46 protein-coding genes, 1 tRNA gene and 1 pseudogene are annotated in these 47,892 nt (G+C 61.6%); 7 read left to right on the forward strand and 41 right to left on the reverse strand.

Annotation, left to right across the window (positions count from 1 at the left end; translation table 11 throughout):
- Together BGO62_RS05015 and BGO62_RS05020 are read left to right on the forward strand one after the other, a co-directional pair.
- A partial coding sequence (locus BGO62_RS05015; RefSeq protein ID WP_296639888.1) for a DHHA1 domain-containing protein occupies positions 1–655 on the forward strand: 655 nt, incomplete at its 5' end.
- Between the two features lie 97 nt (positions 656–752).
- The gene (locus BGO62_RS05020) at positions 753–1,355 is read left to right on the forward strand and encodes a rhomboid family intramembrane serine protease (RefSeq protein WP_296639889.1); all 603 of its coding nucleotides are present in this window, start codon (positions 753–755) and stop codon (positions 1,353–1,355) included.
- Between the two features lie 134 nt (positions 1,356–1,489).
- Here BGO62_RS05020 and galE read toward each other — a convergent pair whose 3' ends face one another.
- The 32 genes from galE to BGO62_RS05180 form a co-directional block, all read right to left on the reverse strand.
- On the reverse strand, positions 1,490–2,500 hold the full coding sequence (gene galE / locus BGO62_RS05025) for a UDP-glucose 4-epimerase GalE (protein WP_296639891.1): 1,011 nt from the start codon (positions 2,498–2,500) through the stop codon (positions 1,490–1,492).
- Between the two features lie 63 nt (positions 2,501–2,563).
- Positions 2,564–2,764, reverse strand: a complete 201-nt coding sequence (locus tag BGO62_RS16360; RefSeq protein WP_363923844.1) for a HepT-like ribonuclease domain-containing protein — start codon at positions 2,762–2,764, stop codon at positions 2,564–2,566.
- Positions 2,765–2,927: 163 nt separating this feature from the next.
- Positions 2,928–3,218: a nucleotidyltransferase family protein gene (locus tag BGO62_RS05035; protein WP_296639893.1), complete on the reverse strand. Its 291-nt coding sequence runs from the start codon at positions 3,216–3,218 to the stop codon at positions 2,928–2,930.
- Between the two features lie 61 nt (positions 3,219–3,279).
- Positions 3,280–3,696, reverse strand: a complete 417-nt coding sequence (locus tag BGO62_RS05040) for a type II toxin-antitoxin system VapC family toxin (protein ID WP_296639895.1) — start codon at positions 3,694–3,696, stop codon at positions 3,280–3,282.
- 5 nt (positions 3,697–3,701) lie between these two features.
- Positions 3,702–3,923, reverse strand: coding sequence for an AbrB/MazE/SpoVT family DNA-binding domain-containing protein (locus BGO62_RS05045; RefSeq protein ID WP_296639896.1), 222 nt, complete (start codon positions 3,921–3,923; stop codon positions 3,702–3,704).
- A gap of 149 nt (positions 3,924–4,072) precedes the next feature.
- Positions 4,073–4,819, reverse strand: a complete 747-nt coding sequence (locus tag BGO62_RS05050) for a WecB/TagA/CpsF family glycosyltransferase (RefSeq protein WP_296639898.1) — start codon at positions 4,817–4,819, stop codon at positions 4,073–4,075.
- A gap of 81 nt (positions 4,820–4,900) precedes the next feature.
- Positions 4,901–6,049: a glycosyltransferase family 4 protein gene (locus tag BGO62_RS05055; protein WP_296639900.1), complete on the reverse strand. Its 1,149-nt coding sequence runs from the start codon at positions 6,047–6,049 to the stop codon at positions 4,901–4,903.
- A gap of 42 nt (positions 6,050–6,091) precedes the next feature.
- Positions 6,092–6,925 (reverse strand): class I SAM-dependent methyltransferase, encoded by an 834-nt coding sequence (locus BGO62_RS05060; RefSeq protein ID WP_296639902.1) that lies wholly within the window; start codon positions 6,923–6,925, stop codon positions 6,092–6,094.
- A 30-nt stretch (positions 6,926–6,955) separates the two neighbouring features.
- Positions 6,956–8,164, reverse strand: coding sequence for a glycosyltransferase family 4 protein (locus BGO62_RS05065; RefSeq protein WP_296639903.1), 1,209 nt, complete (start codon positions 8,162–8,164; stop codon positions 6,956–6,958).
- A complete protein-coding gene (locus BGO62_RS05070) occupies positions 8,161–10,071 on the reverse strand; it encodes a right-handed parallel beta-helix repeat-containing protein (protein WP_296639906.1) in 1,911 nt (636 codons plus the stop codon). Before BGO62_RS05070 ends, BGO62_RS05065 begins: the two co-directional genes overlap by 4 nt.
- Positions 10,049–11,149: a glycosyltransferase gene (locus tag BGO62_RS05075; protein WP_296639908.1), complete on the reverse strand. Its 1,101-nt coding sequence runs from the start codon at positions 11,147–11,149 to the stop codon at positions 10,049–10,051. Before BGO62_RS05075 ends, BGO62_RS05070 begins: the two co-directional genes overlap by 23 nt.
- Positions 11,146–11,910 carry a glycosyltransferase family 2 protein gene (locus tag BGO62_RS05080; RefSeq protein ID WP_296639910.1) on the reverse strand — a complete coding sequence of 255 codons (765 nt, stop codon included), beginning with the start codon at positions 11,908–11,910 and terminating at the stop codon, positions 11,146–11,148. The genes BGO62_RS05075 and BGO62_RS05080 overlap by 4 nt, the downstream gene beginning before the upstream one ends.
- Entirely contained in the window at positions 11,907–13,100 is a 1,194-nt protein-coding gene (locus BGO62_RS05085) for a glycosyltransferase family 4 protein (RefSeq protein ID WP_296639912.1), read from the reverse strand. Before BGO62_RS05085 ends, BGO62_RS05080 begins: the two co-directional genes overlap by 4 nt.
- A 6-nt stretch (positions 13,101–13,106) precedes the next feature.
- Positions 13,107–14,615, reverse strand: a complete 1,509-nt coding sequence (locus BGO62_RS05090; protein ID WP_296639913.1) for an oligosaccharide flippase family protein — start codon at positions 14,613–14,615, stop codon at positions 13,107–13,109.
- Complete coding sequence (locus tag BGO62_RS05095) at positions 14,612–16,099, reverse strand: O-antigen ligase family protein (protein ID WP_296639914.1); 1,488 nt, start codon at positions 16,097–16,099, stop codon at positions 14,612–14,614. The genes BGO62_RS05090 and BGO62_RS05095 overlap by 4 nt, the downstream gene beginning before the upstream one ends.
- 119 nt (positions 16,100–16,218) lie before the next feature.
- Complete coding sequence (locus tag BGO62_RS05100; RefSeq protein ID WP_296639915.1) at positions 16,219–17,289, reverse strand: GDP-L-fucose synthase; 1,071 nt, start codon at positions 17,287–17,289, stop codon at positions 16,219–16,221.
- 282 nt (positions 17,290–17,571) lie between these two features.
- Entirely contained in the window at positions 17,572–17,925 is a 354-nt protein-coding gene (locus tag BGO62_RS05105) for a four helix bundle protein (RefSeq protein WP_296639916.1), read from the reverse strand.
- Positions 17,926–17,969: 44 nt separating this feature from the next.
- Positions 17,970–19,055 (reverse strand): GDP-mannose 4,6-dehydratase, encoded by a 1,086-nt coding sequence (gmd, locus tag BGO62_RS05110; RefSeq protein ID WP_296639918.1) that lies wholly within the window; start codon positions 19,053–19,055, stop codon positions 17,970–17,972.
- Between the two features lie 49 nt (positions 19,056–19,104).
- Complete coding sequence (epsI, locus tag BGO62_RS05115; protein ID WP_296639920.1) at positions 19,105–19,797, reverse strand: exosortase-associated protein EpsI, B-type; 693 nt, start codon at positions 19,795–19,797, stop codon at positions 19,105–19,107.
- 15 nt (positions 19,798–19,812) lie between these two features.
- The gene (gene xrtB, locus BGO62_RS05120) at positions 19,813–20,712 is read right to left on the reverse strand and encodes an exosortase B (RefSeq protein WP_296639922.1); all 900 of its coding nucleotides are present in this window, start codon (positions 20,710–20,712) and stop codon (positions 19,813–19,815) included.
- 4 nt (positions 20,713–20,716) lie between these two features.
- Positions 20,717–21,604 (reverse strand): chain length determinant protein tyrosine kinase EpsG, encoded by an 888-nt coding sequence (gene epsG / locus BGO62_RS05125; RefSeq protein ID WP_296639923.1) that lies wholly within the window; start codon positions 21,602–21,604, stop codon positions 20,717–20,719.
- A gap of 34 nt (positions 21,605–21,638) precedes the next feature.
- Positions 21,639–23,027, reverse strand: coding sequence for a chain length determinant protein EpsF (epsF, locus tag BGO62_RS05130; protein WP_296639924.1), 1,389 nt, complete (start codon positions 23,025–23,027; stop codon positions 21,639–21,641).
- Positions 23,028–23,038: 11 nt separating this feature from the next.
- A complete protein-coding gene (gene epsE, locus BGO62_RS05135) occupies positions 23,039–23,803 on the reverse strand; it encodes a polysaccharide export protein EpsE (RefSeq protein ID WP_296639925.1) in 765 nt (254 codons plus the stop codon).
- Between the two features lie 380 nt (positions 23,804–24,183).
- Entirely contained in the window at positions 24,184–25,365 is a 1,182-nt protein-coding gene (epsL, locus tag BGO62_RS05140) for an XrtB/PEP-CTERM-associated polysaccharide biosynthesis outer membrane protein EpsL (protein ID WP_296639927.1), read from the reverse strand.
- Positions 25,362–26,027, reverse strand: coding sequence for a CAAX prenyl protease-related protein (locus tag BGO62_RS05145; RefSeq protein ID WP_296639928.1), 666 nt, complete (start codon positions 26,025–26,027; stop codon positions 25,362–25,364). The genes epsL and BGO62_RS05145 overlap by 4 nt, the downstream gene beginning before the upstream one ends.
- Positions 26,028–26,150: 123 nt before the next feature.
- Positions 26,151–27,113, reverse strand: coding sequence for an EpsD family peptidyl-prolyl cis-trans isomerase (locus BGO62_RS05150; RefSeq protein WP_296639929.1), 963 nt, complete (start codon positions 27,111–27,113; stop codon positions 26,151–26,153).
- A gap of 265 nt (positions 27,114–27,378) precedes the next feature.
- Complete coding sequence (locus BGO62_RS05155) at positions 27,379–29,250, reverse strand: outer membrane beta-barrel protein (protein ID WP_296639930.1); 1,872 nt, start codon at positions 29,248–29,250, stop codon at positions 27,379–27,381.
- Between the two features lie 246 nt (positions 29,251–29,496).
- Positions 29,497–30,606, reverse strand: coding sequence for a PEP-CTERM sorting domain-containing protein (locus BGO62_RS05160; protein WP_296639931.1), 1,110 nt, complete (start codon positions 30,604–30,606; stop codon positions 29,497–29,499).
- A 128-nt stretch (positions 30,607–30,734) separates the two neighbouring features.
- Entirely contained in the window at positions 30,735–31,349 is a 615-nt protein-coding gene (locus tag BGO62_RS05165; RefSeq protein ID WP_296639932.1) for a PEP-CTERM sorting domain-containing protein, read from the reverse strand.
- Between the two features lie 1,092 nt (positions 31,350–32,441).
- The gene (locus tag BGO62_RS05170) at positions 32,442–33,824 is read right to left on the reverse strand and encodes an undecaprenyl-phosphate glucose phosphotransferase (protein WP_296639934.1); all 1,383 of its coding nucleotides are present in this window, start codon (positions 33,822–33,824) and stop codon (positions 32,442–32,444) included.
- Positions 33,825–34,093: 269 nt separating this feature from the next.
- Entirely contained in the window at positions 34,094–34,810 is a 717-nt protein-coding gene (locus BGO62_RS05175; protein WP_296639936.1) for a PEP-CTERM sorting domain-containing protein, read from the reverse strand.
- A gap of 68 nt (positions 34,811–34,878) precedes the next feature.
- The gene (locus tag BGO62_RS05180) at positions 34,879–35,604 is read right to left on the reverse strand and encodes a PEP-CTERM sorting domain-containing protein (protein ID WP_296639937.1); all 726 of its coding nucleotides are present in this window, start codon (positions 35,602–35,604) and stop codon (positions 34,879–34,881) included.
- On the opposite strand from BGO62_RS05180, the gene BGO62_RS05185 reads away from it, so the two are divergent.
- From BGO62_RS05185 to BGO62_RS05195, 3 genes are read left to right on the forward strand one after another with little or no spacing between them, the layout of a single operon-like run.
- Complete coding sequence (locus BGO62_RS05185; RefSeq protein WP_296639938.1) at positions 35,588–36,169, forward strand: PP0621 family protein; 582 nt, start codon at positions 35,588–35,590, stop codon at positions 36,167–36,169. The two genes, BGO62_RS05180 and BGO62_RS05185, sit on opposite strands and share 17 nt — an antisense overlap.
- A gap of 17 nt (positions 36,170–36,186) precedes the next feature.
- A complete protein-coding gene (locus BGO62_RS05190; RefSeq protein ID WP_296639939.1) occupies positions 36,187–37,749 on the forward strand; it encodes an ATP-binding protein in 1,563 nt (520 codons plus the stop codon).
- A gap of 2 nt (positions 37,750–37,751) precedes the next feature.
- On the forward strand, positions 37,752–39,068 hold the full coding sequence (locus tag BGO62_RS05195) for a sigma-54 dependent transcriptional regulator (protein WP_296639940.1): 1,317 nt from the start codon (positions 37,752–37,754) through the stop codon (positions 39,066–39,068).
- Positions 39,069–39,151: 83 nt separating this feature from the next.
- Here the strand turns inward: BGO62_RS05195 and BGO62_RS05200 are convergent.
- The 6 genes from BGO62_RS05200 to petA all read right to left on the reverse strand — a co-directional run bounded on the left by BGO62_RS05200 (position 39,152) and on the right by petA (position 43,087).
- A tRNA-Thr gene (locus BGO62_RS05200) sits at positions 39,152–39,227 on the reverse strand.
- Between the two features lie 41 nt (positions 39,228–39,268).
- On the reverse strand, positions 39,269–39,676 hold the full coding sequence (locus tag BGO62_RS05205; RefSeq protein WP_296639941.1) for a ClpXP protease specificity-enhancing factor: 408 nt from the start codon (positions 39,674–39,676) through the stop codon (positions 39,269–39,271).
- A gap of 13 nt (positions 39,677–39,689) precedes the next feature.
- Positions 39,690–40,289 carry a glutathione S-transferase N-terminal domain-containing protein gene (locus tag BGO62_RS05210; RefSeq protein ID WP_296639942.1) on the reverse strand — a complete coding sequence of 200 codons (600 nt, stop codon included), beginning with the start codon at positions 40,287–40,289 and terminating at the stop codon, positions 39,690–39,692.
- 227 nt (positions 40,290–40,516) lie between these two features.
- Positions 40,517–41,242 (reverse strand): cytochrome c1, encoded by a 726-nt coding sequence (locus tag BGO62_RS05215; protein WP_296639944.1) that lies wholly within the window; start codon positions 41,240–41,242, stop codon positions 40,517–40,519.
- Positions 41,243–42,475 carry a cytochrome bc complex cytochrome b subunit gene (locus BGO62_RS05220; protein ID WP_296639946.1) on the reverse strand — a complete coding sequence of 411 codons (1,233 nt, stop codon included), beginning with the start codon at positions 42,473–42,475 and terminating at the stop codon, positions 41,243–41,245.
- A gap of 3 nt (positions 42,476–42,478) precedes the next feature.
- Positions 42,479–43,087, reverse strand: a complete 609-nt coding sequence (petA, locus tag BGO62_RS05225; protein WP_296639948.1) for a ubiquinol-cytochrome c reductase iron-sulfur subunit — start codon at positions 43,085–43,087, stop codon at positions 42,479–42,481.
- Positions 43,088–43,240: 153 nt separating this feature from the next.
- Between petA and BGO62_RS05230 the strand changes: the two genes are divergently transcribed.
- A complete protein-coding gene (locus BGO62_RS05230) occupies positions 43,241–44,419 on the forward strand; it encodes a Do family serine endopeptidase (RefSeq protein ID WP_296639950.1) in 1,179 nt (392 codons plus the stop codon).
- Positions 44,420–44,431: 12 nt separating this feature from the next.
- Here the strand turns inward: BGO62_RS05230 and BGO62_RS05235 are convergent, their stop codons facing one another.
- From BGO62_RS05235 to BGO62_RS05245, 3 genes are read right to left on the reverse strand one after another with little or no spacing between them, the layout of a single operon-like run.
- Positions 44,432–46,240 (reverse strand): DUF255 domain-containing protein, encoded by a 1,809-nt coding sequence (locus BGO62_RS05235; protein WP_296639952.1) that lies wholly within the window; start codon positions 46,238–46,240, stop codon positions 44,432–44,434.
- A complete protein-coding gene (locus tag BGO62_RS05240) occupies positions 46,227–46,961 on the reverse strand; it encodes a hypothetical protein (RefSeq protein ID WP_296639954.1) in 735 nt (244 codons plus the stop codon). Before BGO62_RS05240 ends, BGO62_RS05235 begins: the two co-directional genes overlap by 14 nt.
- On the reverse strand, positions 46,958–47,506 hold the full coding sequence (locus BGO62_RS05245) for an RNA polymerase sigma factor (RefSeq protein ID WP_296639571.1): 549 nt from the start codon (positions 47,504–47,506) through the stop codon (positions 46,958–46,960). The genes BGO62_RS05240 and BGO62_RS05245 overlap by 4 nt, the downstream gene beginning before the upstream one ends.
- 145 nt (positions 47,507–47,651) lie before the next feature.
- Here BGO62_RS05245 and BGO62_RS05250 point away from each other — a divergent pair.
- Positions 47,652–47,892, forward strand: a pseudogene (locus BGO62_RS05250) (hypothetical protein); the annotation flags it as partial.

Below are 47,892 nucleotides of genomic sequence, written 5' to 3' on the forward strand. Positions count from 1 at the left end.
CGACGACAGCCACAGCCTCACCGCGTATCAGCCCGACTGGCACGTCGGCGTGATCGGCATCCTGGCATCGCGCCTGAAGGACAAGTTCCACCGCCCCACTGTCGTATTCGCATCCAGCGACAGCGGCGAACTCAAGGGCTCCGGGCGCTCCATCCCCGGCCTGCACCTGCGCGACGCGCTCGACCTGATCGACAAGCGCCATCCCGGCCTGATAGTCAAGTTCGGCGGCCACGCCATGGCAGCCGGCCTCAGCCTCCCCGCCGGTCGCCACGCGGAATTCAGCGCAGCCTTCGAGGCCGTGGTGCGCGAACTGCTCGATCCGGGTGATCTGGAAGGCAGGATCGAGACCGACGGCGAACTGGAGCCCGCCGAGCACCGCTACGAACTCGCCGTCGAGCTCGACCACGCAGTCTGGGGACAGGGCTTCCCCGCCCCGCTGTTCACCGCCACTTTCGACGTCACGGCGCAGCGCGTCGTCGGCGAGAAGCACCTGAAGCTCAGGCTGGCGCGCGCAGGCGAACAGTTCGAGGCGATGCACTTCTTCCACCCCGATCCACTGCCGGAACGCATCCGCGCCGTCTACGCGCTGATGCCCAACGCATTCAATGGCCAGTGCTCGCTGCAGCTGAAGCTGCAGCACTGGGAGCCAGCTTGAGCGGCCTCAAGATCCAGGAGACAGGATTCAAGACCCGCGTTTGCCCGCGCGCCCCGGAATCTTGTACCTTGCATCTTGAACCCTGAAACTGCCTTGCATGCCGCCGATCACCCTCGCCCTCATCCTGCTGAACGTCTCGGTCTACGCGCTGGCGGTCGCCACCGGGCCGGACATCGTCCGCGTCTTCGGACTCTGGCCGCCGGGGTCGGGCGGCGCGTTCCACGTCTGGCAGCTGGTCACCTACAGCTTCCTGCACGGCTCGCTGCTGCACCTGGGACTCAACATGGTCGCCATCTGGATGTTCGGCGCCGCGCTGGAACGACGCTGGAGCGACCTGCGCTACCTGCTGACCTATCTGGTCAGCGTGGTCGTCGCCGCGATGACGCAGATCGCCGTCAGCGGCTATTTCCTGCACGCCAGCGGACCCGTCATCGGCGCCTCCGGCGGCGTGTTCGGCCTGCTGCTGGCTTATGCGATGTATTTCCCCAACCGCGTCATCGTCATCATTTTCCTGCCCTTCATCCGCATCCCCGCGCGCACCTTCGTGCTCGGCTACGGCGCCGTCGAACTGTTCCTGGGGATCACCAACACCACCGCCGGCGTCGCCCACTTCGCCCACCTGGGCGGACTGTTCGGCGGCTGGCTCAGCGTGCAGTACTTCCGCGGGCGCGGGGTGTTCGGCAGGCGGCCTTCGCCTTAAAGATTCAAGTTGCAAGTTACAAGGTTCAAGGAGAGCGAGCGGCTTTATGCCCGGCCACGACCCCCTTGTAACTTGTAACTTGTAACTTGTAACTTGTAACTTGTAACTTGTAACTTGAATCTTGAATCTGCCTTTCAGGCGTAGCCGTCCGGGTTGCCCGACTGCCAGCGCCAGGCGTCCGCGCACATCCGCGGCAGGTCGTACACCGCGCGCCAGCCCAGGTCGTGCGCGGCGCGCGACGGGTCGGCCCAGCATTGCGCGACGTCGCCGGGGCGGCGGTCGACGATTGCATACGGCACCTTTTTCCCGCTGGCCGCCTCGAACGCGCGCACCATGTCGAGCACGGAAACGCCGCGCCCGGTGCCGAGGTTCCAGGTCCGCACCCCGCCCAGCGCCTGCAGCCTGTTCAGCGCCGCCACATGCCCGCGCGCCAGGTCGACCACGTGGATGTAGTCGCGCACCCCGGTGCCGTCGGGGGTCGGGTAGTCGCCGCCGAACACGTTGAGGTGCGGGCGCCGGCCCACCGCCACCTGCGCCACGTAGGGCATCAGGTTGTTGGGGATGCCGCGCGGGTCTTCGCCGATCAGCCCCGACTCGTGCGCCCCCACCGGGTTGAAATAGCGCAGCAGCGCGATATTCCAGCTCTCGTCCGCCAGCGCGATGTCGCGCAGCATCTGCTCGATGAAAAGCTTGGAGCGGCCGTAGGGGTTGGTCGCCGACAGCGGAAAATCCTCGGTGATCGGCACCGTCGCAGGATCGCCGTACACCGTGGCGGACGACGAGAACACCACCGACTTCACCCCCGACTCGGCCATCGTCTCGAACAGCGCGATGCTGCCCGCGATGTTGTTGTCGTAATACAAGAGCGGCTTGTCCACCGACTCGCCCACCGCCTTGAGTCCGGCGAAATGCACCACCGCGTCGATCGCATGGCGGGCGAACAGGGCGCGCAGCGCCGCACGGTCGCGAATGTCGCCGTGCACGAAATCCACCTGCTTGCCCGCGATCTGCGCCACGCGATCGAGCGATTTCACGCTGCTGTTCGACAGGTTGTCGAACACCACCACCGCGTGCCCCGCCGCCAGGCATTCCACCGCCGTATGCGAGCCGATGTAGCCGGCGCCGCCAGTCAATAGCACCCTCAATTCAAAGTCCTTTGGTTAATTTGATGATCGACAACCGAACGGGAACCAGGCTTCCGTCAAATCTCACTTGCTTGCAGGAACATCTGTGCTTTCACGAACAACTCGCAGGCGTTCAAGCAGCTTCGGCAAGGCTACTTTTACGGTATCCCACACCACATCGAGGTTGATTTCGAAATAGCCATGCGCTATGCGATTACGCATTCCACGCATGCTGCGCCAAGGCACGTCCGGGTGACGGTCGGCAAACCCGGGGTATGTATCCATCACTTTCGTTGCGGCCTAGCCTATCACCACCAGACTCATGACAACCGCATTTTGGGTACGCCTGTCGGCCAGGAAAGCTTCCTTGTCCAGACCATCATAAAGCTGCATGCGTCTACGGCTGCTTGTCGCATATGATCAAGATAATCGGGAAGCCGGCTCTCGCTCATACCGGCACGGCCTCGGCAAGCACCAGATCGCGGAACCTGGGCGGCAAATCGCCCAGCGTCAGCACATCGACTGATACGCCAAGCAATTCCTCCAATTCAACCTGCAAGCCACCAAGGTCGAACAGCGTTGCTCCCGGCAACGCATCCACCAACAGATCGAGATCGCTTCCGTCCTGATCGGTGCCGTGAAGAACAGAACCGAAGATGCGCGGATTCGCAGTGCGAAAGCGGCTTGCAGCCTCGCGCACGGCAGACCGCTTGAGTTCAAGAGCGGCGGATGGTTTCAAGGCCTTCTCCCTAAATTAATTTGCATCTTGAATCCTGTTCCTTGAATCTTGCAATTTGACTCTACGTCTTCGGCATCGCCTCAAACCAGTTCTCAACCGCAAGCCTCGGAACCCGGGAAAACTCACCGGTGTTTGCAGTCACAAGGACCGACTCGGTGGCCAGAGCGTGCGCGGCGATCAACATATCGTTCGGCCCGATCGGCGTGCCGGCCTGTTCAAGATGAAAACGCAGCTTCGCGTATTCGCGATCGGCGGGGATGTCGAATGGGCGAACCTCCAGCGCTGCAAGGATGGCGTCCACTTGCGCGGTAAGCTTCGTCGCATTTCGTTTGGCGGCCCCGAAGCGCAACTCGCTTGCAACGATCATGGACGTGCAAACCGACTTCTCTCCCACTTGCACAATGCAAGTCGCAATCCGGCCCTGCGGATTCCGCACCAGGTCCGACAGAATGTTCGTGTCCAGCAGATAAAGCGGCATTCGACTCAAAGTTCCGCGTCGTCCAAGGGCAACATTCCCTTGTCGATATCGGGGAACTCCTCATCCAGCGCGCACAGGGTCGACAACGTGGCCAGCAGCCCCTTTTTCCGAATCGGCTCGATCACCAGACGATCGTCTTCACGACGAATGATCGCCTCGTCGGCATCCAGCTCAAATTCGCGCGGGATGCGGATCGCCTGGTTTCGCCCATTGCGAAAGAAACGCACATGTCTTCCAGTGTTCATCAGCGCCCCCTACATAGTTGGCATATGCCAAAGCCTATGCTTTGCCTGACAGCGTGTCAATCAACGAACCCACCCTTGCCCCTTGCCCCTTGCCCCTTGCCCCTTGCTCCTTGCAACTTGAATCTTGAACCTCACTTCCCCAGCAATTGCCGCGCCGCACCCACGATGAACAGCGTATTCGTCACCAGATAGCGCTTCCACAGCCGCCCCGGCTCGGAAAGCAGACGGTGCAGCCACTCCAGCCCGTTGTCGCGCATCCAGGCCGGCGCCCGCTGCACCGTGCCGGCGTGGAAATCGAAGGCCGCACCCACCCCAATCATCACCGCATTGACCCTGCCGCGATGCGCCGCCATCCAGCGCTCCTGCTTGGGGCAGCCCAGGCCGACGAACACGATGCCCGCACCGCTGGCATTGATCCGCTCCACCGCCGCCGCGTCCTCCTCCGGCGTCAGCGCACGGAACGGCGGCGACTCCATCGTGATGCGCAATTCCGGAAACGCCTGCCGCACGCGTCGCCCCAGCAGCGCCAGCGTCGCTTCGCTGCTGCCGTAGCAATAGACGGGTAGGCTTTCCGCTGCCGCCCGCTCGCACAGCGCCCACATCAGATCCGGCCCGCTGATGCGCGGCTGCCCGGCAAATCCCTGGCGGCGCAGCATCCACGCCACCGGCGCACCGTCCGGCGTCGCCATGTCCGAGCCGTTGATGATGTCGCGATACGCCGCATCGCGCGACGCGCTCACCACCACGTGCACATTGCAGATCGTCACATAGCGGCTTTCGCGCGCATGCGCCCAGCCGAGCAGTCGGGCCATCGCGGCGTCCCACGACAGGGCGTCGATGTGTGCGCCGAGTACCGAACCCGTAATCCGATGATCCAATCCTCTCCCCTTCGCGCATACCGTCAATCAAGGCGCAAGGCCACTGCACACCTCACCTTGAAACTTGTTTCTTGAATCTTGCTACTGCTTCTTAGGCATCGCCACGCACCGCTCGATCCCGTCCGCAAACCGTTCCACCATGTTGTCCAGCGTGTAATGTCGGGCATCATCCAACGCAGCCCGCTTGATCGCATCCAGCCTCGCCCGGTCGTTGAAAAGCGCAATCACCGCATCCGCATACCGCGCCGCCTCGCCACGCACCACCAGCCCATTCACCCCGTCCTTCAGATAGGCGATCTCCGGACCATGCCGGGATTCCGCGGTCGTCATCATCGGCGTGCCCGAGCAAAATGAATCCAGAACATGCAGCCCCACCGCTCCGGGGTTGATCACCGCATCGGCCAGCCTGAACCAGGCCGCCTTCTCCACACCCTTGCGCACCCCCAGCCACTTCAGCCACGGCCGCGATTCAATCGCCGTGCGTACCTCGCCTGTGCTGGGGCCGTCGCCTATCACCACCAGGCGAAACGCCGGCAGCACCGCCTGAATGCGATCCGCCGCCGCGATCATGTAGTCCAGCCGCTTGTCGGGATAAAGCGAACCGCAGAACAGCCCCACCGGCGCCCCCTCCGGCGCATCGATCTCCACGCGCATCGCCTGCAGCTGCGCATCCGTCACACTCGCCAGGTCGCGCTCGAACGCCTCGTTGTCGATCGCGTTGTCCAGGCAGGTAATGCGTTCACCCGGATAACCCGCGCTGCGAACGATCTCCGCCGTCATCTCCGTATAGGCAAACCACCAGTCCACCCGCGCCAACATCATCTGCTTCCACTTCTCGCGCAGCCCGGCCGGCGCATCGCTCTGGAAATTCACCCCATGTCCCCAGTACGCCACCCGGCGCGGCGACCACAAGCGACTCAGCAGCAAAGGGTAATTCGAGAGGATGCGGTTTTCCTGCATCACCACCACCAGGTCGGCATCGCGCAGATCGGCCGGGAAAGGCTGCCACACCCAATCGCGCGTGCCGACTTCCCAGAAGCGGTTTTTCACCCTGTGCGCCCAGGGTAGCGAACCCTCGTCCTTCTTGGGAGCCTCTCGACGGGAGGCCTGGCCGTGCACCAGATGCAGGTCGATTTCGCGTGCGGCACAGGCTGCACGCAGGCGCTCGAACAGGCCAAGCCGGTAATGCAGCAAACGGTACTGGAAGATGGCGGCTTTTCTACGTGCCATGGCGTCTCCGCTCAAGTAATTGTGCACATAGGGAACTAACAGTCATTTGAGCCTTGCATGTACATACATGTCTATCTGTTTCAGATCGCCTTTTATGAGCCGCCACAATTTGGATCGCTTGCCGGGAATCAGCGCCTTCAAGGCTTCTCGGAAAATGGCCATGGGGGTCTCTCTAACCTCCGCATACTTGTAAACCCCTAGTATGTCGAAGCCAGCCCGTTGCAGGATGTTCGTGACGATCTTTTCGGATGCAAAGCTCAAATGGTCTGGCAAGTAGAAAGGCTTTGGATGCAACTCGCTGGTGAGATCGGATGTATCCCCGGTTTCCAGGATCAGCCGCCCGCCCGGCATAAGCAATTTCTTCCACTCCCCGATGATGGCGGGCGGGTCCGGCAAATGCGAGTACACATTGAGCATCGAAATGTAATCGTACTTTTCCCGATGCCCTGACAAATCGAAGTAGTCGACATTCAGCCCATTCTTCCTTGCCATCGCTGCTTTTTTTACATTAGGCTCCACGCCTCTGGCGATTACGCCATTCGCGGAAAATTTATTGAGCGCCTCCAGGAATTCGCCATAGCCACACCCGATGTCGAGCCATCGCTTACCTTTCAAGACCGACCCATCGCCGAACATTTCCTTGAGTGTTTGCGTGTATGAAGACACTTTGCTGAAATCGTAATAACCCGTGGTCTGAATCAGTTCGGCGCCACGATGTTGGCCAAGCTTATGGGCTTGCTCGATTTCTTCGGTATTCGGCCTTGGGTTGACGTAAAGCAAACCGCATTCGGAACACTTCGTCAGCGAGAAATCATTTTCTTGCGCAAAGGCTGTTCTGCTAGCACTGCCGCAGTTGTAGCAAACAACGTTTTCCATATGAGACGCCCCCCAAAAAACTATTCTTTTTTAATGAAATTTTGCTAGTTGAAGTGCGCGCTCAACCCGATTGTCCCAGGTCATAGTTGCACCAACATGCTTTATCGCAGCCTGTGCCATTAATCTCCTTCGGTCTTCATTTCCGGCCAGTTCCACCAAGGCATCAGCCAAACGCCGTACCACATCTTCTTCACTTTTTTTTCGTGTTGGCACCACAATCGCCGTCATCGACGTCACCAGCGTTGCCGGCCCCCCTAAATCCAGACATACCACCGGTAAACCATTGGCTTGCGCTTCGAGAACGACTGTGCCGCCCGAGTCATGAAGACTTGGAAAAATAAACGCATGCATGGAACGATAAAGAGCAAACAGCTCAGATTGAGGCCTATGCCCAAGCCAATGAATGGATTGCTCAATTCCTAAAGACGCAGCCAGTTGCCTCAACACAGGTTCATACGGACCGCGCCCCACGATTGTCAACTCAACATCTACGCCATACCTTCGCGCTTCCGCCAATGCGCGAATTGCAAAGTGGACCCCCTTCCAGCCAAGCAAACGTCCTGCAAACAGAATACGCAGTGGCTCATCTGCTTTGCGCTGACTTGGCTTGACATCCGGAACAGCGTCCACACCCAGATTTGAATAGACAACGGCTCGCTTACGGAAAACCCAAGGCAATGCCCGGCGTGTCTGTTCTGTGGATACGAGAATCAGGGTTGCACGCGAATAGGCCAACCACAGGAATGGGTCGAACAAGGCCAGCTTGTTTAGCAATGAGCGCATCAGCTCCTTGAGCTTTTCACGGCCGTGTATGGATTGTTTGAGCACCAATGGTGCATCCTCGCCGCCACCTACTGGGCCAAAAATAAAAGGAATCCCCAGGTAACCCAAAAATGACGGATGACGGAATACGCTGTATGTAATGTGGATCGCCAGATCAAACCTGCGATCTCGATGCAGACGACGGGCAAACCCTAGCAAGCCAAACTGCCACAACGTGTAGAGCAAGGAAGCGGTTATCGAATTAAGTGGCACCGCGCGCAACCAGAATGGTCTGAAATAAACGACTCGAACGTTGGGTGGCAACTTCACGCCGGTTTCCACCAGCTCACGGCGTGTCAGATCCGTCACCACTGTCACCTCGTGGTGCCTCCCCATTTCAGCCGCCCAGCGCCAGCCCACGCCATACTCGCTGCCGAGATGGGGCGCAAAGGCGAAAGCGCTGAGCAGGATTTTCATGGCTGCTTCGCAGCGGTCAATACGACCGCTTCACCCGGGGCTAACTCAATGAGCCAATCAACCATCGATCCATCAGGCAGCCGCAGACGAGAGCAATCCGCCTTGGGCAAGGGGCAAACCCGACTCAATGGAATAGTGGTTGTGTTCGTTAGCGAGAACGCAAGGTCCACTGTACCGGCATTGCCTATCGTGGGAGCAGCTTGTTTGGCACTACCTCGCCATACTTGTGAATTTTGGGAATCGGGCATGTGCCGCACCTGATTGCCGGCTAGCGTAACTGGCCGGCCATGGGCCTCTGCGCTAACAAGGAATGGCATCTGACCAGGTCTGCTGACGATGTAATTAGCGCGCACCTCAGTCGCATTGCCCCCCTCGCCATGCGCGCCCGTTCGATAAAGCATTACCCCATAGACATTGTCGTACAAGGTGTTTCCCGTGATTATCGATGCGGCTGCCTTGCTGAATATCCCACGCTGCGCCTTCTCGACAAAGTTGTCGGCAACCTCGATGCCCCGGGATTCATCATCGAGATAGATGCCAGCCGTCAATGCAATTTTGCTCAATGCGCCACTCAGATCGCCCGGCACATCGCTGATCAGATTCCCGCTTACGCGCGATGCGTAATGTCCATATTTCTTGTTTGCCCCCGAAGTGTAGATTGCACCGCAATCGGCCAATTTCAAACAGGTTTGCGTGATGACATTCGCCTCCACCACGGAATTTTTACCGAACATGATGGCTGCATAGCCGGCACGAGCGATGCGGTTACGCGCAACCTCGGCATCGTTGGAGGAATCGACCTGAATTGCTGCAATGCTTTTTCGCAGGTTATCCGACACGCCCACGTCTTCAATCAGGCTTTCCGTCACCCGGGCACCGGAACCCCCAAATATCGTTATCCCATCCTGCTGCGATCGTCGGGCAGCGAGTTTCGTCACCCGAATGTCGTCGGTGTCTCGCGCTCGCACGAAAGCCACTCCGACATCGGCAACATCCAGATCGTGCAACTCGACGTCGCGGCCGCCCGATATGTCCACGCCCACGCCCGCCACAAAGCGTATCGCGAGCCCATGGATGCGCACGTGTTCGGGCTGCACCAGCGTGAGGGCCGCCGAACTCGCATTGACGCCTATCGTTTCAGATGGACGGTGCCGGACGTGCAGCCGCTTGCCAGCCGGGTCATACGCCCATCCCTCGCTGCTGCCCAGCATCCAGGGCTGCCCTTCCAGGTAGTAGCCTGCCCCGCCCGCCGGTTGAAACGCGAATGGCTTGGCAATATTCGCCTCGCCTTGCGGGCCGAGGCCATAGAGGCGTCGGGCCTCCACGGTGTAATCATTGGTACGCACGATCCAGTCCGAACCGGCAAGGGTCGCGGCTGCAACAGGCAAGTCAGCTGGCGTAATCCGCACGATGCCGCCTTCTGATTTCAAGCGGAGCCAGCCCTGTGCCGGGTAGCGTGCACGGGGGAGAACAGCTTCCGGCGAAAACACCATGCCGGGCGGCAAGGCAAGCGGTGCAGACCATCCTACTGATTCAGCGCGAAAGGATTCGGCCTGCAAAGCAGACGACATCGGCCTGAGCAAGGGCCGCTTGTTTTCGCAGTCACCGTAGCCGGCAATGGTAATCGGGGCCTCCGCGGTACCTTTCAATTTCAGGACGGCGGCTTCTCCCCAGACGGCGCCGCATTTCAGCAGAATCCGGTCGCCGGGCTGAATGCTTGCGGCAGCGGCCCGGGCGAGCGTACGCCATGGACCGGCTCCGTCACCCGCCACGGCCTGCGTACCGGGATATTCATCATTGCCCTGTTCAGCATCGACGTAGTAATCCGCAGCGCCTGCCTGCGCCCCGATGGCAAGGAACATGACTGCAGTCAGCCAGGCAAGATCAGTAATGCGGCAGCAGGACACGAACCGTCTCCTCCCACAGATAGCGACGCGCGGCTGTCCTGATCTTTTCACGCTGGAGTTCAGGCAGACGGTCTTTCATGTGCCGGAATCCGGCTCGCAGCCCAGCAGGGGTGCGTTCTGTCACGACCACCCCTGTTTCAGGGGTGACGTAGTCTGCAAACGATCCGACATCGAATGCCAGGACGGGGATGCCGAAACGGTAAGCGGTAAGCAACACCCCGCTTTGATCGATATGACGATAGGGAAGCAGGACAGCGTCGGCGCGTTCGAAGCAGGCCTGAACCTCCGGCTCGGGAATGAATCCCCGCCGCCATTCGACCGCATGCATGGCGGGAATATGCTCGATCAGGCGATTCAGTTCATCCGCAAGATCGGGGTCGCGACACTCACCGGCAATCACGAGGGAAACCGGAAAATCCGGGAAATCCCGCAATGCCTCCAGCGCAATATCGATTCCTTTGTAGCGCGATACCGAGCCAAACATCAGCAGCCTCAATCGCCCTTGCACATCGGCTTGCCAGGCTTCGGTCTTGATTGGCAGATCGTCGACGCCATGTTCCATCTGCACGATACGGTCTGCGGGGATATGCCATTCCTCGATCAAGGCGTCTCGCATTTTCTTCGTGTGGACGACGAGCGTGTCCGGCATCCGGTAGATACGCTGGAGGATGATCCGGTTCAACCGGGTGTGCCGGTCGTGCGGCAGCAGATTGTGTACGGTCAGCAGCAGGCGACGACTCAACAGGCGATACCCGAGCATTTCCAGCCACCCAAGGGGTACGCTCGCGGTGATGAAAACCCCCATCAGGTGCAGCGTTCGAGAGCGGCTTTGAAGCAAAAAGGCATACAGGCTGGCGGTGTAGGCGATCAGCCGACGGGTTTTCTGCAAGCGCGACCGGTTCGGGTCCTGCGACCCGCGCAATGGAATCGCCCGTACGCCTGGTTCAAATGCCGCAGCCAGCGAGCGGTCGGATGTGATGACCGAGACAGCCAGACCATTCCGCGCCAGCCCATTGGCAAAAGCCTTTTCATAGCTTGGCTGGAAGCCATGCGATACCAGCACGACCGGATCACTCACAGCTTTTCCTTGCCGCTGAGTATCCGCCCAAGCCGGCGCGTCTTGTGAGCAAGGTTGTACCCCAGCGCCCCGATCCGGTACTTGAACGGATGGATGTATTGCATGCGAACGGTGTGACGCTCTGTCCGCAGCTTCTCAACATTGCGCGCATGCGTCCCGCCGGTATGAAAGCGGGCAATTTCGATGTCCACATAACGCCACCGCGCCCCGGAACCCAGTACACGCAGAAACCAGTCGTAGTCGGCATTGATGCGGAAAGCCGTGTTGAATACCCCGATGCGCTCGAACAGGCTCCGGCGCGCAAAAGCCCCCTGGTGATTCAGATCGAGAAAAACCAGATTTCCAGGGTGAATGTGCCGGAAACGCCGTGTCTCGCAAGTACCGTCTGGCCGCTCGTACACGACATTGCCCCATACCAGGTCGACTTCCGGATTCGACGCGAAGACCTGCCGCACACGCTCCAGCACATCGGGGTCATGCAGGCGATCATCGGCATTCAGGAAATACAGCACTTCGCCCTGCGAGCGGGCGATCGCTTTGTTCATCGCATCGTAGATGCCTTGGTCAGGCTCGCTCGTGATGGCCAGAGGTAGGTCGCCGAACGCCCGCACCACGTCCAGCGTGCCGTCGGTGGAGGCGCCATCCACCACCACGTTCTCGAAATCGCGGCAGGTCTGTTCGCGCGCGGATCGAAGCGTGTTCGCAATGCTGCGCTCGGCATTGAAGCACACCGTGATAAGGGAAAAGAAGGGCCTATTCACAGGCTGTAAATCCGCAACAACGCCGGCAGCAGGATCTGGACATCGGCACCGAAAGGTTCATTCATGCGAACAGCGGAGCCCGCCGGTTGCAGCAGGCCGCGTGCCAGGGCGGCCATATCCGCGTAGAGATGCAGCTGCCCTGTCCAGCGTTCATAGCACTTCAGTTCCGGTGTGCCCCCTCGCGCCAGGGCATGGACAGATTTGCCGAGCGCCAGCCCTTCCAGGATCGTGGTTCCGCATGGTTCTTCCCAAATCGACGGGACGACGATGCGTCCGGCGCGCGCTGTCTCGGCGAGCGCATCGGCCTGCAGTTTCCAGCCGTGGAATTGCACCTGCGGGCTGGCATGGCGGCGCTCGCACGCCGCGCGATCCGGCCCATCACCGATCACATCGACACGGTAGCGGCTGTCGCCGGTGGCCCGCAAGGCGTCCAGCAGGGGCATCACCCCTTTGGCTGCGTCGATGCGCCCGACGAAAAGAATATGCGCCGGATCTCCAGGTTGCGGAGCCGGCAGGATACGCGTGTCGATAAAGTTATGCAGGACGTGATATTTGCGCCCCTCCGCATCAGGCACTCTGCGCAAAAACGCCCGGCGCAGAAAGTCCGATACAAACACGGTTTTGTGCTCGGCAAACGCCTCGGCGGTGTGTGTGCGGTATTGCCTGACCGCCATGGCGGCAAGCTGTCTGCGCCAAGCTCCCGGCTTGGCATTCAAGGCACATGACGCGCAATCCTGCGGGTTGTTGCTATCGCAAACCGCGCCATCCCTGAAACGGACGTGCGTCAGGCATTCGCTGCCCTGGTCATGCCGGGTCTGCACGAAATTGACGGATTCCGGGATCAAGCGGCCGACCATGGGGTAATGGCCATGGTAATGAACCACGTCGTAATTGCTGGCATGAGCCAGGATCGCCCGGGCAATTCGGCCGGCGATGACCGAACGCTTGTATGGAATGAATGTGCCCAGCGCAGCTTCCTTCCAGCCCATTCCAGCCAAACTGAAACCGGCGACAAACGGGCCATCGAACCCGACCTCCGCGCGGCAGGACTCATAGTCGTGCTGCCGGGTACCCATCAGCGTTACCTGATGACCGGCCTGAATCAGGGCATTGCCCAGCCGTACGACATGCTTGCCCAGTCCGCCGAGATGCTGTGCCGGAATATCTTCGCTGACCAGGAGAATCTTCATGCGCGATCAAACTCCGTGGCGAGGCATCCGCAAGCGCGCAAGCAGCGCAAGCCGGTCGGTGCGGCGGAAAATGAAAACCATGGCATAGACGCCCAGCGCCAGCCCTTGTGACATCAGCACAAGAAATGTCTGCGTCATGGACAGTGGCGGGCCGCCAAGGCGCGTGAAGACCATGCCCATCGCTATTGCCAGGATGGGTAGGCTCGGTGCAACGACCACACGTGAATAATCCCGAAGCGACACCGGCACGCTGCGACCATGTACATAGGTAAGAAACAGAGCCGCCATCAGCGCGGATGTGACGAGTTGTGCCCAGGCGGCCCCTATCATCCCAAGTTCATGCACCAATAAAAATGTCAATGCCACGCCCAAGCCGGCGCGGCTGACAGCGAAGCTGCCCGTGATGTGCGGCTGCCCCATTCCATCATTGACGAGAGAAGGGGCGTTTGTGAGGGAGTCGATCAGCGATGCAAAGGCAATGAGCACCAGCACGGCAGCGCCGCTTGCCGCAAGCGAGGGGCCGATCCAGTAGAGCAGTATCTCGTGGGCAAGCGTTGCCAGCATCAGCGTCAGGCTTACATTGATGAAGAACACATAGCGCGCGGCATACAAATACAGTTCGCGCAGGCGCTCAATCTCCTGGTTGGCCGCCAAGGCGCTGGCTACGGGAAACAGCACCCCGCCGAGACGGTAGCTCAAGGCGAACACCCGGTTCACGAGCATGAAAGGCACAGCGTAATGCGTGAGTGCGCTCATGCTGGTAAGCACGCCCAGTATGAGTTTGTCGCCCTGTGCATAGGCCACCGTAGCCAAACGGCTGAGATAGGCAAAACCGCTGAACTTCCCCAGCACAACCAGCGTCTGCCGATCGGGTTTCACCAGCACGAAATCCGGCAGCAAGCGGTGAATGACTCCCACCAGTACCGCATTGTTCGCCACGCTGACAAGCACCCTGACTGCGACAACTTCGACCAGTCCATAGCCCAGCCACAAGGTCAGTACCGTGGCCAGCGGGGTAATCACGCCAAATATCGATTCAAGCAGCGCAGACTGGTCGTAGCGACGTATCGATTGCGGCACGCTGTTGAGATAAATCTGTAACTGGCCGAACAGAAATCCAAAAGCCGCAAGAGTAAGTGCCTGCCCTGCCTCGCTCCTGAGGTTTGCGGGTATGGCAAACACGCGATCCAGCAGGGTATCGGTGAACAGCAACACCAGACCACAGCCAGCCAGGCCGATGATCAGATACAACGCAATGCCGCTGGTGAGCGTTTGATTGCGCCGCGGTACGTTACCGGTGGCATGATGCTCGGCTACGTATTTGACCGAACCGGCCGTGACGTTGAGATCGAGAAACGCGAAGTAGCCGACGATGGCGGTGATCAAGGTCAGCACGCCGTAGCTGGAATCGCCCAGTGCGTTGACGATGAACGGTGTAGTAAAAAGCGTAACCAGCGCAGGCAACACGCCGCCCATGAAGTTGGCCAGGCCGTTGCGCAGGGTCTCGAATTTCATTGCTGCGCCGAAAGCACATTGGCGGGGGTCGACTTATCAGCCCCCGACAGCCGCTCGGCCTGTTCGCGAACAGCATCCATTTTGGCTATCGCCAATGGCACCGCCAGAACCAGTCCGAGCCAGATCATGGTCCGGAATTCGGGAATCGGCGTACCGATCAGCAATGTCGGGATTAAAAAAACAAATCCCGCCCGGAAGCTCTCGAAAATTGCCAGCCGGTCCTGCGGAATCCAGCGCCGCATCCGAGTGGCATAGCGCCAAAGCGCCACAAGCATTCCAGTAAAAATCACCAGCCCCAGCAGGCCCGATTTGAGTAACACATGACCGAAGCCAGAATGGACAAAATCATAGCGGCCTTTGTGATAGAGCAAGACTATGTGATCGCTCATCCCCACCTTGAACGACCCCCACGTACCCACCCCGAAGATGGGTTTTTCCTTTACCGTCAGGAAGGCTGTGTACAACTCGAAAAAACGGCTCTCTTTGTCAGTGAGGCTTTTTGCTTTTGCCGAATCCGGAGCGATACGCTCGATAAACGTCAGGTCGGCTCGGTTCAAGGTTTCCTGTGCACGATACGTACCGACTGCCAGCAAGGACGGCAACACGACTGCGCCACCGAGCATGAGAAAAACCCAGCGCCGGCTCGGCGGCTGCCAATACAGGAAGAATGCCCCTGCCAGCACCAAACCGAACCAATTCGAGCGGCGATAGGAAAAAACGATGACCAGAAGCTCGACAGTCAGACACGCCAGAAACAACCATTTGACGCCCGTGCTCAACTTTTTCCACTCGTGCGTCAATCGCCACGCAAAATAAAAAGCTGCGATGGTGGCGATGAGTCCTTCGTTAATGTCCCAATATGTGATCTTGATTTTCAGATTGCCGAAATTTTCATAGGCATTCTGCGGATCGCCGCCGAACAGGAGGAAGCGTCCAAGCCCGAACAAGGCGTGGTAAACGGCAATGGCAAGAAAGACCTTGGTCAGGCCAGCCAGATCCTTTTCGTCCCTGAGTACTGTGACGGTGATATAGATCACCATCATCATGTGAATGACGTTGAGTAATCCGCGTTGGGAAAGCAGAAGCATCCAATGCTCGCCTTCAAACAAGCCCACTGCATAGTGCCCGGCAAACATCGCCACGAACAACAACATCCATACCCCACCCGATTGCCGGAGCGGGCGAAATCCACTGAACTGATTGCCTAACCACGTGGCCAGGAGCAATCCATACAGATAAAACTGAATGATGGGGAAAGGCAGGTAACGTCCACCTTTGGTATATACGCTGAAGCCACCGGCGTCTTCGGCTTGAAGCCCGTAGGCGGTGTTTACAAATATCAGAATCACGGCAAAAAAGGGCAATGCGCCGTACTTGGGATACGCAATAAAAAGGCCCAATGCCAGGATCGAGATTATCGCCATGGCAATGACGATTCCGAACGGAATGCCATAACCAAACAGATAAGGGAGGATGGAGTTCATCACGCCTGCTGCTGTCTATTCGATCTCAACCAAAGCGCCAAGGGAGCAGCACGTAGCTTGTCTACTGGTTTCTATCTGCACAGGGCGCAGATTGATCTCCCTCAGATAGGTCTTCATGTTCAACCCTGGGTTGACAAGAAATCCCGATAAGCCGATTCCAGCCCGCTCCGCATCCCCGTCTTCGCCTCCCACCCCATGGCATTCAGCCGCCCCACATCCATCAGTTTCCTCGGCGTGCCATCCGGCTTGCTGGCATCGAATTCGAGCTTGCCCTGGTAGCCCACCGTCGCCGCCACGGTTTCGGCCAGCTCGCGGATGCTGAGGTCGTGACCGACGCCGATGTTGACCAGCGGTGCCAGGCCGTCGTTGCGGTCCTGCCCCAAGAGCGGAACGAACTTGTCGTCCGGCAGGTTCATCAGGTAGACGCAGGCGTCGGCCATGTCGTCGCTGTAGAGGAATTCGCGTTTCGGCGTGCCGGTGCCCCACACCGAAACAGCAGGTTCAAGTTGCAAGTTGCACGTTGCAAGGAGGCGGTCCTTGAGGTCCTGCGGGATGGGGCCGTTCTTGGCTTCGTCCTGCTCGATGGCGGCCCAGTTGCGCTCGGCGGCGAGTTTGGCCAGATGAAACTTGCGGATCATGGCTGGGATCACGTGCGAGTTCATCAGGTTGTAGTTGTCGCCAGGGCCGTAGAGGTTGGTGGGCATCACGGCCAGGTACTGGGTCCGGTACTGCCGGTTGTAGGCCCAGCACATTTCGATGCCGGCGATCTTGGCCAGGGCATAAGGCCGGTTGGTCGGTTCCAGCTCGCTGGTCAGCAGGTGCTCTTCCTTCATCGGCTGCGGAGCGAGCCGGGGGTAGATGCAGCTGGAGCCGAGGAACAGTAGGCGCTTCACATCGTTCTTGTACGCGGCGTGGATGATGTTGGTCTGGATCGCGAGGTTGTCGCGGATGAACTCGGCGGGATAGCTGTTGTTGGCGTGGATGCCGCCGACCTTGGCCGCGGCGAGGAAGACGTAGTCGGGTTTTTCCTGCTCGAAGAAGGCTTCGACGGCGGCCTGGTCGGTGAGGTCGAGTTCGGCGTGGGTACGCGTCAGGAAGTTCGTGTAGCCCTTGGCGCGCAGGTTGCGCATGAGGCTGGAACCGACAAGACCACGATGCCCCGCGATGTAGATTTTAGATTCAAGATTCAAGATTCAAGATCCAAGTTACAAGTCTCAAGTTACAAGTCCCAAGGTGCAAGTTTCAAGGAGAGACTTGGAACCTGTGACCTGACACATGCTACTCATGTCTTTTGCATCCAAATTGAAGTCACAGTTCGTGATCTCAAAACCATCCGGCGCTCCGAAGGCATCATCGGTTGCCAGTTCATTCCAGCCAGGTGGTCACGAGTTGTGACCACCTGGGTCTTACTACATTGCAGTAGTTGCAGGTCCAGGCACTTCCCTAGTAACTTGCAGCTTGCAACTTGCCACTCATGTCTTTTGCGTTCGTATCGTCTGCATCAAACCATGAAGCATGCGGGAAATTTCTTCCGCTTCCTTGATCCATGCCATGCCCACTTCGCGTTCGATGTAACCGATATCCATTCCTATATACAATTGAGTTCGTAACTCACCTGCTGAACCCTTTGCATAGTTCAAGAAGTTGGGCGTTTCCTTTGCTGACTCACGCTCATAACCTTCAGCAATATTTGAAGGAATCGACAACCCAGCCCGCGTAATCTGATCACGAAACCCAAAATCCTTGAGGTCTCTGAGCGATTTATAAAGATCAGCACTCAGCCGTGCTGACCGCTTCCAAACTGCCAGATCCTCAAACCGGGCCACGTTCCTTCCTTGAAACTTGTAACTTGCCCCTTGTAGCTGCTTTTCTACTCGTGATAATCCATGGCCTTGTAGCCGTGCTTCTTCACCAGCTCGTCGCGCTCGGCCGCCTTCAGGTCTTCGCGCACCATCTCGGCGACGAGTTCGTCGAAGCTGATCTTCGGCGTCCAGCCGAGCTTGCTCTTGGCCTTGCTGGGGTCGCCGAGCAGGGTTTCGACTTCGGTGGGACGGAAGTAGCGCGGGTCGACGGCGACGATGCATTTGCCGTGGGCATCAAAGCCCTTCTCGTCGACGCCCTGGCCTTCCCAGCGGATGTCCATTCCAAGCTCCTTGGCGGCGGCGTTGACGAAGTCCCTGACCGAGTACTGCACGCCGGTGGCGATGACGAAGTCCTCGGGCTGGTCCTGCTGCAGCATCAGCCACTGCATTTCGACGTAGTCCTTGGCGTGGCCCCAGTCGCGCTTGGCGTCCATGTTGCCGAGGAACAGGCAATCCTGCAGGCCCAACTTGATTCTGGCCAGCGCGCGGGTGATCTTGCGGGTGACGAAGGTTTCGCCGCGGATCGGGCTTTCGTGGTTGAACAGGATGCCGTTGCAGGCATACATGCCGTAGGCCTCGCGGTAGTTGACGGTGATCCAGTAGGCATACAGCTTGGCCACCGCGTAGGGGCTGCGCGGGTAGAAGGGGGTGGTTTCCTTCTGCGGGATTTCCTGCACCAGGCCGTAGAGTTCGCTGGTGCTCGCCTGGTAGAAGCAGGTTTTCTTTTCCAGGCCGAGGATGCGGATGGCCTCCAGTATGCGCAGCGCGCCCAGCGCGTCGGAGTTGGCGGTGTATTCGGGCTCCTCGAACGAGACGGCGACGTGGCTCTGCGCGGCGAGGTTGTAGATTTCGTCGGGCTGCACCTGCTGGATGATGCGGATCAGGCTGGACGAATCGGTGAGGTCGCCGTGGTGCAGGATGAAGCGGCGGCCGGTCTCGTGCGGGTCCTGATACAGATGGTCGATGCGGTCGGTGTTGAACAGCGAGGTGCGGCGCTTGATGCCGTGCACTTCGTAGCCCTTGCCCAGCAGGAATTCGGCAAGGTAGGCGCCGTCCTGGCCGGTGACGCCGGTGATGAGTGCTTTTTTGGTCATGGTGTTTCCGTTGCAATGAAGCCAGTGGTTGGATAAGGGTGCAGGTCGATCAACCGGCCGGGCCGGGGTTGCCGATGATGCGTTCGCGACCGCTCGGCGACATCGCCTTGAGCAGATCGCGGGCAAACATGTCCTGCGTTTGGTAAGCCTTGGCATCGTCTGCCTGGATGCTCGAAATCCTGAACAGCAAGCCATCCGGAATTTTCCCGGTGAGACCGTATTTTAATTGCTGCAGCTTCCATTTCAGGCCATTGACGGCAACGGTATCGCCAACGGTTGTCCAATACGTGATCGGTTCGATGCGCTGCCCGTGGGTGGCAACCAGGCGCTTGACCGGAATATCTCCGGTTCCGGTCGAAAACGTTCCGATCGCGTTTTTCAATATCTGGAATCCCTGCGCGGGATAGCAGACCTCGGGTTTATGCACCGCCATGTTGTCGCTCTGGTCGCCGCCGTAGGCGATGGACAGCATGATGCGTTCGTTGCGCGGATTGACGTAGGTGCGCGTGAGGGTCTGGTTGTAGATCTTGTTGATGAGCGCTTCCTGCTCGGGGTTGGCAATCAGCGGAACGATGGTTTGGTCGATTTCCCAGTCGCCGAACTGCTTGGGTATCAGGGTTTCGAGGTCGATCCTGGGGCCGCTGTCCGCCACTTTGACTGTCGGTTTGAGCGCGAGCGCCATGCCTGCCGCGGCCAGCATGCACAGACCGACAAACAGGTGTTTGAGGCTGATGAGTTTCATCCTTGTCTCCACGAATCAGCCTTGCGCCCGGGCACGCGGGCGGTCGGGGAAGATGAAGCCCAATATCCAGTCCAGCACGAATAAAAACAGCAGGCCGATAACGAACAGCATGATACCGGCGAAGCCATGCAGGAAGCCCTGCCCCGCCTCGTCTCCCAGGTGATAGGTCACCAGCACCAGCACCATGACGCGCACGATGTTGGCGGCAAACGCAATCGGCAGAATCGCCGCCATGATGACGAGATTGCGCGCGACGCTGGTGCGCTGCATCAGGTACAGGTACAACAGGCCCATGGCCGACAGGCTGAACATCGAGTGCAGGCCGGAGCAGGCATCGGCCACCAGCAGCTGGTATTGCCCGACGGTGAGCATGACGCCGCTGCGCGCGATGGGGTAGCCGGCTGCATACAGCACCTGTTCGGCGATCACCGAAATGTATTGCTTGAGCGGGCCGGTGGCGGCATCCACCACGAATCCCGGCAGCGGAATCATGAACAGCAGGAAGAACAGCGCGAACCACAGGGCGCGCGCGGCGCGCATGCCCAGCGTGATAAGCAACGCGCCAAGAATGACCGGTATCTGCGAGCCGATTTCAAACAGCAGGATATCCTGCGAGCGCCCCAACGCATAAGCCAGCAAGCCGAGGATCAGCAGCGTCCAGCCGGTTGCGGCCTCCCCGCGCGTGGGCACGGCGCTGGCGTCGCGCATGAACACGGCGCGCTGCTGCCAGACCAGATACAGGGCGACCACCAGCACGATGGGGCCGTGGGCATGGTCGTCCGAGTTCCACAGACCGTGCGCGAGCACCCAGTAGGTCGGCACATACAGCACCAGCAGGCCGAGGACGATCGGCCACCAGGTCTTGAGGGGCGCCAGGGCGTCGAGAACGGAGGCGCGCGGAGCAAGCGTGTTCATGCGTTCAATCCAGGACGACGGCGCCCACGACCTGCGCGCCGGAGAGGGTGACCTTTTCCTTCAGCTCGGCCAGCGGGCTGAGGCGGCTGACGTTGCGGCGGGTGGCGACGAGCATGCCGCCGACGCGCGCTGCGACCAGCTGGAAATCCGAGCTGAGCTGCGCCGGCGCGGTGTCGACCAGGACGATGTCGTAGCTGGTTTCCAACCCCGACAGCAGGGCGCCGAACGCCGGCCGTGCCAGCAGTTCGGCCGGGTTGGGCGGCGGCGAACCGGCCGACAGCACGGACAGCGTCTGGAACGGCTTGATGGTGTGCACCTGCAGCGAGGGCACGCGCTCGGCCAGGATGTCGGACAGCCCCATGCCGTTGCCCAGATTGAAGATGTCGTGCTGGCGCGGCTGCCGCATGTTGGCGTCGATCAGCAAAACCTTGCGCCCCATCTGCGCAAATAGCACCGCCAGGTTGGCGGCCAGGTAGCTCGCGCCTTCGTCCGCGCGCGCGCTGCCGATCGCCAGCGTCTTGCGGCCATCCTTGAACCAGCGCAGCAGCAGTTCGGAACGCACCGTGCGCAGCGCCTCCGCCTCCTTGCTGTAGGGCGCGGTGGCGGCGGTCAGTTCGGGACTGAGGCTGGCCTCGGCGGCGGGAATGGTGGGGTATTCGAACTGGTGCGACAAGGCCTGCCGAATGTCGGCCTCGCTGACCAGGCCGAGCTTTTGCGCGGCTTCGCCGAAGCGCAGATTTTCCTTCTGTTGCAGTTGGAGCACGCGCTCCATGTCCTGCGGCTTGAGCTTGCCGGCATCCTGCAGCAGCTTGCCGATGTGGGCGTCGGCGCGAATGCCGGTGACCGCCTCGGTGATGCGATCCTGCTCGCTGGTGCTTGTGAGTGAATTCATATGAACCTCGACTTAGCGGTGTGGGTACGATCGCTCAGGCCATCGCGGGGCGATTGCGGGCAAACAGGCGGCGCAGGGTTTCGAGCATGCGGCGGTTTTTCGAAACCTCGGCCAGCACCGGAATCTCCAGTCCGGCGGCGATGTCCTGCCCGGAGCGCACGCGCCGATCCAGCAGTTCGACCAGGAAGCCGACGCCCACGCCCAGCAGGGTGCCGAGGAACAGCGACAGCAGCACGTTCAGGATCACGCGCGGTTTGGACGGCTGGGTGGGCGCGACCGCGGGATTCAATACGGCAATGTCGGTCTGCGTGGACTGCGCTTCCATGCGGCTCTGGCCATAACGCTGCAGGGCCGAATCGTAGATGCGCTGGGCGTTTTCCAGATCGCGCGCCAGCAGGGCGGCTTCTTCGCGCTGCTGCTTCAGTGCCAGCACCTTGGCCTTTTGCCGTTCGAACGCGCCGGAGAGTTCGCCGAAGCGCTGGCGCGCGGCGCCCGCGATGGCGCCGACGCCGCGGGTGGCGGTGCTGAGCTCATGGGCGAGCTTGGCCTTGTAGCTGCTCACCTCGGCCTGCAGGCGGATGAAATCGGGATGGTTGGCGCCCACCCGATTGGCCAGTTCGGCCAGCTTGCCTTCGCCCTGCGCCACTTGCGCCTTGAGGTTCTGCACCACCGGGTTGTTGATGACTTCCGGCAGGCTGGCGCTGTCGCGCGTGCGCGAACTGGCGTCGAACGACGCCGATTGCGCCGCCACCATCTGCCCGGCCAGGTCGGCCATGCGGCGGGTTTCGACGTCGAGCCGCTCCTCGGATTCGACGATGCCCTTTTCACGCTGGTAGGCGGTGAGCTTCTGCTGTGCCTGGTCGAGGTTCTGGCGCAGCTGGGTGATCTGCTGGTCGAACCAGGCCGCGGTTTGCCTGGCCGGCGCCAGGCGCAGGTCGAGGCTGGTTTCGATATAGGACTTGGCGAAAGCGTTGGCCACGATGGCGGCAAAGCGTGGGTCCGATCCCGTAAAGCCGATGGAAATGATGCTGGATTCGCGCGAGGGCTCGACGTTCAGCTTCTGCAGCAGCAGGTCGCCCAGCCACTGTTCGATGCTGCCCTCGCCCCGGGCGGCTTCGGCAAACTGCTCGCGGGTGCCGGGGCTGTCCGCCAGCTTCAGTCCGCTCACCACCTTGTTCGCCACCTGGCTGCTTTTGATGACGTCGATCTGCGTGGCCATGTAGCCGGGGAACATCTGCGACGGCAGCAACTGGCCGGTGAACGGATCCTTGCTCTTGGAATCGATGATCAGCGTGGCGGTCGCCGTGTATTCCTTGGGCAGCAATAGACTCACTGCCGCAGTGACTGCAACGGTGAACAGCAGCGTGCCGAGGATGATCCACTTGCGCGCATTCAGGATCAGCAGGAATTGGGTGAAATTCATGGCGGCGTCCCTTAGAACAGGCTTTCCTTGACGTAGATCACGTCGTCCTTTTTTACCGGATCGGCCAGTTGGGCATCCAGCTGCTGCATCGTCCCGCCGGCGTCGCGGCGCAGGATCCTGATGCCCTTCTGGGTGCCGCGCTGGGTCACCCCGCCGCCCATCGACAGCGCCTGCACCACGCTCATGTTCTGCTCCAGGCGGAACGCGCCGGGACGCTGCACTTCGCCGTAGATGTAGAACATCGGCTGGCGCGCCACGTTGACGATGTCGCCGTCCTGCACCAGTTCGTTGCTGGCTTCGCCGCCCGGCCGGAACAGGGCAACGACGTCGATGTCGCGGTATTCGGGCTTGCCGTCGCGGGTGCGCACCAGGGTGACGGTATCCGAGCCGTCGATGATGATGCCGCCGGCCAGCGCCAGCGCATCGGAGATGCGGCTGACTTTTTCCAGCGTGTACTTGCCGGGCCGGTTGACCCGCCCCAGCACCGAGATCTGCTGGCTGCGGTATTGCACCACGTTGAGGGTGACGAAGGGTTCGAGGATGAAGCCGCCCTTGCTGAGGCGCTGCGCGATCTCGGTTTCGCCCCGCGCGGGGGTGATGCCGGCCAGCTTGACGTCGCCGATCAACGGGAAGGTGATGCTGCCGTTTTCGCCCACGCGCGCCTCGGTGGCGAGATCGGGCTGGCCGTACACCGTGATGCGCAGCACGTCGCCGGTGCCCATGCGGTAATCGTTATCCGCGCTCCATGCCGGCGCCGCCGCCAGCAACGCACACATCACCCAAACACTGCGCCACCATCTCCTCATCGCTTCTCTCCAATCGGCGGCGGCTGCAAAGGCCGTCCGCTCTTCTGTCCGAATTATTTATGTGCAAGCAACCCGCTGGGCCGCTTGCCTTTTGCTTCCGCCCGGCCGGCCTGTCCGCCGCTTGCTGCAAACAGGTGGCGTGCAACCGGCCGGCATCGGGTGGCGGACATTCTATCCCTGTCCATGGTCAAAACCACCCATCCGCCTTCGCGTCAACCAGGTCAGCAAAACCTGTGCCCAGCGGCCATTGCCGTGCGGCCACCACGACAAATCCATCGACCCGCTGCGCAAAGAGCGGGCCTGCTGCCTGCGATTGCCCCCCTCGCGGGGGTGGCAAACCAACCGGCGCCTTAAAAGTCGGCCCGCACGCTGACGAACGCCGATTGAAACGTGTAATCGTTGACAGCCATGTTGGAATCCCGCCGCCCGCTCTGCAGGCCGACATCGATCGTCGCCATGCGCACCGGCGCATAGCTCAGCGAGATCGAGCCGCTCAGCGTGTCTTCGTCGCGCTGGACGCCGCCAAAGCCGGTGTTGCCCTGAAAGCTGCGGTTCTCGAAACGGCCATTGGCGCGCAGGGTGACCTTCGACGTGATCAGCCAGGCCGCGCCCAGGCTGGTTCCGCTATTCAGCTGGTAGCTGGCGTTGATATCGTCCGAGTTCGCGATCTCGCGATAGACCGCCCAGGTCAGCATGGTTTTGCCGGTGGGGAAATAATCCGCCGACACGCGCCCGGCCAGGCCGGAAAAGTCGCGCTGCGACAAGGTATCGTTCTCGCGCTGGACATAACCGATTTTTGCCCGCGTGATCAGCTTGCCGCCCACGCTCCAGTCGCCCAGCAGGTTGTATTCGGTCAGCGTATAGGCGCGGTCGACAAACAAGCCGGGCAGCCGGTTGGGGTATTTGCCGTCCACCTGGCGCAGCTGGCCGCGCAGCTTGCTGCCCTTGGGCGTGGTGTAGCCGAGTGTGGCCGAAACACTCGTATCTTCGTAATCCAGTGTCGCCTGCTGCACGGTGCTGTTACTCGAGGTGGCCGCTGCCGCGCCCAGCCCCGCATGCCAGCGGGGATGAAACTGCCAGTCGGCCTGGACAAACTTGTTTTCACGGGTGACCTGGTTGTTGATCAGCAGGCCGACCAAATCGCTGAAGCTGCTCTGGACCACGCTTTCGGTCGCGCCGATCTGCCCCGACCAGCGGTTGCCCAGCCGCCAGTCCCATTGCAGCTTGTAATCCGAGCCGTCGTAATCCAGGTTGGAATAACGGGAAAACCGCACCAGATTCTTGGCCGCGCTGGCGACGACGCGCTGGCGCCCCGGCTGCCAGTCCACGTTCAGCCCGGCACTCAGGACGCCATACTGGTCGGACAATTGCGGCACCAACGCATATTCGCTCTTGGCGAGGCGGTACAGATTGCTGTCGTAATAGCGCGCATAGGACACGAACGGCCGCAAGGTGTCGCCCTCCTTCGCCAGTGCCGGCACGGCCGACCATGCGGCCAGCACCAAACCGGCAAGCGGCAGCGCTCGCCTCACCAGAAGCTCCACTGCCCGGTGGCCACCACATAGGCCCCCAGCAGGCCGTTGGTGACGGCGTGCGCGACGATGGGCGCCCACAGGTTGCGGGTGCGGATATACAGCCAGCCGTAGGCCAGGCCCGCGACCAGGCCGGCGAACCATTGCAGGTGCTCGACGGCAAACAGCGCGCTGGCGATGAGCAGCGCCTTGAGGCCGATCTGCGCCGGGTCGAGCGCCATGAAATCGGGCCGCTGCACCCAGCGCTGCAGGAACGAGCGCCAGAACAGTTCTTCCATCAGCGGCACCACCAGCGCGGCGCCGGCGATGCGGAACGCCACCAGCAGCCAGTCGATCTCGCCCGCATCGCTGGTGGGGTTGTAACCCTCGCCCACCTCGCCCATCAGCATCCAGCCGGCGTCGAGATTGACCCACAGCACCAGCACCACGACGCCCACCGCCAGCGACAGCAGCAGCTGTCGCAGCGACAGGCCCCAGGTTTTGAGTTCGGCGTAATGCCGCCACAGCACCGCCAGCGCCAGCGCCACCAGCCCCGCCTTCAGCGGATACAGCCAGCGCACGTCGAAGCCCGGCGCCCAGCCGGGCAGCAGGCCTTCCAGCGCAAGCAGGGCGATATACAGCCCGAACGGCAGGCTGCGAACGAAGATGGGGGACGTCAGCACGGACGCGAGACCGGTGAGTTACAAGTTGCAAGTTACAAGTTGCAAGAGCCTGTGAAAGCGCGCGGCACGCCGCCCGCCAGCCGCCGTCTTGAACCTTGTAACTTGTCGCTTGTACCTGCTTTTTTACTTGAGTCCGGAAACGCCTTTGCTGATCGCGTCGGCGTCGGCAGCGGGCGTGGCGGCCGGAGCCGCGGCGGCGGCCGGGGCGGCCGGCTTCTCGGCTGGCGCCGTGGCTTCCTTGCCGGCATCGGCAAACTCGCCCACATATTCGATCTTGGCGGCGGCCTTCAATGCGTCCAGTTCGGCCTTGGCCGCCTTCTGGCGCGCCTCCGCCTGCAACAGGCGGGTGATCGCCGGCTTGGCCTGCTCCAGCGTCACCGGCTGCACCTGCGAATCCGCCAGCACGACGACCATCAGGCCGTCCGGCGCATTCACCACCATCGCCTGACCGTCGGGCATCTTGGCCAGCTGCGGCAGCATTTGCAGCGGCAGTTGCTCGGCCGGCTTGACGCCCTGCGCCGCTTTTGCCGGCAGGTTCTCCGCTTTCAGCCAGGCGGCGAAATCGCTCAGGTTTTTGGATGCACCCAACTGGGCGCGGATCGCATCGTGCCGGTCTGCCGGCGCCTTGATCGAGATTTCCTGCAGGCGATAGATCTTGCGCTGGGCGAACAGCTCCGGATGCCTGTTGAAGTAATCCGTCACCTCGGCATCGGACGGCTCGGCCGGCGTGCCCAACTTGCGGCCCATGTAGGCCTCGGCCAGAATCTGGCGCCGCGCGGCATCCAGCGCCTGCACCACCGTGGGATCGCGGTCCAGCTTGTCGGTCAGCGCCTTCTGCGCAATCACCTCCTGATCCACCAGATTGCGCACCACCTGCAGCGAAGCCGCCTTGGATTGCTCCTTGTCGAGATTGGGAATGCGCTGCAGCGCGTAGTTCACCTGATGCACCGTGAGCTCGGTGCCGTTGACCTTGGCCGCCACCTGGGTCGCGGCTTTCTCACCCGTTGCCTCCTCTTTCTTGTCACCGCAACCCGCGATCAGCGCGGCGATCAGCAACGGCAGGACCAGCTTCTTGTAATTTTGCATGTTGTCTTCCTCTTGATCCGGATTATTGGAAATTATGTGTCACGAATGTTACAGCAAGCACACCGACGGAAATCACGCGCAGAAAGCGTGCCAAATCAAAAATACGTGAAAAATTTTCGATGCGGGACGCAGGCGATTTTATGCGGGCCATCAATTCCCCATAGCGTGGTCGGGCAATGTCGCCATGCGCGGCTTACTAGATATTCTCTGAGTAAAAAAAGCCGGGGACACGCCCCGGACTTGAAAAAGCGAAGCAGTCAGGCGATCAGAATTTCAGTGCCACACCCGCCGTCACGAGGTCGATGTCATATTCTTTCCGATCGAAGCGTTCCCACTCGACGCGAAGGTTCAGATTGTCGAGCAGCGCGTAGCTGACGCCTACCCCATAGTTGGGCTCATAGCTGTCGTCGCCGCTTCGCACCGTGAGTGCAGCACCGTTCTTCACATTAACGTCAGCGAGCATGTAAGCCGCACCCAGCTTGCCCATCACCGACAACTTCCCGGTAACCGGATAGCTGAGCACTGCACCCAGGGTCCAGGCATCGGTGTCCAGGTTCGTGACAATCGCCCCGGTTCTGGCCGTCATATCGTTGAGATTGGCATAACCCCCCTCAATGGCGAAGTACTTGTTGAACTGGTAGCCGCCGTAAACCTTCCAGCCTTCGGTGCGGGTGTTGGCAGTATCCTCATCCACGCCACGATACTTCGACTGGCCAACACCCAGGCCCGCGTACCAGCCGTCGAAGTTGATGCCGGCCCAGTCGCCCTCGCCGTATTCTTCCAGCGCGCCCGGACCCGGATCGAGCACCCAGCCGAAGGTCAAGCCGAACATGTTCTGGTGCATGTTGAACGTGGCGCAGTTAACGATGTTCTGTCCGCACGCCGATTGGCTGTTGGAGGCGGCATACATATAGGTGCCAGTTACCTCCAGGTTCTCGTTCGCCTTGTAGGTAAAGCCCACGGAATAATGCTTTTCGACGGTCGCGGGCGCGAGCAGGTTGAACGTCACTTGGCCGTCAGGGATCGGGGTCTTCCCGTAGTTGTAACCGGCGCGAACAAGCAGCCGGTTGTTCACGCCATATTGCACCCCAAGCTTGTAGACCGTCTGGTCTTTCCAGCCAAAGCCCATGCCGTCGTCGTTACCGAGTTCTTTGCTCGAATCCGTTATGGACGGGATACCACCCGGTCCAAGCGGCGCGCTCATGCCGGGATTGCCCACCGACGCGATATCTCCGTAGTTGATGCGAGTGACATCAGCTGCAATCACCAGATTTTTAACGGGTTTGAAGGCAATACCAATACCGAAGTTTTCCGGGATATCGAAATCCCCCTGCTCGGCGAAAAGACCACTGTACTTGTCAAATTTCGTCATGTAGGTTCGGGAAGCATAGGTCAATCCAAGCGAGAGTCTGTCGCCCATGAATTCACCCAGCCAGCCGATTTTGACCCCCGCCCCATAGCTGTAGTCAAAGCCTTGGTTCGTCAAATGTGCAGGATCAGCCGTAATTGTGAATACCTGATCAAACGTCTGAAATGCCTGCAAGCCATAAGCCCTGAAGCGCGTTTCAGCTAACACCAACGAAGCACCGATGGCATGATTTTCATTGAGCTTGTAGGCTGCAGTAATCGGAACCAGCACCTGCATCATGTCGACACCGAGTTTCTCGTCGCGCGCAGGAAAAGGTGCTGTTGGGCCGGGGCCGTCACCATCAAACGAAAAGAAATTTTCAGGATAGGTCGTGTTCATCCCCCCATTTCCGACGACCGCCAATGCAACATGCAACCTGTCATTCAGCGGCATGCTGAAACCCATTTCCGGCATGATGAAATACTTCGCATCACTTTCCACGCCGCCAAAGAAACCGAATGGGGACGCGCCCCCGGCATCACTCCCCACAGCTGCGTAGCGCTCAGGATTGAACACAGCGAATCCCATGTCCCCGCGCATGCCAGTATTGACAGCGTTTGCGGGGTTGGCCGCAGTGGACAGGGAATCACGGCCGTAGGCGATGCCCACGCCGCCCATGCCCTGCGAGCGGATACCGAATCCAGGCAGGAAATAACCGTTGGTGGCGTGGGCCGGGAACGCGGCCATGCAGGCAGCGACCAGCGCGGCATGTTTCAGTGCAAAACGCATAAACTCCTCCTCAAATTTCTTATTTGACAAGCCAAAAAACAGGTGAACTTTTCTAATTCGTTCATTAAAAAACTACGCGCTTTTACCTAAGCGGGGGAATTTACGGCCAATTCCACCTGCAAGGCTTACGCGTCCGATGCAAATTTACTACATAAACCAGTACTAAATAACCATTCTGCCCCATGCCAAAAAAAACCAGCGGGTTTCCCCGCCGGATGATCCACTACTGCACCCGGGACAGCCGCATCAGGCCATCTGCCGGCGTCGACGCGCCGCCATGCCGCCGACCAGACCCAAGCCGGCCAACATCATGGCGTAGGTTTCGGCTTCGGGTACCGCTGCCGGCATGTAATCCGAGAAGCCGTCCGGGTTGACATAGGTCAGTTCACGTGTGCCATCGGCACGCAGCAGAAAGGCATAACCGGCAAAGGAATTGGCATGCCAGGTTGCGCCTTCGGTCCCCGCGTCCACGATCTGAACGTCCGGGGTGCCGTCATTCAGCACCCAGACGCCATTCGGGATGACCCCTGCGCCAAGAAAGGACACGTCGTTCTGCCAGGCAGGATCAAGTTCTCCCGTCACCGGGTTGGTGTTGTTTTCCACCGCGCTGCCGCTATAAACCTGCGCGACCCCGCCATTGGTGGTCACATTGACTTCGTAACTGCCGTAGCTGCGCATCACGAAATCGGGGACGAGCTGCGTCGAGGAAAAGCTGGGCGTCATGCCCGGCACCATCTCGAAATAGACGTCGAAGGCGAAGTCGAATTTCACCTGCCCCGCCATGCGCTCCAGTGAATTGGGATCGGTCGCCAGCACCGAGCCGCACCAGCCCGTCGCGTCCGACACCGCATAGGGCTGGAAGTTGATCTTGCTGTCCAAGGTCTGAATCGGATCGACGCCGTTGTTGTAACGGAACACATCGTAATACTGGAACGACATGTCGTTTTTGGCGATGTAGTAGTTGCCCGCCTTGTCGATGGTCATGTTGTTGAAGGTGCTGCCCCCCACCGTCGTGTAGCCCCACATGAAGAAGTTCACGCTGCCGTCCATATTGGCATTGTTGTAGGTAGGCGTGCTGGTGAAGTCGCCATACACGGTGTGCGCCGGATCGGATGTCTGCCAGTCCGGGTCCTTGGTGACCACGTTCTGGATCTGGCCGACTCTCGACGCATCGAAGCCCGAGCCGACCTGGAAGTCCCCGGCGCCGACACCAGTCGGGCCGGTGTAGCCACCGTCATTGAAGGTAATGGTGCCTGCGGAGGTGTAGGTCGCGGCATCAATGGTGGTCGTAAAGGTTGCGGCAAAAGCCGGCGTGGCAAACAACGCCGACACCAGCACGGTCAGCTTGCGTTTCATGGTTGCTCCCCCCTTATCGGTATAAAAAGATACGGCGGGTCGCCCCGCCGTATTTCTTTAGGCTTACCCGGCCACAGCACAGCCGGATACGCGAATCAGCCCGGAATTGAATCCGAGGCCGTTCACGTTCAGGCCATCAGCTTGCGGCGGCGCACGGCGAAGCCCACCAGGCCCAGACCGGCCAGCATCATGCCGTAGGTCGAAGCCTCGGGAACAGCCGCGACGGTTCCGGTCATGGTCCAGACGCCGGTCATGCCATCAAACGCACCGCCCACCACAGTCGCCGACCAGCCGATGTTGTAGTTGCCCAGCGCATCGACGGTACCGGTGGCGATGCCGCCCTGGCCGAAGTTGTTGCCGTTCCAGAAGGCGGTCCAGGCCGACAGGTCGGCGGTCATGGCACCGCCAAGAGTGCCGCTGGCCGTGGGAGCAGTGGCGCTGCCGCCTGCAGCAGTACCACCGAACGGCGTATAGCTGCCACTGGACAGGTAAGCGCCAACCGGCCCGAAGAAGCCGAAGTTGAACAACTGGCCAGCAGGCATGGAGACGTTGATCTTTTGGTTGTTACCAGCCAGCAGGTCCAGGCCCGGAGTGATGTTGGCAGCAATGAAGTTGCCGCCCGCACCTGCCATGGCAAACGTACCACCAGTCACGGTCATGGAGCTGAAGTCAACAGCCTGTGCGCTCATTGCAGCGGTAGCCAGAACAGCAGCGGCAGCGAGTTTAGTCATTGTGAATTTCATTTTTTAAGTCTCCTCATGTAGATATGTATCGATCGATTTATCAACTACATCCTCCTGCCACATGGTGTAAATATTCTTTGCACCGAATAGTTCCCTTCGCGGCGACAAGCATTTAGCAATGGCCGTTCCAGCTTTGCGGTATTTTTATTTATGGCTTTTGCAATCAAGCATTTAACAATTTGATTTGGTTGTTTCGGGTGTTGTTGATAGTAGGTTAGGACCATGCCTGTAAAATAATCCGACAAAAGCATCCCGCCAAAACCGGCCAAACAGGCCCACCAGGATGAAATCCTGGCCAGGATTCGGGCTTTGATTTTCGATTAGTCGTTTCATATCAAACTGTTGGTATTTTCATACTGCTTTTTATTCATGTGTAAAATTTATCGACAAGTTGTTTTTTATATATTTTTTTGATGGAAGCGTTAGCCCTGCCGGACACGGCCCCTCGGACTGCTTGCGCCTCGCCGCATTCGAGCCGGCGGGCGGGTTAAATGCACCCCGGGCAGCGGCGCTATTGGGGCGGCGGGCAATGTTTGAACCCATCGGTGTTTTTCGCGCCGTCCCTATGGGGCGCTGCTTTCAGCGCCTATCGACTCGCCCCTCCCACGCCATCTCACGCAGTCCGGGCGAACCGGGCTTCAATGCCGCTTCAAACTTGATCGGGCCGAATCGATCAATCCCCAGCCTGGCCACGGCGTCGATCGGCGGCACCTGAGCGGGGCCACCACGGCGCTTTTTCGGCGATTCCCGTTGCCTCCGCCCAAGCCACGCCGGGGGTGGCTGCCTTTAATCCGGGCATGCAATCAAGGGACGACGTATCGCGGCAAGGACGCGGGTATGCGCTTGTCGACCGATCGGCCGAACCGGGGCCTGCCCTGGCGGGCGCACCTGAATACGAGCATTCCGGCAGGCAATCCGTGGGAAATATCGAGGGCGAGTGTCTCGGATGTGAGAGCGGCGGGCGTAAAGATTCAGGATTCAAGATTCAGCAGGCGGATGCCCTGCGCAGGCGGCAGCCCCTTGCAACTTGCAACTTGCAACTTGCAACTTGCAACTTGCAACTTGCAACTTGAATCTTGAATCTTGTCTCTTTCAGTACGCGTTCTGGTCGCGCCAGACGACGGCAAGGGTCTTGCCGATGATCATGAGGTCGAAGCCGAGCGACCAGTTGCGCATGTAGTCGATGTCGTACTGGATGCGGGCGCGCATCTTGTCGAGGGTTTCGGTTTCGCCCCTGAGGCCGTTGACCTGGGCCCAGCCGGTGATGCCGGGCTTGACCTTGTGGCGCAGCATGTAGCCCTTGATGAGCTTGCGGTACTGCTCGTTGTGGGCGACGGCGTGGGGGCGCGGGCCGACCACGCTCATGCGGCCCTGCAGGACGTTGATGAACTGCGGCAGTTCGTCGAGCGAGGTGCGGCGGATGAAGGCGCCGAAGCGGGTGATGCGGGGGTCGCTGCGGCAGGCCTGGTTGATGGTGCCGCCGTCTTCGCAGACGCGCATGGAGCGGAACTTGTAGACGAGGATTTCCTGGCCGTCGAGGCCGTAGCGGCGCTGCTTGAAGATGACGGCGCCGGGCGACGACAGCTTGACGCCAACGGCCAGAACAAGCAGCAGCGGCCAGATCATCAGCAGGATGAGGCTGGCGATGACGAGGTCGCTGATGCGCTTGCCGATGCCGGACACGCCGAGGGTGGGGGTTTCGGTGAGCGCTACCACCGGCATGCCGTGGATGTGGTCGACCCGCGCCTGGATGAGATCGGAAACGAAGATATCCGGCACGAAATAGACCGAGGCGGTGGTGTCGCGCAGGGCGTCGAGCAGGCTCAGGGTGCGCGGCTGCGCGGCCATCGGCAGGGTGATGTAGACGAGATCGATGCCGTTGCGGTTGACGTAGTCGGGGATGTCGGCCAGCCGTCCGAGCAGCTTTTTCGGATCGGTCAGCTCGGTGCGTTCGATGGCGCGGTCGTCGAAGAAGCCGACCACGTCCACGCCCAGCGCGCTGTCGTTGACGAAGCGGCCGCGCAATTCGGTGCCGAGATGCCCCGCGCCGACGATAAGGGCGCGGCGGCGCCCGCCTTCCAGCAGCAGCAGGCGCGGCAGCAGCTTGCGCACCACCCGGTGCGCCACCCACATGGCGACGGGGGTGGCGAGCATCCACGCCATCACCAGATCGGGGGGGAACCAGTCGAGATAGCCGGTGGAATAGCCGAACAGCAGGATCAGCCCGGACAGAAAGAACCAGGGGATGACGACCTCGTTCCAGAAGGCGCGCAGGGTGACTTCGGGCCACTTGCCGGGAAAGGTCAGGGTGAAGACGATCAGGGCCAGGATGGGATACGGGCCGCGGAACGGCTCGCCGTAATACAGCGTGCAGCCGATCAGCACCAGCACGGCCACGAAGGGGTCGAGCAGGATCTTGGTCAACGAGACGACGGAAAGCTGCTGCCGGAACAGCCACTGGTTATGGTTCGTCATCACTCCAAACGCATCGTCGCGATGCGGATTCTCTGGCGGCCTGCGGGCAGGCGTTGTATTTATCGTTTATTGGCGTGCGCCCTGCCGGTATCCGGCAAGGTGCCCATTATCCAACAAAAGTACTATTGCAAGTTCATCACATCTTTCTATGCGGAGATTGGCGGCTGCGCTTGAGGCGTTTTCTCCCGGCAAGGCTTCAATCCCGCGACGCCGGTGCAAAAACAAGGACGGCCTCCGAAGAGGCCGTCCTCTGCAGCAGCCGCAAGGCATCAGGCAGGCAGCCGGGCGCGGCGACGCGCCATGAAACCCACCAGGCCGAGGCCGGCCAGCATCATGGCGTAGGTTTCGGCTTCGGGGATCGGGCTGGTGGCGACGTGGAGGTTGACCGCGTCTTTCCAGATTTCGGCCGCGCTGTTCGGTCCGGTAGTGGCAAACAACTGGTTCGACAGGGTGAGCTTGACGCTGCTCACCACGCCATCGGCCCCGCCCCAGCCGGTTCCCGGCAAGGCGATTCCCGCAGCGCCGGTCCAGGCATGGGTGCCGGGGACGCCCAGGCCGCTTGCCGTGATACTCCCCGACAGCGAGTTGGCCGTCGTGCCTTCGATATCCAGCGCGGACAGATAGCCCGTCGCGCCGGCGGTGGCCGAGGTTCCGGACAGGCTGTAGCTGCCGCCTTCGGACAGGCTGAAGGACGACAGCGCCAGCGTGCTCAGGTAGGCATCGTTGATGCTGACCTGGACGATCACGTTCTGACTCTTGAACCCGGGCGCCCCGTTGGCGGACGTGGCCTTGAACGCCGCGGTGGGCGCAAAGACGAGGTCATCGCCGACCAGCGAGGCCGTGCCGAACAGGCCCGGATCGGTGATGAACGTGTAGGTCAGATAGGTGCCCACCAGAGGGGCGGGAATGGCCGCCAGGGCATTGCCGGCGAGCAGCGCAACAGTAAAGCCCATCACCGCCTGCGCGGTTTTTTTGCAAGTTCTCATTTTCCTCCTCCTGCCTCTCTTTATATTTGTGTGGTGTTGTTATCGGTGCTGCCTTGCGGATAGCGCCTTCAGGTGCATCGCCCGAAGCGCATGCCCGGTGGTATGCGCGGTCGCCGACGCCCCGCCATCAGGGCCGCCAGCATGCCGGCGGCCAGCAGCGCCCAGCTGGACGGTTCGGGAACCGAAGAAGCCGGCTGGGCCCGCGTGACGACCTGGAATCCGACGTAGGTTTTCTGGATGAAGCTCAGGTCGCCCGCGGGGGCGCTGGCGAGCAATTCGTTGTCGAGGGTGAGCTGCAGGCTCTGCGGCACGCCCAGTCCCGCGGCAATGCTGCCGACTGCCATCCAGGGCGTGGAAGCGCCCGTGAGGTCGAGCGGGGCGCTGGGCGCCAGGCTGAGAACGACGGACACCGCCGTATCGGTGTTGACGGCCTGCAGGCTGGCATCCACGCCGACCGTGCCGCCGCCGAGCAGGAAATAGTCGCCGCGCTCGGTGAAGTTGAGCCCGGCAAAGGCATAGCCCGGATCGATGGTGAAAGTCAGCTGCAGCGGGGCCGCGGTGCTGGCCGGGCTGCCGCCTGACAGCGCCGAGAAAGCGCTGGGCTGGAAATAGATCGTGTCGAGCGAGCCCGACAGGAAGCCCTGGCCGTACTGCACTTCCTGGGCGTCGTCATAGCTGACGCTAAAGCCGTTGCCGTTGAGCGTGATGAGGGCGGCCGAGGAAGCGTGCGCAAACGCCAGCAGCCCCAAGCCCATCCATATTTTTCTTGTAGACGACATGGTTTCGATTTTCATTGAGTTTATTTGCCTGCTCGACCAAGCAAGACGCACGCCCGCTTCAATAAATTTACACAAACCAATGATTGCAAAGGGATTTGAACTTTCACCCGATCTGCGGGGGGATGTTTCGGCGACGGAAGTAAAAAAAACCGACAGCCGCGCGGGCAGGGGGACGAGGCTGCGGCGTGCCGGCGGGCTTCCGGGCCATTGCGCAATTTCCATTCCGCAGGACAGCGGCAACGGCGGGTGCGACGCTTCCGACGGTGCCCCGCGCCAGGCTCCGTCGAAGGCAGGTCTGCGCACGCTGTCCCGTGCGCGGCCATGCTATGCTGAACGCCATTTTTGGAGGGATGGCGTGCTCAAGGTTCTGCTGCTGATTGCAATCGTTTTTCTGGTGCTGGCGCTGTTTCGCGCCTACCAGCGCTCGCTCAACAAGCCGCCCGCGCCGGCGCGCGAGCAGACCGTCGAAGACATGGTGAAGTGCGTGCATTGCGGGGTGAATCTGCCGCGCAGCGAGGCCATCTATTCCGGCGGCGAGTTTTTCTGTACTCCCGAGCACCAGCAACGCGGCAAAAAATGAACGCCGCGGCACCCCCCATGCCGCGTCCGACCACGCAGGGCTACTATGCGTCGCACTGGCGCAGCCTCGATTACTTCAATCTGTATCGCCTGACCCTGGCAGTGGCGCTGGTGTTCACCGGGCTGCTGTTCGACGCCTCGGATCTGTTCCGCGCAGGCTCATCCGAGCGTTTCCAGGCCTTCGCCTACGCCTATCTGCTGATCGCGGCGCTGTTTGTGCTGGGCATACGCGCGCGCTGGCCGGGATTCCAGATCCAGCTCACCGCCCACATCACCGCCGATATCGTGCTGGTGATGCTGATGATGTCGACCAGCGAACGGCTGGCAGGCGGCATGGGCCTGCTGCTGGCGATTTCCATCGCCTCGGGCGGCCTGGTGGGCAGCGGGCGGCTGACCCTGCTGTATGCGGCGATGGCGTCGATCGCCGTGCTGCTGCAGCATGCTTTCAGCATTCTTGGCGGCAGCCAGAGGATGGACAGCTTTTTCCAGGTCGGGCTGCTGTGCGCCGGCTATTTCGCTATCGGCTGGCTGGCACACGCGCTGACCCGGCGTGCGCTGCAGTCGGAAACGCTGGCGCAGCGCCAGGCCGACGAACTGGCGCTGCTGAACCGCATCAACGCGCTGGCGATCGAGAACTCGCCCGACGGCCTGCTGGCGGTGCGCGGCGACGGCGTGGTGCGCCACGCCAGCCCGCGTGCGCTGGCGCTGCTCGGCATCGCGGCGCCGCTGGTGCCTGGCGTCACCCGGCTGGCCGACTGCGCGCCCGAACTGGCGCGCGCCCTATCGCAGCAATGCGGCCCCCGGACCGCGCATACCCTGAGCACCCAGGCTGCGCAGTTACGCATACGCTGCATCCCGCTTGCGACGCCGGACGACAGCCGGGTGCTGGTGCTGGAAGACCAAAGCCAGGCCGAGCAGGCGGCGCAACGGCTGAAGCTGGCGGCCTTGGGGCGGCTCACCGCCAATATCGCGCATGAAATCCGCAATCCGCTGTCGGCCATCAGCCAGGCAGCGCAGCTGCTGCGCGAGGACACGCACGATCCGGCGCAGGCGAAACTGACCACCATCATCGAAAACAACACCCGCCGTCTCGACCGTCTGGTGGAGGAGGTGCTGACGCTCAACCGGCGCGACCGCCTCAACCCGGTTGGCTTCGAGGGCGCGACGCTTGCCGCCCTGATCGACGAGCTGCGCCAGACTGAAGAAATCCCGGCGGACGCCGTCATAGTCAGCATGTCCGATACCGCGCGCTTTCAATTCGACCCCGACCACCTGCGCCAGATCGTGTGGAATCTGCTGCGCAATGCATGGCGCTTTTGCCGCAAGCAGGCGGGAAGCATTCATATCCGCCTGCTGACCCAGAGCGACGCCGCGCAACTCGAGATCCGCGACGACGGCCCGGGGCTGACGCCGGAACACCAGGGCAGGCTCTTCGAACCGTTTTTCACCACCGATGCGCAAGGCACCGGGCTCGGCCTGTTCCTCGCGCGCGAGCTGGCCGAGGCCAACCACGCGGTGCTGGCCTACGTGCCCGGCACGGATGGCGCGTGCTTCCGTCTCAGCGTGCACGGCAGGGAGTAGAGATGGCCGCCTCTCCGCGCATTCTGCTGGTGGACGACGAGCCCGACCTGCTCGACCTGATGGAGCTGACGCTGGTCAAGATGGGGCTGGAAACCGATCGCGCGAACAGCGTGGCCGAAGCGCAGACCCGCCTGGCGCAGGCGCATTACGACCTCTGCCTTACCGACATGCGGCTGGGAGACGGCGAAGGGCTGGAAGTGGTCGCCTGCGCCAGTGCGCTGACGGCGCCGGTTCCGGTGGCCGTCATCACGGCCTACGGCAACGCCGGCAATGCGGTCGCGGCACTCAAAGCCGGGGCGTTCGACTACCTGGCCAAACCCGTGGCGCTCGACCAGCTGCGCGCCTTGGTCAAATCCGCGCTGAACATTCCCGAAGCCGCACAGGCAGACGTGACTGCGCGCGACCTGATCGGCCAGTCGGCGGCCATGCAGGAAATCCGCGCCCGCATCGCCAAGCTCGCGCGCACCCAGGCGCCGGTGCATATCGCCGGCGAATCGGGCAGCGGCAAGGAACTCGCCGCGCGGCTGATCCACCGGCTGGGCAACCGCTCGGACAAACCCTTCGTCGCCGTCAATTGCGGCGCGATCCCGGAAACGCTGATGGAAAGCGAATTTTTCGGCTATCGCAAAGGCGCGTTCACCGGCGCCGACACCGACCGCAGCGGATTCTTCCAGGCGGCCGACGGCGGCACCCTGTTCCTCGACGAAGTCGCCGACCTGCCCTTGTCGATGCAGGTGAAGCTGCTGCGTGTGCTGCAGGAAAAAAAGGTGCGCAAGGTCGGCGCCACCGCCGAAGAGGCGGTTGACGTGCGCATCGTCAGCGCGACCCACCAGAATCTGGCCGCGCTGGTGGAGGCCGGGCGTTTCCGCCAGGACCTGTATTACCGCCTCAACGTCATCGACCTGGTGATGCCCAGCCTGCGCGAGCGCGCCGAAGACATCCCCGAAATGGCGCGTTTCCTGCTCGACAAGCTCGGCGGCGCCGAGGTCAGACTCGACCGCGATGCCGAAAAGGCGCTGCGCGCCTACGCCTTCCCGGGCAACGTACGCGAACTCGAAAACACCCTGGAGCGCGCGCTGGCATTGTGCGAAGACCGCCACATCCGCAGCGCCGACCTCAACCTTGCGCCGGCCCAGCTCCCGGCCAGCGCCGCCTCCGGCTGCAAATATCCGCTGCAGGATTACCTCGACCAGACCGAGCGCGCGGCCATTCTCGAAGCACTGGAACAAACGCGCTACAACAAGACTGCCGCCGCGCGCGTGCTCGGCGTCACCTTCCGCAGCCTGCGCTACCGCCTGGAGCGGCTGGGCATCGAATAGCGCAGCGCACCCAGTCGCCAAGACCCAACCATCCAGATGAAAAAAACCCGCAATCCTGATGGATGCGGGTTTTACTGGATGTCTGGTGCCGCTTGTCGGAATCGAACTGACGACCTACCGCTTACAAGGCGGTTGCTCTACCAACTGAGCTAAAGCGGCGACGGCGACATTATAACGACGTCGCGCGACGGATAGTCCGATTACTTGACGACTTTAAGCGAGGGTCTGCCCTTGGGCGGAGCCGGCGCATCGCCTGGCGCGGGCGGCGGCGTCTGCCCGGGCGGCGGCGCGGATGCGTCGACCGGTTCGAAGTGCAGGCCCTGGCCGTTCTCGCGCGCGAAGATGGCGGCCACCCGATCTACCGGAATGGAAATCTCGTGCGAAACGCCGCCGAAGCGCGCGGAAAACTGGATCCAGTCGTTGTCCAGGGTGAGATTGCGAGTGGAGGCCGCGCTGATGTTCAGCACGATCTGGCCGTCCTTGACGAAGCCGGGCGGCACGCGAGTGCGGCCGTCCACCGCAACCAGAAGTTGCGGGGTGAAACCCGAATCCGTGCACCATTCATAGAGTGCGCGGATCAGATAAGGCTTGGTTGAAATCTCGGCCACCCGCCCTCGCCCCTTACTTGCGCAGCGCCTTTTCGGTGGGCGTCAACGCGTTGATGAAGGCCGGGCGGCTGAACAGGCGCTCGCGGTACTTGAGCACCGGCGCCGCCATTTTCGGCAGCTCGATGCCGTAGTGCTCAAGACGCCACAGCAGCGGAGCGATCGCCACGTCCAGCATGGAGAACTCGTCGTTCATCAGGTATTTCTGCTTGGTGAGGATAGGCGTGAGCTGCGACAGGCTGTCGCGGATTTCCTGGCGCGCCTTGTCCGACCCCTTGCCGAGGCTGTGCTCCAGCGTGTTGACGTGGGTGAACAGGTCGTGCTCGAAGTTGAACAGCACCAGCCGCGCGCGCGCGCGCATGACGGGGTCCGGCGGCATCAGCTGCGGGTGCGGGAAGCGCTCGTCGATGTATTCGTTGATGATGTTGGACTCGGTCAGAACCAGGTCGCGCTCGACCAGCACCGGCATCTTGCCACTGGGGCTGATGCTGGCGATTTCTTCCGGCTTGTTGTGCATGTCCACATCGATGATTTCAAAGTCCATGTCTTTCTCAAACAGGACGATGCGACAGCGATGGCTGTACGGATCGGTGCTACCGGAATACAAGGTCATCATGGCGGGGGCTCCCTATCGTGTTGCGTGTGTTGATGCTTTTTGACTTGAAACCCGGCTGCTTGAGTTTCCAGCCAATAACAACCGGGCTCGGACATTGCATGCTCCGACACGGCCGCGCGGCTTGCGGACTGTGCGTCAGCTTCCTGTCTTTCAAGCGGGTGGGCGCCGGATCGATAAAAGCCAACAGCCGGACACAGTCCGGCTGTTGGCGAGCGGCGTGGCCCGATTCAGTGAATATCTTTCCAGAACTCTTTCTTCAGGTAATAGGCCACCACGAAGAAGACCGCCAGAAAAATCAGCACGATGACGCCGAGCTGCTTGCGCTGGACCTGGGCGGGCTCGCCCATCCATACCAGGTAGTTGACCAGGTCGCCGACCATGGCGTCGTACTCGGCCAGGGTGACGCTGCCGGGTTTGGCCAGTTCGAGGCGATCGATCACTTCATGCTCGCCTTCCTTCTTGTAGCGCGGCACCATTTCACCCTGCAGGTTCCACATTACGTGCGGCATGCCCACCTTGTCGAACACGGTGTTGTTCCAGCCGGTGGCGCGGGTGTCGTCACGGTAGAAGCCGCGCAGGTAGGTGTAGAGCCAGTCGGCGCCGCGCGAACGGGCGATCACGCTGAGGTCGGGCGGGGTGGCGCCGAACCAGGCCTTGCCGTCGGCCTTGGTCATGCCGACCTTCATGGTCTCGCCCGGCTTTTCGCCGGCGAACAGCAGGTTCTCCTTGATCTGGTCTTCGGTCAGGCCCAGATCCTGCAGACGCGAGTAGCGCATGGAACCGGCGCTGTGGCAGTTGAGGCAGTAATTCACGAACATGCGGGCGCCGCGCTGCAGGGAATCCTGGTCGGCCAGATTGACCGGCGCCTTGTCCAGATGAACGCTGGCGCCCGACGCAAAGGCCACCACGGGGGCTGCCGCCAGCAGGAAAAGAAAGTTCTTCAAGCGTTTCATTTAGCCAGTCACCCTTTCCGGTTCCGGTTTGGTTTTGTCAATCGAGGTATACCAGGGCATCAGCAGGAAAAACAGGAAGTAGATCACTGAGAAGACCTGGGCAAATATCGTCGCCACCGGGGTGGACGGCAACAGGCCAAGGTAGCCCAACCCGATGAAGGACACGAGGAACAAAGCAAGCATGATCTTGTAAATCGGGCCGCGATAGCGGATCGACTTGACCTTGCTGCGATCCAGCCAGGGCAGGAAGAACAGCACGACGATCGACAGGCCCATCGCCACCACGCCCGGGAACTGCGAGCCGAACATCGGCGGCACCGCACGCAGAATCGCGTAGAACGGGGTGAAATACCACAGCGGCGCGATGTGCGCAGGCGTCTTCAGCGAGTCGGCCGGGACGAAGTTGTTGGCTTCGAGGAAGTAGCCGCCCATTTCCGGCGCGAAGAACACGATCGCCGAGAACACCATCAGGAAGACGATGACGCCGACGATGTCCTTCACCGTGTAGTACGGATGGAAGGGAATGCCGTCGAGCGGAATGCCGTTGGCGTCCTTGTGCTTCTTGATCTCGACACCGTCGGGGTTGTTCGAGCCGACTTCGTGCAGCGCCACCAGGTGCACCGCGACCAGCGCGATCAGCACCAGCGGCAGCGCGATGACGTGGAAGGCGAAGAAGCGGTTCAGGGTGGCGTCGGAAATCACGTAGTCGCCGCGAATCCAGATCGACAGGTCCTCGCCGATGAAGGGCACGGCTGCGAACAGGTTGACGATCACCTGGGCGCCCCAGTACGACATCTGGCCCCACGGCAGCAGGTAGCCGAGGAAGGCTTCGGCCATCAGCGCGAGATAGATCAGCACGCCGAAGATCCAGATCAGTTCGCGCGGCTTGCGGTAGGAACCGTACATCAGGCCGCGGAACATGTGCAGGTAGACGACGACGAAGAACATCGACGCGCCGGTGGAGTGCATGTAGCGGATCAGCCAGCCCCAGTCGACGTCGCGCATGATGTACTCGACGGACGTGAAGGCGAGCTCCGCGTCCGGCTTGTAGTTCATGGTGAGGAAGATGCCGGTGACGATCTGGATCACCAGCACCAGGAGCGCCAGCGAACCGAAGAAATACCAGAAGTTGAAGTTCTTGGGCGCGTAGTACTCGGACAGGTGCGCCTTGTAGGTGGCGGTGAGCGGGAAACGGTCATCGACCCAACCCATCACTTTTTGCAGGGCAGACATTATTTAAGCTCCTTTTGCGTCTACACCGATCAGCAGCCTGACGTCGCTGAGGTATTGATGAGGCGGAATCACCAGATTGGTCGGGGCCGGCACGCCCTTGTACACGCGTGCGGCGAGGTCGAAGGTCGAACCGTGGCAGGGGCAGAAGAAGCCGCCTGGCCAGTCGCCGCCCATGCCACTGTCGCCACCCAGCTTGAGCTTTTCGCTGGGCGAGCAGCCGAGGTGGGTGCAGATGCCGACCGCCACCAGATATTCCGGCTTGATCGAGCGGGTGGCATTCTTGCAATAGTCGGGCTGCTGCGGCATTTCGCTCATGGCGTCGGCCAGCTTGTCGTCATGCTTGCCCAGCTGGGCGAGCATTTCCTTGGTGCGGTTGACGACCCACACCGGCTTGCCGCGCCACTCGACCGTCAGCATCATGCCCGGCTCGATCTTGCTGATATCGACTTCCACCGGCGCGCCCGCTGCTTTGGCGCGCGCGCTTGGCAGCATGCTCATGACCAGCGGCACCGCCACCCCCACAGCAGCGACCCCCCCAACCGCGCTGGTCGCAGCGATCAGGAATTTTCGTTTACTTGTGTCCACTTTTTGCCCTTCGGCTTCCTGGCTCATGTTTACCTAACCTGAACGTGTTGCGATAAAACCGGCATTCTAACCAAATTGCCCCCTATACTGGAAGTGCAATGTGGCGCCGACTCTGGAAGTTCCCGCCCTGAACTATAATTATTGCGTGGCGGCATCACGCTTTCCTTGACTTACATCAACATGCGCAAACTCTGGTTGCTTTTCGCCCAATCCGCCACGGTGGCTCTGGGCGTGTTGTTCATCATCGTGCTGTTCAAGCCCGATCTCCTGCACTGGCAAAGCCGGCAGCCAGACCTCACCATTCAGCAGGTGCAGCATGCGGCGACCGGCGGACCCGCCGCAAGCGCTTCCTTCGCCCCCGCCGCGAAAAAGGTCATCCCGACGGTGGTCAACGTTTTCACCCAGCAAAAGGTGCGCAGCCCGGCCCATCCCGCGCTGCAGGACCCGATCTTTCGCTATTTCTTCGGCGACCGGCTGGATTCACGGCCGCGCGAGGTATCCAACCTCGGCTCGGGCGTGATCGTCAGCCCGAACGGCTACATCCTGACCAACCACCATGTGATCGAGGCCGCCGATCAAATCCGCGTTGCGCTGGCAGACGGCCAGACGCTGCCGGCACGGGTGGTGGGCGCCGACCCCGAAACCGACCTGGCGGTATTGAAGATCGATACCGACAACCTGCCCGCCATCACCTTCGCCCGGCCCGACAGCCTACAGGTCGGCGACTGGGTGCTGGCGGTAGGCAATCCGTTCGGCGTCGGCCAGACCGTCACCGCAGGGATCGTCAGCGCGCTTGGGCGCACCCATCTCGGCATCAACACCTTCGAGAATTTCATTCAGACCGATGCCGCCATCAATCCGGGCAACTCGGGCGGTGCGCTGGTCGACGCGGCGGGCAATCTGGTGGGGGTCAACAGCGCCATCTACTCGCGCACCGGCGGCTCGCAAGGCATCGGCTTTGCCATTCCGGTCAGCATCGCGCGCCAGGTGATGGAACAGATCGTCAAGACCGGCAGCGTGACGCGCGGCTGGATCGGCATCGAAGTGCAGGATCTGACGCCCGAACTGGCGGAATCCTTCAGCCTGAAAAATGCCGAAGGCGCATTGATCGCGGGCGTGCTGAAAGGCGGCCCGGCCGACGCCGGCGGCATCCGCCCGGGCGACATCCTGCTGGCGGTCAACGGCAATGCCGTGACCGACTCGGCCTCGCTGCTGAACCTGATTGCCGCCCTCAAGCCCGGCATCGACACCCAGCTCACGGTGGCGCGCAAGCAGCAATCGCTGAACCTGAAAGTCCAGGTCGGGCGGCGCCCCATGCAACGTGCGCTGGAGCAGGCGCAGGAACCCGAACTCAACTAGGGCCCGTCAACCCTAATCTCGCGGCCGCATCGTCTGCGTCAGCACCCGCACGCGGGTGGGATAGGCGTAGGCATCCCGCTCCATCGCCGGCAGCTGCCAACCGGCGGCGGTACGCGCCAGCCGCTGCAGCGCGGGATCCGGCAAGCGCAGGCTGGCCAGGATCAGCACATCGGACGGCGAATACAGAGCGCCGTCGGCCAGCGCCGGCTCGGCCTGCAAGGTGGCCAGCAAGGGTCGCGCTTCGCGTCGCCAGCCCTTCCCGCTCCAGAACACCTGCCAGGCGGTATGCGCGAGTTGCCGTGCCCGGGCGCGCGATTGCGCGTTGCCGGTGGCCTCGGCATGATCGAGCAGCCCTTGCACGACATAGGCGTAGTCCTCCAGTTCGGCCTGCGGCAGTATCTGCCCGCGCGCCCTCGCCTTCATCAGATGCCGGCCCCTGACCAGCTGCGCCAGCAGGAATCGCTGCAGATGGTCGGCGCGTTGGCGATAGGCCGGATCGAGTCGAATGGCCTGGCTGAAAGCCGACAGCGCCAAGCCATTCAGGCCGGCATTCAGCTTGTCGTCCCTCGGCAGGCTGCGGGCGCGGCGCAAGGGACGCAGGATGTGCGCGGCATCGGCCAGCAGGCGGCGCTCGTCCGCCGTCGGAGTGCGGTATTCCGCAGGCAGATAACCGTCGTCGAAACTGCGCGCGGCATCGAGCCGCCACACCCGCTGCGCCGCGGCATAGGCTGCGGGCGGCAGGTGCCGCTTCAATTCATCGGGCTCCCACAGATAGGTGGCGCCTTCCCGCCCGGCGGCATCCACCGCCGAGGTGCTGCTGTACAGGCCACCACTCGCATCCAGCAATTCGTCCTGCATGAAATCGAGCGTGCTGCGGGCAATTTCACGGTAACGCGGCTGGCGCAGCACAGTCGCGGCACGCAAATAGAGCATCGCCAGATGCGCATTGTCGTAGAGCATTTTCTCGAAATGCGGCGTGTCCCATCCGGGATCGGTGGTGTAGCGGAAAAAACCGCCGCCGATATGATCGCGCAGCCCGCGCGCCGCCATCTGATCGAAGCTCAGGCGCAGGAATTCGGCCAGCCTGGCGTCCGGCTGCCGTGCCTGGCGCTCCAGCAGGGCATGCAGTTGCGGCGCCATCGGAAATTTGCTGACTTGGCCGAAGCCGCCATGGAGCGTGTCGGCTTCCTGCCAGGCGCCGGCGACGAACTGCTGCCAGGCGCGTGCGCTGCGTGCCGCCGTCAGCGGCGCACCGACGGGCTCCAGCGCAGGCGGCGGTGCCGCCTGCTGCGCCAAACGCCGGATGCCGGCCGAATCCGACGCCCAGCGTGCGGAGAGCTGGGACAGCAGCTTGCTGAAATCATCCGGCGGCGCATACAGCACGACGAACGCCGGATAGCCCTCGGGGGTGACGAAGGCATTCAGCGGCCAGCCCGCCACACCATTGAGCCGCGAAGAAAACTCCTGCAAAGCCTCGTCCAGCCCGTTGTTGAGCTCGCGGTCGACCTTGACCGGAATGAAATCACGATTGAGCAACGCGGCAATCTGCGGGTTCCGGTAGCTTTCGCGCTGCATGACGTGGCACCAGTGGCAGGCGAAGTAGCCCACCGAAACGAACAGCAGCTTGTTCTCGCGCCGGGCGCGGACGAGGGCGTCGGCATTCCATTCCTGCCAGGCCACCGGATCGTCGCCGTGCAGGGCCAGGTAAGGCGACGGATGGCCGGCCAGCCGATTGGCCGGAGCGGCCGCTGCCGGCGTCGCAGGCAGTAGCAGAATCAGCAGCAGGACGGCAGCTGTCGTCGCGCGTTCAAACCCGGACATAGGTCCAGCCTTGCTGGAGCCGGGTGACGATTTCGCCGATGGCCGTCGGCGCCGTCCGGATGGCGGGCAGCAGTTCCACCCGCTGTCCCTCGTCCGTAATCCGGGCGATGGACTGGGCGCATGCCACCCAATGCAGGTTGACATGGCGCTGCTTCATGCGCGCCATGCGCGCGGCGTAGGGACTGTGGCCCGCGCGCATCAGCTGGATGCCGCGGCTGTTGGCGATGACTTCAAGCTGCATCGTCCGCCCCTCCCGCTCCGCTTCGTCGAGCAGGCGCTCGGCCTGATCCAGCACCGCCTGCATCTTGTCCGGCGCGGCGCTGTCGAGATGCAGCATGACCCGGTTCGGGTCGGCCTCGTGCGCCAGGCTGACCGCCCGATAGCCGTCCAGGACGGTGGCCGGCGCGGCGGCCAGCGTACGCGATTCCACGCCGCGCAAGGCCCAGCCGCCGCTCAGTCCGGCAAGCAGAATGAGGCTGCCGAAGGCGCAGCGCTGCACGAACCGGCGCCGCGGCGCGCGGCGCGATTGCCGGCCGGCGGCAGCCGGCGGCGGCTCGGTGTACGCCAGCTTCACCATGCCCCGCAGGCTGCGCAGGGCGCAGACGCGCTGCGTCAGTTCCGCATCCCCGTGCATCCTGGCGATGAGCTTTTCGCTCTCGGCGACGTCGAGTTCGCCATCGATGAATGCATGCAGGATCTCGTCCGAAACGGTCGGGCTCATTTCACCCTCCTCAGCTGCGGCTGCGCCGCAGGCTGCGGCATTGCCGCATCCAGCAAGCTTTTCAGGCTCGCACGCGCACGCGACAGACGACTCATCACCGTACCGACCGGAATGCCGAGAATCCCGGCCACTTCGGCATAGCCGAATTCTTCCAGGTCGACCAGCGTCAGCACCTGGCGCTGCCCCAGCGGCAGGCGCGCCACTGCGGCCCGCACGCAGGCAATCACCTGCTCGCGGTCGCAGCAAGCCTCGGGCGACGCGGCGCCGGATTCGAGCTCGTCCTGCCAGTCCTCGACAGCGTCGAAATCGCGCCGGCTGCGCAGGTGATCGAGCCAGCAGCGATTCATGATCGCCACCATCCAGGCCTTCAGCGCCGTCTCGTCGCGCAGCTGGGCACGCCGCACCCAGGCTTTGGACAGCGTTTCCTGCACCAGATCGTCGGCCAGCGCCGCGTCGTGGCACCAGGCATAGGCGATGCGGTAGAGCACCGGGCGCTGCGCCTCGATGCCGGGGCGGAACGGGCCAAACAGAAAACGGCTGATCATGGTCATGTCGATGTGACGCGGAACAGGGTTCGTTTATTCCAGAAAAATTCGCCTGCCGGAATGGAATAAGCGTGTCACTCGCTGCGTCTTCTTCCCAGGCTTCGATAAAGCCGGTTTATTCAATATATCAATCAGGAGACTCACCATGACACGCACTTTCGCCCCGCTACTGGCCGTTCTGCTGCTGGCAGCCGCCCCCATGGCCCACGCCGCCCCGCCGGCCGAGACTGCGGCCCCTGCCGCCGGTTCGGAAGAAAAGGTGGTCTATCACCTCAACGACAGCGAAAACGCGATGGTCGCCTTGCGCAACGTGCAGAACCACCTCAACGCCAGCAGGGATGTCCATATTGCCGTCGTCGCCCACGGCAAGGGCATCGATTTCCTGC

Origin of the sequence: Thiobacillus sp. 65-1402 (genome assembly GCF_001897685.1) — a bacterium.
GTDB lineage: Bacteria > Pseudomonadota > Gammaproteobacteria > Burkholderiales > Thiobacillaceae > Thiobacillus.

What these genes read in the sequence shown, in the direction of transcription:
- BGO62_RS05020 (WP_296639889.1), top strand. Translation starts at nt 753, where the DNA reads ATGCCGCCGATCACCCTCGCCCTCATCCTGCTGAACGTCTCGGTCTAC.
- BGO62_RS16360 (WP_363923844.1), bottom strand. Translation starts at nt 2,764, where the DNA reads ATGGATACATACCCCGGGTTTGCCGACCGTCACCCGGACGTGCCTTGG.
- BGO62_RS05040 (WP_296639895.1), bottom strand. Translation starts at nt 3,696, where the DNA reads ATGCCGCTTTATCTGCTGGACACGAACATTCTGTCGGACCTGGTGCGG.
- BGO62_RS05055 (WP_296639900.1), bottom strand. Translation starts at nt 6,049, where the DNA reads ATGGCACGTAGAAAAGCCGCCATCTTCCAGTACCGTTTGCTGCATTAC.
- BGO62_RS05060 (WP_296639902.1), bottom strand. Translation starts at nt 6,925, where the DNA reads ATGGAAAACGTTGTTTGCTACAACTGCGGCAGTGCTAGCAGAACAGCC.
- BGO62_RS05065 (WP_296639903.1), bottom strand. Translation starts at nt 8,164, where the DNA reads ATGAAAATCCTGCTCAGCGCTTTCGCCTTTGCGCCCCATCTCGGCAGC.
- BGO62_RS05085 (WP_296639912.1), bottom strand. Translation starts at nt 13,100, where the DNA reads ATGAAGATTCTCCTGGTCAGCGAAGATATTCCGGCACAGCATCTCGGC.
- BGO62_RS05090 (WP_296639913.1), bottom strand. Translation starts at nt 14,615, where the DNA reads ATGAAATTCGAGACCCTGCGCAACGGCCTGGCCAACTTCATGGGCGGC.
- BGO62_RS05095 (WP_296639914.1), bottom strand. Translation starts at nt 16,099, where the DNA reads ATGAACTCCATCCTCCCTTATCTGTTTGGTTATGGCATTCCGTTCGGA.
- gmd (WP_296639918.1), bottom strand. Translation starts at nt 19,055, where the DNA reads ATGACCAAAAAAGCACTCATCACCGGCGTCACCGGCCAGGACGGCGCC.
- epsI (WP_296639920.1), bottom strand. Translation starts at nt 19,797, where the DNA reads ATGAAACTCATCAGCCTCAAACACCTGTTTGTCGGTCTGTGCATGCTG.
- xrtB (WP_296639922.1), bottom strand. Translation starts at nt 20,712, where the DNA reads ATGAACACGCTTGCTCCGCGCGCCTCCGTTCTCGACGCCCTGGCGCCC.
- epsG (WP_296639923.1), bottom strand. Translation starts at nt 21,604, where the DNA reads ATGAATTCACTCACAAGCACCAGCGAGCAGGATCGCATCACCGAGGCG.
- epsF (WP_296639924.1), bottom strand. Translation starts at nt 23,027, where the DNA reads ATGAATTTCACCCAATTCCTGCTGATCCTGAATGCGCGCAAGTGGATC.
- epsE (WP_296639925.1), bottom strand. Translation starts at nt 23,803, where the DNA reads ATGTGTGCGTTGCTGGCGGCGGCGCCGGCATGGAGCGCGGATAACGAT.
- BGO62_RS05150 (WP_296639929.1), bottom strand. Translation starts at nt 27,113, where the DNA reads ATGCAAAATTACAAGAAGCTGGTCCTGCCGTTGCTGATCGCCGCGCTG.
- BGO62_RS05155 (WP_296639930.1), bottom strand. Translation starts at nt 29,250, where the DNA reads ATGCGTTTTGCACTGAAACATGCCGCGCTGGTCGCTGCCTGCATGGCC.
- BGO62_RS05160 (WP_296639931.1), bottom strand. Translation starts at nt 30,606, where the DNA reads ATGAAACGCAAGCTGACCGTGCTGGTGTCGGCGTTGTTTGCCACGCCG.
- BGO62_RS05165 (WP_296639932.1), bottom strand. Translation starts at nt 31,349, where the DNA reads ATGAAATTCACAATGACTAAACTCGCTGCCGCTGCTGTTCTGGCTACC.
- BGO62_RS05170 (WP_296639934.1), bottom strand. Translation starts at nt 33,824, where the DNA reads ATGACGAACCATAACCAGTGGCTGTTCCGGCAGCAGCTTTCCGTCGTC.
- BGO62_RS05175 (WP_296639936.1), bottom strand. Translation starts at nt 34,810, where the DNA reads ATGAGAACTTGCAAAAAAACCGCGCAGGCGGTGATGGGCTTTACTGTT.
- BGO62_RS05185 (WP_296639938.1), top strand. Translation starts at nt 35,588, where the DNA reads ATGGTTTCGATTTTCATTGAGTTTATTTGCCTGCTCGACCAAGCAAGA.
- BGO62_RS05180 (WP_296639937.1), bottom strand. Translation starts at nt 35,604, where the DNA reads ATGAAAATCGAAACCATGTCGTCTACAAGAAAAATATGGATGGGCTTG.
- BGO62_RS05190 (WP_296639939.1), top strand. Translation starts at nt 36,187, where the DNA reads ATGCCGCGTCCGACCACGCAGGGCTACTATGCGTCGCACTGGCGCAGC.
- BGO62_RS05195 (WP_296639940.1), top strand. Translation starts at nt 37,752, where the DNA reads ATGGCCGCCTCTCCGCGCATTCTGCTGGTGGACGACGAGCCCGACCTG.
- BGO62_RS05210 (WP_296639942.1), bottom strand. Translation starts at nt 40,289, where the DNA reads ATGATGACCTTGTATTCCGGTAGCACCGATCCGTACAGCCATCGCTGT.
- BGO62_RS05215 (WP_296639944.1), bottom strand. Translation starts at nt 41,242, where the DNA reads ATGAAACGCTTGAAGAACTTTCTTTTCCTGCTGGCGGCAGCCCCCGTG.
- BGO62_RS05220 (WP_296639946.1), bottom strand. Translation starts at nt 42,475, where the DNA reads ATGTCTGCCCTGCAAAAAGTGATGGGTTGGGTCGATGACCGTTTCCCG.
- petA (WP_296639948.1), bottom strand. Translation starts at nt 43,087, where the DNA reads ATGAGCCAGGAAGCCGAAGGGCAAAAAGTGGACACAAGTAAACGAAAA.
- BGO62_RS05230 (WP_296639950.1), top strand. Translation starts at nt 43,241, where the DNA reads ATGCGCAAACTCTGGTTGCTTTTCGCCCAATCCGCCACGGTGGCTCTG.
- BGO62_RS05235 (WP_296639952.1), bottom strand. Translation starts at nt 46,240, where the DNA reads ATGTCCGGGTTTGAACGCGCGACGACAGCTGCCGTCCTGCTGCTGATT.
- BGO62_RS05240 (WP_296639954.1), bottom strand. Translation starts at nt 46,961, where the DNA reads ATGAGCCCGACCGTTTCGGACGAGATCCTGCATGCATTCATCGATGGC.
- BGO62_RS05245 (WP_296639571.1), bottom strand. Translation starts at nt 47,506, where the DNA reads ATGATCAGCCGTTTTCTGTTTGGCCCGTTCCGCCCCGGCATCGAGGCG.